Below are 57,671 nucleotides of genomic sequence, written 5' to 3'. Positions count from 1 at the left end.
TCTCACCTTTTTGTATTTCATCTATAATTTTACTTGAATTAATAGTTAAAATATCAAGTTTTACATCTTTATATTTTGATAGAAAATCATAATAAATATTTGGCATTATGTAGTTTGAAATAGTTTTACTAGCTGCTATTTTTATATTTCCAGCTAATTTATTCTTCTTAAAAATTGTTGTTGCATCTATAAGAGATAAATAATAAGGAAGAGTTTTTTCTTTAAAATATTTTCCTCTTTCATTTAATATGAGTTTTTTCCCAATTCTATCAAAAAGTTGTTCATCTAGGCTATTTTCAAGTGATTTAATAGCAAGTGATATGGCTGATTGACTTATATTTAATTCATTTGCAATTTGTGTAACTTGTGGATTTTCGCTTAATTTATAAAAAAATTGTAGTTCTTTTAGAGTCATACTTTTCCTTATTAAAAATATTTATTATTATATTTAAAATAATATATTTTACAAATTAATAAATTAGAGTTATACTTGAGAAATAAAAGGAGTTATATTATGAAAATTAATAATAAAAAAATAATAAATACTTTTTATGGAGTAATATTCGTATCTTTTTTTGCATTGATTTCAACAATTTTATCAGAAGTTGAAATTTTCAAGAAATTGGGAATTAGTCCACTTATTATAGGAATAGTTTTAGGTGTTTTTTATGCAAATAGTTTGAAAAAAAGATTTTCTATTTTTCAAGATGGAATAGTTTTTTCTACAAAATATATTTTAAGATTAGGAATAATTTTATATGGTTTTAGACTTACTTTCCAAAATCTCCAAGAAGTTGGATTAAATGGTATTTTAATAGCATTTTTTATAGTTTTTCTTACTTTTATTTTTGGCTATATTATTGGAACAAAAGTTTTAAAAATGGATAAAGAGTTAGCTATTTTATGTAGTGCTGGAAGTTCTATTTGTGGAGCTGCAGCTGTTATGGCAACAAGTGGTGTTCTTAAAAATGAGGCTTATAAAAGTGCAGTTGCTGTATCCTTTGTTGTTATTTTTGGAACAATTGGAATGTTTTTATACCCTTTTTTAGTTAAATTAGGATTACCTCCTTTTACAAATTCACAAATTGGTATTTATATAGGAGCAACACTTCATGAAGTAGCTCATGTTGTTGGGGCAAGTAATGCTTTGGGTGAAGTTGTATCAACAAATGCAATTATTGAAAAAATGATTAGAGTTATTTTTTTAGTTCCTTTTTTGATTTTATTATCATTTTTCTTGATTAAGGGAAACTCTAATATAAAAAAAGATAGAGGAAAAATAGTTATTCCTTGGTTTGCAATATTTTTTATAGTTGTAGTTGGATTTAACTCTTTTGGTTTCTTAGAAAAAAATATTGTAGAAAATATTAACTTTTTAGATACTTTTGCTCTTACTATGGCTATGAGTGCTTTGGGAATGGAAACTAGTATAGATAAATTTAAAAATAGTGGAATAAAACCATTTTATCTATCTTTTATTTTATTTATTTGGCTAATTATTTTTGGATATTTTTTGGTTTGGTTTTTTATGTAAAGTAGCTAAGATAAAGGTAAAATTTATTTTACCTTTATCTTATATTAAAATAGAAAACAGATATGTTGTTGCAAATGAGATTAAAATTCCATATCCAACTATTGCAGAACTTAGTCTTGGTGCAAGTCCTGCCATAGCAGCTATTGCACCAGCAGTAATCATAGGAGCCATTGCTGCTTCAAGAATTGATACTGTTGTTGCTAATCCTTCCCAATTAAATATTTTACAAACAATAATAGCAACAATAGGAGCAAAAATAAGTTTTACAAGTAGTCCAACTGTAAAAGGTTTTAGCTCTTCTCTTGGAAGTTTTAGCTGCAGTTGAAGTCCAGCAGCTACAAGTGCCACAGGAACTGTTGTAAGTGCAAAAGCTTCAAGGACTTTTGTAATTGTTGGATGAAACTCAACTCCTACAAAAAATAAAGCTATAACCAAACATAAAAAAGGAGGAAAAGTAAGTACTTTTATAGTTATAAGTTTAAATGTAACTTTTGTTTTACTTGTATAAATTGATACTATAAAAGTCCCATATATTGCAAAGGCTAAGAATGTTCCTAGTTGGTCATATACAAGTAAAAATGGCATAAAATCGTCATTTGGTAAATAAGTATCTAAAAGTGGAATTCCTAAGAATGAACTATTTGTCAAAATTGCAACAAGCATTAAAGCACCAGTTACTTCTTTGCTAAAATCAAAGATTTTTGATAAGAAAAGTATCAATAAGGCACTTAATGTCATAACAATCCAAGCTATAACAACTGGAATCATAAGCTCAAAAGAGAAGTTTATTTTTGGAGTTTGTAGTAAAACAATAGCAGGATATGATACATAAAGTACAAATTTATTTAATGCAACAGAGCCATCTCTTTGCATAATTCCCATACGATTTAGCATATATCCTAAAAAAAGTGCAAATAATATAAGTAGTATATTTTCCATTTTTTACTCGCAAATATTTGTTTCACAAGAGTTTGTATATGTTATCTCTCCAAAGTTCTTAACATAAGAGATACCCCATTTATGCATCTCTTGTAAAACAGGTTTTAACTCTTTTCCAATAGGAGTTAGACTATATTCTACCTTTGGTGGAATTTGTGCAAAACACTCCCTATGGATTATATTTTTTTCTTCAAGCTCTTTTAGTTTTATTGTTAGAGTTTTTTGAGTTATCTCATTTATTATCTCATTTAACTCTTTAAATCTTTTTTCTCCATCTAGTAAATGCCAAATAATAGCAAGTTTCCAACGGTCATTAAATATATCAAGTGTTACAGCAACACTACATTTATACTCTTTATCATTTATTAAATACATATTAATCCTTTAAACATAAGCAAAATTATATCAAAAAGTAGATTAATCTACTTTACTTACCTAAAGTAAAGTAAGAGAATATTAAGTCTAGTATAAATATAATTTTTAAATTTTTTAAATGGAGCAGAAGATGAAAAAAGTTTTGATTTTAAATGGACATCAATATTATGATGTAGTAGCTCGTGGTGAATTAACACAAAATATAATAGATAAAGCAACAGAGTTTTTTACAAAAAATGGTTTTGAAATAAAACATACAAATATTGAAAAAGGTTATAGTGTAGAAGAGGAGTGCGAAAAATTTGAGTGGGCAGATGCCATATTTTTTCAACATCCTGTTTATTGGATGGGTATGCCTTGGATTTCAAAAAAATATTTTGATGAAGTTTTAGTTCAAGGAAGACAATATGCAAGTGATGGAAGAAGTAGAAGTGACACTTCTAAAACATATGGAACAGGTGGACTTTTAAAAGGTAAAAAATATATGTTAAGTTTAACTTACAATTGCCCAAAGTCAGAGTTTAATAATATAAATGGATTTTTTGAAGGTCTATCTATAGATAAAGCAAATATTGCAACTCACAAAATTTTTCAGTTTTTAGGACTTGAAGCACTTAAAACTTACTCTATTCACGATATTTTTAAAGGTGATTTAGATTTAAACAAAGAGTTAGTAGAATTTGAAGAAGTTTTAAAAACTAATTTTTTAAAATAAAAAAAGGAGAAAATTATGGAAAAAACATTTAGTCAAGCTATGGATTTTAGACATGCTTGTAAGATATTTGATGAAACAAAGAAAATTAGCAATGAAGATATAAATTATATTTTAGAAGCTGGAAGAAAATCTCCTAGTTCATTTGGGCAAGAGCCTTGGAAGTTTTTAGTTATTACAAATGAGGAGTTAAAAGCAAGTTTGCGACCACTTTGCTGGGATCAAGTACAGATTACTTCTTGTTCTCATTTAGTTGTAATTTTGGCAAAAATTGAAGATGTTAAAGCAAATAGTAGTGAAGTTTTAAGAAAGTTTAATAGAAGAGGCTTACCACAAGATATGGTTGAAGCTTATATAAAAAAATATGCAAGCCATTTAAAAGATGATTTATCAAGTAATGAGAAAACTTTTTGCTGGAGTGCAAGACAAACTTATATTGCTTTAGGAAATATGATGACAGCTGCTGCAATAAAAGGAATTGATTCTTGTCCTGTTGAAGGTTTTGAAAAAGAAAATGTTGAAAAAGCTTTAAACCTTGATACAAATAAGCTTCAAGTTAGTGTTATATTGCCTTTGGGTTATAGAGTAAAAGAGCAGTCAAAACAGCTTAGAGAAAAACTTGAAGATATTGTAGAGTTTATAAACTAAGTTAAAAAATGATAAAATAATCAAATATACTCAAAAATAACAAAAGGCATTAGATGTTAAATGTTGGTGAAATCGAAAATTGGCTTAAAGAACATGGTATAAATAATTTCATAATCTCTGATGATTATCATGTTTCTGTACAAGGAAATGTTAATTTAAGTGATAAGTTAAATGGACAGAACTTACCTATAAAATTTGATAGAATTGAAGGATATTTCGATATTAGCAATAACAATATAACTTCGCTTGAAGGTTGCCCAAAGGTTGTTGTAAAAGATTTTAACTGTTCTAAAAATAAACTTATCTCACTTTTTGATTGTCCAATTGAGGTTGGAGAGTTTGATTGTTCTCATAATTTGTTGAAAAATCTATCTTATGGACCAAAAGAGGTAAAAGGAAATTATAACTGCTCTTTTAATGAATTAACTACAATAAAAGCAAGTCCAAGAACGGTAAAAGGTTTTTTTAAATGTAACGATAACAAACTTCCTTCTCTTGATGGAGGTCCAAAAAATATTGATACAGATTTTGACTGTTCTCACAATTTTATAGAAAGACTTCATGGTGGTCCAATAACTGTAAAAGGTAGTTATTTTTGTCATGGAAATAAATTAAGTGATTTAGAAGGAATTGCTGATGAAATTGGAGAAGATTTATCAACAGATATAAAGTTAAATAATCTTCCTTCAAAATTTAATGAAGAGGAGCAATTTTCAACTTATAATGGTAAGCAGGTAATTGCTCATCTATATAAACCAGTTGTATCTTTGGTAAGTAATGAAGATGTTATAGATTGGTTAAATAGATATGATATTAAAAATTATACAATACTAAATGATGGAAGTGTTGATGTTGCAGGTGATGTAAAACTTTCTGGAAGATTGCCAAACTTATATAAATTACCTTTAAAATTTAATATTATAGATGGGGATTTTGATATAAGCGAAAATGAGTTAGTCTCTCTTGAGGGAAGTCCTATTAAAGTAAATGGAAGTTTTCTTGCACATAAAAATGAGTTAAATTCACTTCGTGGAGGACCAAAAGAGGTAAAAGGAAGCTTTATTGTTTTGCACAATAATATAACTTCTCTTCAAAATTCACCAACAACAGTAAAAGGGGATTTTATCTGTTCACATAACCCTTTAAGAAGTTTAGAGGGTATTAATACAGTTTTTGGATATGTATTTACAGGTGTTTATATAGCAAGACTAAAATGTCAAAAATATAACTATAAAGGTGTTACAACTTATAAATATCCAGGTGATTCAGTAATGAAATATCTTGATGAAGAGTATATCTCTTTGACTGAAGAAGAGAAAGCTTTTGAGGCGACTAAGAAAAACTTAGAAAAAGTTATTAAAAAAATGTTAAATGCAAATACTTTAACAAAAGAGATGATAACAGACCAGCTTATAAAAAATCTTACAAAATATCAATTAGACCAATTAAAAATAAAGGTTCTATGGATTAAAAATCCACCAAATGAGGATAATAGTGAGGGTATTAGTGAAGATGAGATTATGAAATTAGCTTTTGAAAAAGAGCTATAATCATCTTCTTAAGATAGAAAAACTTTTTTTTGGATATAATCGCTAAAATTTAAAAAAATCAATCACAAAAAAACAATTAAAAAATGGAGTTATTATAAATGGTTCAAACAGTTAATTTGAAAAAAGCATTTGGTGCAAGAGTTTTATTTTCTGAGATAAACTTAAAACTTGACAGTGGAAAAAGATATGGACTAATTGGTGCAAATGGTGCAGGAAAAACAACTTTTTTGAAAATACTTTCAGGTCAAGAAGAGGCAACAGAAGGAGAAGTTCAAATCCAAAATGGTAAAAAAGTAGGGGTTTTATCGCAAAACCAATTTGCTTTTGAAAACTTTACTTTATTTGATACAGTTTTAATGGGAAATAAAAAGCTTTATGATGCTGTTAAAGAGAAAGAAGAGCTTTATTTGAGTCCTGAATTTACTGATGAGGTAAATAATCGTTTAGCAGAACTTGAGATTATTTGTTGTGAAGAAGACCCAACTTATGAGTATGATATAAAAGTTACAAAAATCTTAGAAGATTTAGGTTTTCCTTCATCAAAACATCAAGATTTAATGAGTAGTTTAACAGGTGGAGATAAAGTTAAAATTCTTTTAGCACAAGTGCTATTTCCAAGACCAGATATTTTGTTTTTAGATGAGCCTACAAATAACCTTGATATTGACACTATTGGTTGGCTTGAAAATCAACTTCAACACCACGATGGAACAATGGTTGTAATCTCTCACGATAGACACTTTTTAAATGCAGTTTGTACAAATATTTTGGATGTTGATTTCAAAAAAATAAGAGAGTTTTCTGGAACTTATGATGATTGGTATATAGCTTCAACACTTATAGCAAAACAACAACAAGCTGATGTAAATAAAAAACAAAAAGAGAAAGAAGAGTTAGAGAAATTTATTGCAAGATTTAGTGCAAATGCCTCAAAAGCAAAACAAGCAACTTCAAGACAAAAACAACTTGATAAACTAGATATTCAAGCAATTGAAGTTTCAAGCCGAAGAGATCCATCTATTATTTTTAGACAAAAAAGAGAAGTTGGAAAAGAGCTTTTAAGTGTTAAAAATATATCAAAATCTTATGGAGATAAAGTTGTATTAAACGATGTTTCATTTAGCCTTGAAAAAGGTGATAAAATCGCACTTATTGGACCAAATGGAGTTGGAAAAACAACTTTATGTGAAATTTTAATGGGTAATTTACAAGCAAATAGTGGAGAGGTTTTATGGGGAGCAACTATTCAAAACTCATATTTCCCACAAAATACAACTGATATTATAAATGGTGATTTTACTTTATATGATTGGTTAAGAGGTTTTGATAGAGAAGCTGATATTGGTGAGATTAGAAACTGTTTAGGAAGAATGCTATTCAACGGACAAGAGCAAGAGAAAAAAGTTGATTCTTGCTCTGGAGGTGAAAAACATAGAATGATGCTTTCAAAAATTATGCTAGAGCAGGGAAATTTCCTTGTACTTGATGAGCCCACAAACCACTTAGACTTAGAAGCAATTATTGCTTTAGGTGAAGGATTACATCAATATGCAGGTTCTGTTATTTGTGTATCTCACGATAGAGAGTTACTTGATGCTTATGCAAATAGAATAATTGAGATTCAAGCAGATGGAACAATCATAGATTTCAAAGGAAGCTATGAAGAGTTTATGGAGTCGAAAGCTTCTTAAAAATAAGGATTTAAAAATCCTTATTTTAGTTGTTTGCTATTTGCAAACCTTTTCTCTCTTCAAGTCCAAGCATAATATTCATACACTGAATAGCTGCACCACTTGCACCTTTTCCTAAATTATCAAGTCTTGAAATAACTACTAAATCAGTTTTATTTTCATAAATAGATATTTCTAGTGAGTTTGTATTATTACATTTCATTGGATTTAAAAAACCACTATCTAAATATTCATCATTATTTTCTATAATTTTTATAAATAATTCATCTTTATAATAGTTTTTATATACTTTTAAAAGCTCATCACGATTTAATCTTTTTTTCATTTTTTCTTTTTCAATATATGAAATTACAAGCATACCTTGTTTGAAATTTCCAACACTAGGTGTAAAAATAGGGGCTTTATTCGTTTTTAAAACATATTTCATCTCTGGTAAATGTTTATGATTTAATCCTAAAGCATAAGGTCTTTGACCTCCTAAAATTTCGAAGCTTCCATTTTCATAATCACTTATCATAGAGCTTCCACCACCGCTATAACCTGTAATTGAATGGCAAATAAGTTTAAAATTTTTTCCTAAAATTTTATTTCTAAAAAGTGGTTTCATAGCTACAATTAATCCACTAGCATGGCATCCTGGAACACAAACTCTTTTTGAATTTTTTATTTTATCTCTTTGTCTACTTGTAAGTTCAGGCACACCATAAACCCAAGAAGGGTTAGTTCTATGAGCTGTACTTGCATCAATTACTTTTACATTTTCATTATTTATTAAAGAAACTGACTCTTTTGAAGCCTCATCAGGAAGGCATAAAAATACTAAATCAGCACTATTTAATAACTCTTTTCTTTTTTCTATATCTTTTTTATCTTTTTCACTTATAGTTAAAAGTTCTATTTCATCTCTATTTTCTAACATTTCATGGATTTTTAATCCTGTTGTTCCATGTTGTCCATCTACAAATACTTTAAATTTCATTACAGCCCCTTTTTCCCTAAATAAATATTATTTTTTATAGTTTATCTAAAACTATCTTGTTTTGAACTTTTTATTTACTCCACCAAGCCCTAAAATATAGCCCAAAAAGAGAAGTGTATCCAACTTCACTAAACTTTAAATTCTGATTTTTATCATAAATAAGTGTTGTTGGAAAAGCTTTTATATTAAATTTTTTGCTTAATTCTCCATCCTCATCATTTACAACTCTAAAAGAGAGATTGTTTTTCTTCAAATATTGCTTTATTTCTATATTATTTCCTGATTGTGTTGATATTGTAATTACTTCATAATCTTTAGAAATTTTATCAATACTTTGCTCTTCAATAGCACATATAGGACACCAAGAAGCCCAAAAATGAACTATAAGAGGTTTATCATCTTTTACTTCATAAGTTGAGCCATCTAAAAGAGTAAAAGTTTTAATATCTAGCTTTTCTTTGTTTAAATCAAGAGCTTTAAAGTAACTTACAATATTTAAAACTATTATAAAAAGAATTGTGTATTTTATTAGGTTTTTTAAAAACTTTTTTATCTTTTCACTCATTTTGTAATCTTTTCTAAACTATTTCTAATAACAACTGGTACAAAAAACATAGAAACTATATAAGATATTAAAGTTCCACCAATAAGTGCAACTCCAAGCCCACCAAATACAGCATCATTTGCTATTAAAGAACTAGCAAAAACTAGAACTAAAACTGTTAAAATAATTGGTTTTGACCTTGTTGCAGTTGCTTTTGCGATTGCCTCTTTTATTTCCATATTATTTTCTTCAACCAACTGTTTTGAAAAATCAATAATAAGTGTTGAGTTTCTTGAGTTTATTCCAATAAGTGCAATAAATCCAATAAGGCTAGTTGCTGTTAAATAAAATATATCTTTTGTGAAAATATCCATAATAATATGGGCAAATATAACTCCAATAATAGAGATAAAACTACTTAAAACAATAGCACCACTAAGTGCAAAGTTTTTATAATAAACCACCATTAAAAGGAAGATTAAAACTAATGCAATAATAAATGCTAATCCTAAATCAATAAAAGTATCAATAGTAACTTGTAGCTCTCCATCAAAAATCAGCTCAAATTTTTCACCACTTTTTTTATCTTTAAACTCTAAATTTAGCATAGAAGTTTTGCTTACTTCAAAATCTTGGCTTAGAGTATCTATCATCTCATTTCTTGAATCCAAAAGTGGGTAAATCTGGCTATCATTTGATGTTTCAGCGATTACATTTATAAGTGGTTTTAGATTTTTTGATGTAAGTTCTGCTTCTTTTATGCTAGGTTTTATGCTTACAAGTTCTGAGATAGTTATCATTTGTCCTTGGTTATTTATTATCTTTAGACTATTTAACTTGCTATTTAGTGCATCTTTTGATGAATTATCAAGAAGTTTAGAGTCATCAAGTCTTAAGAAAATTGGGATCTGTTTTTGTGCATTTTTATCATTTACTACACTTACTTCCATTCCTTCAAAAGCAAGATATAGTGTAGCTTTTAGGTGTTCTAAATCAACTCCACTTATTATTGCTTTATTGCTATTTATCTCCAAAGCAAAAGTTTCAAAATCATCACTTGCAAGAATATCAATATCTACTAAAGTGTTTTGATTTTTAAATATATTTGCAACTTTTATAGCAAAATCTCTTCTGCTTTCAAAACTATCTCCACCATAAATTTCAGCAACAAGTGAAGCTAAAACAGGAGGACCAGCTGGAAGTTGAATAAATTTTATAACTGTTTCATATTTTTGGCATTTTTCTTGAACTACTGTTCTTAAAGAGTTTACAAGATTGTAACTTGTAATTTCTCTATCTTTAAATCTTTTGATATTTACCATAAGTTCAGCTTGATTTTCTTTACTCTTTAGCGAACTTTGTTTTACAAGACCTGCAAAATCTATGGGTTGTCCTTGAGAGATAAATGCTGAAATATTTGTGATATTTTCGTTTTCTTGCAAGTTTTGAACTACACAATTAACTACTTCTTTTGTCTCTTTTTTACTTGAACCATCTTTTAAATCTATATAAATAGAAAAAGTATCAGAGTCTTTATCTGGAAGCATTTTTGCTTTTAAAATCTCGCTTGGAAGTGTTAAAATACTCAAAACAAATAGGACTAAAGTTATAAAATATACTAAAAATATTTTTGCTTTGCTATTTAAAATATTTAAAATAAGTTTTTCTAATTTCATTTTTTACCTCCTAAAAACTTCTTAACTAAATATGGAGTAAATGCATAAGCAATAAATAGTGAAACAGCCAAAGATATAGGTACAAAAACAGGAAGTGGATGCATAAATTGACCCATCATACCGCCTACGAAAAACATAGGAATAAATACCATAATAATAGCAATTGTTGCTATATTTGTAGGGTTTCCTATCTCGTTTGTTGCATTTATACTAAGAGTTTCTAAATCCAAATCTGGATGTTCTTTTTTATGTCTATGAATATTTTCAATTACAATAATTGCTGCATCAACAAGCATTCCAAGAGATACAATTAGTGCAAAAAGAGTAATCCTATTTACAGTTTCACCCATTAAAAATCCAATAAATAGCGTCAAAGATAAAATCATAGGCACAGTTAAAGTTGCAATCATTGCCTCTTTAAATCCAAGAGTAAAAATTAGTAAGATGCAGATGATTACAATGGAAGTAAGCAAATCTTTTACAAGTGCATTAACTGCATTGTTTGCTGTGTATCCATCATCTCTTGTGATTGTAAATCTTACATTTTTTGCTAATAAATCATCTTTTATAGTTTCAATATAGGCAAATATATCTTCATTTATTGTTACACTATTTGCACCTTTTAGTTTTGAAGCACTAAGAGTTATTTGGCTACTCTCTTCAAAAACTCCATCTTTGTTTTTTAAATATATAAAAGCATCTTTTTTGTTTTGAATATCGTAAGATTTTGTAATATTTGCAATATCTTTTAAATATATTGGAGTTCCAAAATTGTAAGAGATTATTAAATTTTCTAAATCTTTAATATTTTCAATCCCTTTTTCTATAGAAAAAAGAGTATATTTTCCATCTTTTGTGTAGTTGCTTATATTTGGAGTGTTAAAGTTTAGTGCTTCAATTTGCTTAGAAACAAAAGCTAGTGATAGATTATATGCACTTAAACGATTTATATCTACAAGTACATTAAACTGCTCTTTTTTATCACCTTTTAGCTCAACTGAAGCTACATTTTTAATCTGATTTATCTTTTGAGTTAGAGGATTTACAATACTAAAAAGCTCACTTTGGCTTAAAATATCAACACCATTTTCTTTTGCACTATAAAAAGCAATTGTTGCTATTGGAATTGCTGTGTCTATATCCATAGTTTTTATTATTGGTTGCATCGCATTTTTTGGCATTAAATCCATATTTCTCATAACTTGGTCATATAGTTTTAGATTTGAATGCTCTTTATCTTCTCCAATATAAAATTGAACTTGTACAATTCCTACACTATCTTGTGCAAAAGAGTAGATATGTTCAACACCTTTTATCTCTCTTATTTTTCTTTCAAGTGGCTCTATAATAACTTTTTGTACTTCACTAGCTTTTGCATCAGGAAGTGCAACAATTACAACTCCACCACTTACTTTTATTTGTGGATTTTCCTCTTTAGGCATTATTAAAAGTGAAAAATAACCCAAAATTAAAATTGAAATTCCCAAAATAAAAGTCAAAGGGTGATTTATAAAAGCTTTTGCAATTTTACCTGCAATATTTAACTCTTTATTCATCTTTTTTGTCCATATTTATATAAACTTTTGCATACATATTTGGATAAATTGTAAAATCTTTTTTATCAAAAGAGATTTTTACAAAAAATGAGTGTGCATTTGATACCATATTTGGATAAATTGCTATGATTTTCCCAAGACTTTCAAATTCTTGAGATGGAATTTGCACTTTTACTTCTTGATTTAGTTTTACATTTTTTAGATTTGATTCAGCAATATTTGCTTTTATAATAAGCTCATTTAAATCAGTTAAAATAAGATGTGGCATCGCCATTGTTGCCATTTCACCCTCTTTGATTGACTTTTTTATTACAAGTGCATCGTTTGGTGCTTTTACTTTTAAGTAATCATATTGGGCTTTTAGTTCGCCTTGTTTTGCTTTTGCTGTATTTAAATTTAGTTCAAGTTGTTCATACTCATATTTTGAGATTAGATCTTGATCTAAAAGATTTTTATATCTTTTAAGATTTGTTTGCAGATTTTTTACTTGATTGTTTACAATCTCACTATTGTATGAAATATCAGAAGGGTCAATTTCATATAAAATTTGTCCTTTTTTTACTATATCACCTTCATTTACATACACTTTTTTTATATATCCCATCATTTTACTTGAGATTACTTTTTCATTTTGTGACTCAACAATTGCATCTAATTCCAAATAGTTTGCAAAAGCCGATGATATAAATAGTGTTAAAAATATTAATTTGTTTCTCATTAATTATCCTTGTTGTTTATATTTTCTTCTAAACTTTGCCCTAAAACTAGATTTAGTTTTGCTAAAGCTAGGCTATTTTCATATTTTGCATTTAAAAGCAAAGTTTGTGATTGTCTGTAATTTGTCTCTTGATTTAAAAGTGTTGTCATAGAAATCAGTCTATTTTTGTATTGAAGTTTTGCCTGTTCTAGTACCTCAAAAGCTAGTTCTTTGGCTTCAAGTTTCTCTTTTAAAAGGGCTTGTTTTGATTTGTAAGTTAAAAGTGCTTTTTCAAGCTCTAGTTTTATTCCATCTTTTAGTTTTTCTAAATCAAGTTTTGATTTTAGCTCTTCAAGTCTTGCCTTTTCTACTTTTGTACTTCTTGTTCCATCAAAAATGGCTATTGAAAGGCCTAAAACTGCTGTATAATAATCCTTATCAGAATTTAGAGTAAAACTATTATCATTTACTCCATACTCTAAATGTGCAAAAGCTTGTGGATAATATGCAGCTTTTTCTACATCAATATTTTTTTGATTTGCCTTTATAGCTATATTTTGAAGAGTCATTTCATCTCTTTTATTTAAAGCTTGATTATATAAAAGAGAGTTTTCACTGTTTTTGAGTGAGTTTAAATCAAAATAGATATTATAAAACTCTTCTACATCGCTAATATTTTCATCTCCTGAAAGATATTTTAAATATGCAAGTGCCAAATCAAAGTTATTTTGGGCTTCAATGAGTTTTGAATTTATATTTAACATATAAACTTTTGCTTCATTTACATCAATTTTTGTTACAAGTCCATTTTTATGAAACTCTATTGCACCTTTTTCTATAAAACTCATCTGTTCTTGTGCTTTTTTCATAGTTTGCACAAAATCTTTTGCTAAAACTGCACCATTATAAGCTTGAAGAACTTCAAACTCAAGATTTTTTTTGTCAAGTGTGTATAGAGTTTTGTTTGCTTTTTCAAGAAGATTTAAAATATCTGCTTGATTTTGCATAGAAAAACCCATAAAAAGTGGAATATCATAAGCTAATTTTGTATTTATATTTGTTCTTGCGTTTGGGTAGTTTAGATTTTTTGGCTCAATATTTAGTGAATTTGGATATTGATTTTCCATAAAATCACCAGCTCCAAAATCATCAAAAGTGGCTTCCCTGCTTGATAATTTTCCCATAAAAACATATCCAGCATGATTTGTTCTACTTATTTCACTATTTAGAGATAATTTTCCAAAATTTGCATAGTTTAACTCTTTACTATTTTCTTGTGATATTTGAATATTTATTTCTTGTTTTTGTAAATCTTTGCTATTTTGAAGAGATTTTTCTAAAATCTCTTCAAAACCAAGAGTTTGTGCAAAACATAAATTTGAAATTAATAAACTAAGATAAATTTTTTTCATAATTTATTCCTAAAATTTTTGAAAATTATAGCCTAAATAACAATATTTTATCTTAAGAATTATAAACAAAAATTATAATTATAAAATTTTATTTTTAATATTATAAGAGTTTTTTATCATCTGTTCTTTGTAATATAAATAAAAGTAGATAAAGATAATATTATTACTCCTACTCCAATTATTAAATATAGAGCATTTATCATTTGGCTATAGTCATTTATCGCAATTTTAAATACTACCAAAAGAGCTTCTATTAATAGTGCTATTATGATTGTTATCATAAATTTTGTTAAAACTTTATATTCTGATTTCTCATTTTTATCATAACTTTTAAATAAAACCTCTTGTTCTAAAACTGTTTTTGCCAAATCAAATATAGCTAAACCCAAAGTTAAAGCAATGATTGGTTTAAAAATATACTCAATAGAGATAGTATGGTTTAAAATAGAGTCTATAAAATCGTATAAAGAGTAAAATATTGTAAAAAGTGCCAAAGCAATCATTAAAATACAAACAACAACATAAAATGTTTTATTTAATATATTGAAATTTTTGTTTATCTCTAAAAAGCCTAATTTTTTTAAAATTGTTTGTAAATTGAAATCCAAAAATATTATGCAATCATCTACTTTTATGATAGTTGTGATACAAGTTTGTGCTGTTGCACTACTAACATAAGGTTTTGTAATAGCTATTTTTTCATCTTTAAAATTGATATTATCTAATAAATATTGTCTATTTCTTCCTATTGGTTTTTCTACTATTTTATCTTTAAAAATATTTGGTGAAGTTTGATTTAAACTATTTATATCTGAAATATATATAAGTTCTAATGAAGGAAATATTTTGAAAAGTTCTTGATAATTATTTGAAGATTTTGATTTTATATCACCAATATTATAAATGCTCTCTTTTATAAAAATCTCTATATTTTTTTGATTTTTATTGTATATTTCTATAAATTCTTGCATAAAAAATCCTTTACTTACTTAATTTTACTTTTTTTACTACTTTTGAAAATATTGGTACTATTAAAACTACAATGTATCCAATAATTGCTCCCAATAGTATCTCACTAAAAAATCCACCAAGAGGAACAGCTTTTAAAGTTTCATCAAACGAGTTTAATATATGAGTTTCATGAGATATTATTCCACCACCAACAGCAAGCATTGCAATAGTTCCTAAAAAACCAATAGTTTTTATAATATATGGCATAGATTTTACAAAACTATCACCAATTTTTTGTAAAGCTAAATTTTTCTTTTCTTGTAGATAAAAACCTATATCATCAAGTTTTATAATAAGTGCAACTATTCCATATACAAAAATAGTTGTCAAAATACCAACGCTAATTAAAACAAAAAGTTTAGTTAAAAAATCGTTATTATTAAGTAAACTTAAACTAATAACTATAATTTCAAAAGATAAAATAAAATCTGTTTTAACAGCACTTTTTACTTTTTCATCTTCAAAGTTTTCATTTGAAAGCTCTTTTTTAACATTATCTTCGTTTTGTTCTTTGTGGTGAAAAAACTTATCTAAGATACTTTCAACCCCTTCATAAGCTAGATATGCTCCTCCAATTATTAAAATAGGAGCTATAGCCCAAGGTGCTAAATAACTCAAAAGTAAAACAATAGGAATAATGATAAATTTATTTATAAAACTTCCTTTTGCAATTTTATAAACTATAGGAAGCTCTCTTTGTGCTGCCTTTCTTTTTGCTTCAAGCATTGCTATATTTCTTATATGTTCTAATTCAGCGATTATTTCTTGTTTAGAATTCTCATCAAGTTTTTTTATATTTTCTTGTAAATCATCAAGAGACTTTGCTTTTTCTAACTCTTTTTTTAAAATTTCAGAAGTTGTTTCATTTGTAAAATTTGCAATGGCTGCTAAATCATCAACCAAAAGACCACTTGATTTTACAGTTGCAAGTTTTGTGTAGGTCGCAATATCATCAAAAAGTAGCCCAATATCATCAAGTGAAGTTGCTAAACTTTTAGCAGTTGTTGCCATAGTTTTTCCAGCAAGTGAGCCAATATCATCTGCTAAAATAGATAAATAACCTAATATTCCAGTCATTAAAGTCCTTTTTGTATGAAATAATTATTTAAAGGATTGGGCTAGATTTCCAATTATTAGTTGCCAACCATCAATAGTAATAAAGAAAATAATCTTTATAGGCAATGAAATCATAACAGGAGGAAGCATCATCATCCCAAGACTCATTAGAATGGATGCAACAATAATATCAATAACCAAAAATGGTAAAAAGATTAGAAATCCAATCTCAAAAGCAGTCCTAAGTTCCGAAACAATAAATGCAGGCATTAAAATTGTAATAGAAACATCATCTATATTTTTTGGATTTTCCTCTTTTTTAATTCTATAAAATAGGGCTAAATCTGACTCTCTTGTATTTTTTAGCATAAACTCTTTAAAAGGTTTTATACCTCTTTCAATAGCTACATCATAGCCTATTTTTTCATCCATATAAGGAACAATTGCACTTTCCCAAGATTTTTTAGCATAAGGTTCCATAATAAAAATTGTCATAATAAGTGCTAAAGAGATTATTATTTGTGTTGGTGGAGATTGTTGAAGTCCTATAGCTTGTCTCAATAGTGCAAAAACAATGATAAATCTAGTAAAAGATGTAACCATTAAAAGTAAAGTAGGGGCTAATACTAAAAGTGCTAAGAATATTGCAATATTTATAGTTTTTACAAATTGTGCTGGTTCTTCAAGTGCAGCAACAGATAAGTTTATCATAGGAGCAGTTTCTGAAAATGCAATGTTAAAAAAAATAAATAAAAGAAAAAATATTCTCAAAAAAAATCCTAAAATAAAAAGTCTTCGATTTTATCTAAAATCGAATTAATTATCCAAAGTTATATAACCTAAATCTAAAAGTTTATTATAAATTTTACTCAAAACTTCACCAGTAGCACTTCCACCCCCACCACCGTGTTCTTGTAAAACTGTAACTGCATATTTTGGGTTTTTATATGGTCCATAGCTAGTTATCCAAGCATGAGATCTTTGGTAATACTCCATTTCACTCTCTTTCATTCTTACTTTTTCACTTTGAGGAATTGTTACAACTTGTGCTGTTCCTGTTTTTGTAGCTATTGGAACTCTTGAACTTAAGTATTTTCGTGCAGTTCCTCTATCTCCGTAAGATACATCATACATACCTTTTCTAAGGACATCTAGGTATTTTACAGGAATGTCAAGCTCTTTTGGTTCTTCATAATGTGCTTTGTTGAAGTGTGGTTTTGGAAGTTTTCCAGTTGCTATATAACTTGCATACCTTGTGATTTGAAGAGGAGTTGTAAGCATATTTCCTTGACCAATAGAGGTAATTACAGTTTCTCCTACATACCAAGGTTGTTTTAATTTACTCTCTTTCCACTCTTTGTTTGGATTTATTCCTGCAAATTCATTATTTAAATCAACTCCAGTTACTTTTCCTATTCCTAATTTATCTAAAGTTTGAGAGATTTTATTTATTCCTAATTTTAAACTCCCTTTGTAATAAAAATCATCACAACTTTGTTCAAGTGAGCTTCTAAATCCAATATGTCCGTGTCCTGTTGTTTTCCAACATCTAAAATTTCTATTTCCAATAGGCAAAGAACCTGTACAATTTACAGAGAAGTTTTCACTAATTCCATGTTCTAAAAATGCCAAAGCAACTCCCATTTTTATAACAGATCCAGGAGGGTATAGACCATTTGTAATTTTATTTGTAAATGGATGATTAAAATCATTTCTCATTTTGTCCCAATCTTCTTGAGAAATTCCTCTTGCAAAAATATTGCTATCATATTCAGGAAAAGATGCAGCTGCTAAAATTTCACCATTATTTACATCCATAATTACAATAGAACCACTTTTTCCTACAAAAATCTCTTTTAAATATTCTTGAAGTTTTATATCTATTGATATTTTTATATTATTATTTGTTGAAGCTTCTTTTTCGTCTAAAACTTCAATTTCCTTGTTGTAGGCATTTACTTTTACATCTTTGTAGCCCAATTCACCTTGCAACTTATCATTGTAATATTTTTCAATTCCATTTTTTCCCACTATTCCAGTAAACCTTGCTATTTCATTGTTTAAAATATCATTTTTTGATGCTCTTCCTGTATAGCCAATTATATGTGAAGCTGCATCTTTAAAAGGGTAAAATCTTTTTGTTGAAGAGTCGATTTTTATATCTTCGTGAGAGGCTAAAATAGTATATTTTGAGAAGAATTCATCATAAGGAACATAATCAACAATCGTTATAAAATTGTGATTATAAGCTGAATCTTCTTTTAAATATGTTTTTATTAATTTATCTTTTTCTAGGTTTGGAAGTTGTTTTACTATCAAATCTACTATTTTTTCAAGTTCAGCTCTTTTTTTCTCCCTTCTTAAATGAGGCTTTATTGAAATAGAAAATCCCATCTCATTTATTGCTATTTTTTCTCCATTTCTATCTTCAATTATACCTCTAACAGGTGTTTTATAAATTTTATTTATATAGTTATTTTTTGATAACTCTTCATAATAAGTATTTGATTTAATAGATAGAAAATATACTCTTGAAAGTAGGGTAATTAAAATTGCTATTATTAAAATATAGATTAAATTTAGTCTTAAAATCAAAGAAAAACTCCAAAAAATATAAAATCAAGTATAAGATTTATAAGTAAAGCAAAAAATATTTTTTGACTCATTCCATAAAATATTGACCACATAATAAAAAGAGCAATATAGAAAAATAGCATATAAACATAGCTATTTGCTAAATCATAAGAGCTATTTTGATTTGCTTTAGGAATAATAAATATATATATAAATAAAGATAAAAGAGTCAATGAAAAAGGTTTTAATCCAGAATTTATCTCAACAAATAAAAATGCAATTATTATAAATGTTAAAGAGTATAAATACCTTTTTTTAAGGCAAATATAAAAGCCTGTAAATAAAACTCCAGCAAACATAACTAATAAAAAATTTATAGATGCAATAATATTTATAGAAACTATGATAATTAAAATAAAAAAAAGGATAATTGGATTTTCAAGTTTGTTTCTAATCATTTTTTCAAAATAGTCTTTATAAATTTAAGTCAAAGATTATATTATATAAACTCTTAAAACAATAAACTATCTTTTTTTTGAAAGGTCATAAATAAAAGAAAATATCTCTGCAACTGCTTTATACATTGAAGTTGGAATCTCTTTATCTACATCAATTTTTGATAAGAGTTCTACTAAATCTTCATCTTTTTGAATAGGAATATTATTATCTTTTGCTATTTTTATTATATTTGTTGCCGTTGCTCCTTGCCCTTTGGCTGTAATCATTGGAGCATTATCTTTTTCTATATCATATTGTAAGGCTACAGCTTTTTGTACAAAATTTTCATCTATTCTTTTATCCATCTTAAGCCTTTATATCAATTCCTGAAGTGATATTTTGATTGAAAATATTATTTATATAGTTACTTGTTGGAGTATCTTCACTATTTTCTTTCATATCCAGCAATTTTATATTCATAGGAATAATATCAACACTATTTAAAGCGATTTTTAACTCTTGAATATTTTCTCTAATTGCCACTTTGAAATGGTCTCTTTGAGCGTAAATTGTTAAATCCATCTTATTTTTATCATAAAGACCTAGCATTAAATCAACTTTCCCAAAATCTTTTAAAGTAAGATTGATTTGACAATAAAACTTATCTTCTTCTGCTTTTTTTATATTTATTGAGCCATCTTCAAGCATTTCCCACACAAAAGGTACATAAACAAAGTTTGAGTTTGAAACTAAAGAGTTTAGTTGATGAAAATCTATTTGTGTTAAAAGTTTATCAACTTGCTTTAAAATCTCTGTTGATTTTGCATCAGTTTTTGTAGTTAATTCCTCTTTTAATTGTAATAAAATAGTTTTAATATCATCTTTTGATGATGTTTTTGCATCTTTTTCTACTTCTAAATTTGAGATTATATGCTCAATTTTATTTACTGTTTTTTCTAAGTGATTTTGAATATTTAAGTTATTTGGATTTGAAAAACTATTTAAATTCTCTTTTAAACTACTTAAAAGAGGAGATAAATTTGAAGCAAAATTGTTTGAAAAAGTACTTAGGTTATTTTGAGATATATTTTGATTTATTTGTTTTAAATCTACCATATTTTGCAATGTTTCATTTTTTATAAAAAGGTTTTCCATTTTTAATAAATTGTCAATTATTGGTAAAATATTTCTACTATTTTGGTTTAAAATTGGATTATTTATAAGATCATTTTTTATTTGAACTATTAATTCTTTTGTATCATTTGTTATTTGTATTTTTTGAGCTAAATCTTGGGGAGCTTGGCTTTGTAAAATTTGAGCTTCATTTTTAGCTATTGTTTGATTTGAAATTTGTGTAGTTTGTGTTGTATTTTGTGCAATTGGCTCTTTTATTTGGTTTTGTATTTGATTTAAAAAAGCTTGAGTTGTTTGAATTTTACTTTGTGTATTTTGGTTTGAAACTTCTGTTTGTGGTGTTTGTATTTGATTTATTGGTGTTTGTTGTGCTTTTGCATTTAAAATATTTTGTTGTAGATTTTGAATTTGTGCCTCTTTTGGCTGAGTTTGAGTATTTTGATTTTGTGTTTGGCTTGATATTGGGTTTTGAATAGGAGTTTCTAGCTTTAGTTGTTTAGTTAAATTATTTTCAATTTTTGATTCTACTAAAGTTGCTTGATTTACTATATTTTTAAGCTCTTTTGTAAGTTTATTTATATTATCAAACTCTTTTGGGCTAAGACTTTCACTCAAAGTTTGAATATTTTGAGTTAGATTTTTTAGATTATTTATCAATGGATTATTTGAGATAGTTTCTGTATTTGCAGGGACTAAAGTCCCTGTTCCGATAGGGCTTTTGATTTCTCTATTTGTTGTTAGAGTTGTTGTTGGGTTTGGAATTGAGAAATTTTGAGTTGGTGTTTTTGTTTCTGTATTTGTAGGGACTGAAGTTGCTGTTCCGATTGGTGTTTTTGCTTCATTGATAGTTTGAGTTAAATTTCCAGTTTCAATTTTTGTTTGATTTTGTGGAGTTTGAGAAATATTTTGATTTTGTAGAACATTTTGTGTTGTTTTCGCTTCTCCATTGGCAGGGATTGTAATTCCTGTTCCGATTGGTGCTTTTGCTTCTTGACTTATTTTTGGATTAGAAATATCTTGTAAAACTTTTGTTATTTGTTCATTTAACTGTTTTGAAATAGGAGTTTCAATATTTTTTATCAAGCTTTGAATATCTTTTAAAATATTTTCTACTTTTGTTGTTTCACTATTTACTAGCTTATTTTCAAGAAAAATTCCAGAGTTTTTTATCTGCTCTTTTAGATTTGTAGAATCTAAATCTTTTATATTTTTTGTTAAATTTTCTATTAAAGGTTTAAATTTTGCCAAACTATCGCGACTTTCTACATCTTCTAAGAGATTTGATAGGTTTGCAAGATTTGTAGAAACATTTCCCAACTCTTTAAAAATAGTTGAATTTTTAAGAATATTTTCTATAGTTGTAGAAGATTTTGAGCCATCTTTTATATTTTCAAATAGCTCTTTTATAACTTTTGTAGCAGTAGTTTGGGCTTTTGGGTCATCTTTTACAAGAGTTTCCAAAGTTTTTATATCAGCTTCTTTTAGAACATCATTTAAAACTTTATTATTGTTTGCTAATAAAATATTTAGTGCAGATGTTCCAGAAACCAACATTTAAAACTCCTTTTATTGTAAAGCTACTTTTAAATTATCTTCAAAAACAATAACAAAAGATGCACCTTTATACTCTTTATTTTTAAAAGTAAAGCTTATATTACTAGCTTTTATTGTTGCATTGTGTCTTTGAGTTATAAATTTATGAGTCATAGCAAGTCCTATTCCTGTACCGAAATTTTGATGCTTAGTGGTAAAATATGGTTCAAAAATTCTATTTATAATATCTTCACTTATTCCTCCACCACTATCTTTTATCTCCAATCTTAAGCTAGTTCCCAATTTCTTTGTGCACATTAAAATTAGTCTATCTTTTGAATCTTCAACATTTTGTACTAAAGCATCTTTTGCATTATTTATAATGTTTATAAAAGATTGAATTAACTCATTTTGAAAACCAGATATTAGTAAATCATATTGAAAATCTGTAACAATTCTAATTTTATTCATTTTTATTGCAGAATCAAGTAAAGATAGTGATTTTTGTAGAGTTTTTAAAATACTAATATTTTCTAAATCACTAGTATTTACTATAAAATTTCTAAAATCATCAATAGTATCAGATAAATAGTTTGATTGATCAACAATCTTTTTCATATCACTATTTAATTCATCTTTATTTAGTTTGTTTAGATTATTTAATAAACTTGTAGAACTAGCAATTGATGTAATAATACTTAAAGGTTGTCTCCATTGGTGAGCTATATTTCCAACCATTTCGCCCATAGAAATAAGTCTTGATTGCTCTTCTATTAGTTTATTCCTTGAAATATCTTTCATATTTAGTAAAATATGCTTATCATCAATTCTATATGGAAAAAGTACAACATCAATTTTTTTATCTTTTATTATACAATATTTTTCAAATGGCTGGGGGATATTTGTCTTTAAAAACTCTTCAAGACTTCTTCTTGAATCTTCAAGAAACTCTTCTGAAGTTAGTTCTATGCAACTTGTATTTAAAAGTTCTTCTTCACTAAGACCTGTAATATCGCAATAAGTTTTATTTACTTTTATAAAATTTGTATCTAAATCAATTATTGCTAAACCGTCTATTGTATTATTAAATATTGCATCTAATTCATTTTTTTGAGCTTTTATCTTTTTTAAATCAAGCTCCAACTTTTGTTTATAAATCTCTTGTTCTGTTATATCTTGAGTTGTACCAAAAGAGGAAATTGCATTGTTATTTTCGTCAAACTTAGTTTCAAATCTTTGTTTTAGATATTTTAATCCACTTGATTTTGTAATAATCCTATGAACTAAAGTAATCTCCTTTTCAAGATTTTTTAAAGAGTTTAAATAAAAATTATTTACAGCTTCTTTATCTTCGGGATGAATTAAATCTAAAAAATTTTCATATTTATGTTCAAAACTATTTTTATCTATTTCTAATATATTATAAATCTCGCTAGAGTAGGTAATTTGATTAGTAATTAAGTTAAACTCCCAAAATCCAGTTTTTGATAGTTTCTGTAAATATTCTAACTTCTCTTTATAATATTCTTTATTCATAAATTTTCCCTAAAACAGTTATTTCTTGTTTTATTATAGCAAAATCTCTTTTTTTAAACCCTCTTTTAAGCTACAAGTTATCTCATAAGTGATTGTTTTATGTATTTTTGCTAAATTTGTAACATCATCAAATATACAAACTTCATTATCTTCACTATTTAAGGATAAATTATCCATAGAAACTCTTCCTAAAACTTCAAAACCTTTTGGAGTTTTGTAAGAGTCATCTTCATTTAATCTTAAAAATCCATCACCATATCCAATATCATAAGTTGAAACTACCATGTTTTCTTTAGCTTTAAATTTTCCACCATACCCAAGGCTTTGACCTTTTTTAAGCTCTCTTGTTGCCATTTTTGTTGCCCAAAGCGACATAACTGGTTTTAATTTAGGAAAATCAAATACTTCATCATTATCTAAATATCCATAAGTTGCAATTCCTACTCTTGCAAAATCTTCATCAAAAATTTGCTTTCTAAAAAGTCCTGCTGAATTGCAAGAGTGAAAACTAGGGACTTTGATTAAAAGTTTTTCACATAGTTCTTTTACCTTAGTTTTTGCTTTAGTAAAATTTTCATTTTGCCAAAAAAAATCAGTGCTTAAAGTATCTGCACCTCTATGGTGTGTAAAAACCCCAGTAATATTGGCTTTTCTCTCTAAAAGCCCTAAAATAGCCACTTCAATATCATCTATACTTATTCCATTTCTATGCATTCCACTATCAATTTTTAAGTGAATATTTGCATTTTGTGGTACTTTGTTTATATCATCAAGTGAATTAATTGCTATGTGAAAAGTATGTGAATAGTTGTGAAAAGAGTTATCTGCTAAAACCACAATATATGAAAAATAATCTCTTATTTTTTGTGCATCTTCTATTGTTCTTACTACTGCTTTTTGGATTCCAAACTCTTTGCATAAACTAGCAATTTCTATAAGCCCATGACCATAAGCATTATCTTTTAAAACAACAGCAACTTTTTCTTTACCTTTTGCTTTTTTTGAAATCTCTTCAAGATTATAAAAAAGATTTTTTTTACTTAATAATATTTTCGCCACTTCTATCCTTATTAAAATAATCTAAAATTGTATTTGCATCTTTTTCATTTAGAACTGTTTTTAGTTCTTCAAAAGGTGCATTTTTTATCTTCTCAAACTCTCCAAAATATAGAAGAAGTTTTTTGATTTTTGCTTCACCAATACCTTTTATTTGTAGAAGTGAAATCTCTTTGTCTTCTGCTCTTTTCTGTTTTTTATGGAAAGTTATTGCAAATCTATGAGCTTCGTCTCTCAATCTTTGTACGAATTGTAGTCTTTTATCACTTGTAAGCAAATTTAAGCTTTTTAGTTCATTATTTGAAGACCTATAATGCACTATATCTTTTGCACTTCCTTTTGCTCTATGTGATTTTGCATCTATTTTCTCTTTTGAAATAGCAATAATATCAAGATTTATTCCCACACTTTGAACAATATCAAATGCAAGTTTTAACAAAGTAGTTCCTCCATCAATAACCCATAAATCAGGAGCTGGGTTTTTGATAAAACTCTCAACTCTTCTACTTAACATCTCTTTCATTTGTGAGTATTCATCAAGACTTTCAAGATTGTAGTGCCTAAAAGATTTTCTATCAAAATTTTCAAGCTCTTTATTCCAAACTATCATAGCACCAACTGTTGCTTGTCCCATCATATGTGAATTATCAAAGGCTTCAATTATAAAAGGAAGAGTCTGAAGAGAGAATAGCTCTTTTATTTGACTATAAATCTCATTTTCATTTTTTAAGTTTTCTAACCTTAAAAGTTCATCGCAATTATTTAAAGCTATTTTTACCAAAGAGGCTTTTTTATCTATTTTTGGATTTACAATTTTTACTCTTTTTTTAAGTTTTTCTTGTAAAAACTCCTCTAAATTTTCAACATCTTCAAGCTCATCTGCTACAATTAGCTCTTTTGGAACTATTGGAAGAATACTTGAGTAGTAGTTTATTATCGCTCTTTTATAAGCTTCTTGTAAATCAAACTCTAACTCAGTGTTTATTTTTATGAAATCATAGTTTGAAGATGCAAGTTTTCCATCTCTTATAAACATTCGCACAAGAACTGCTTTTTTGCTACTTGATTTTATAGCAAAAATATCCAAATCTTCATTTGTAGCCAAATCTATACCACTTTTTATTTGTGATTTTTCAATAGTTTTTATTCTATCTCGTAAATTTAAAGCCTCTTCAAAACGAAAATTATCTGAATAAAAATTCATCTTCTCTTTTAATTTTGAGATAAGTTTTGATTTATTGTAAATAAAATTTAAGGCATCATCTAAAAGATTTTTATACTCATCTTTTGTAATTTTCTCTTCACAAGGAGCAAGACATTTTCCTATTTGATGAAAAAGACAAGCTTTTTTCCCTTTTATACAGGATTTTTTTTGCACAAGCGGAACTATCTCATAAATACTATCAAGCATATCTTTTGCACCACTTGAATATGGTCCAAAATATCTTATATTCTTTCCCTTTTCTATCTTTCTTGTAATCTCAAGTCTTGGAAAATCATCATTTAAATCTACAAAAATATAAGGATAGGTTTTATCATCTCTTAAAAGTACATTGTATTTTGGTTTTAGCTGTTTTATTAGAGAGTTTTCCAAAATCAAAGCTTCGTGTTCATTTGGAACAACAATCCACTCTAAAAATGTAGTCTCACTTATCATCTTAAAAATTCTTGGACTTAAATCATAAGCAGGTTCTAAAGTAGGGCTAAATTTAAAGTAGCTTCTTACTCTATTTTTTAAATTTTTTGCTTTTCCAATATAAAGAAGATGTCCTTGTTTGTCAAAATATTGATAAACTCCAGCACTAGAGGGAAGTTGTTTTAATTTCTCTTCTAAATTCATTTTAAATCTTTGTACTATTTTCTAAAGAGCTAAACCATAAAGCACAGATATTTTTATATATCTTTTTATACTCTTTTAGCTTTTTTATGTAGCTTTTTTTTATCTTTTTAAAATAGTTATTTAAAAATATTTTCTCTTCTCCTTTGGTAAATTTAAACTCAACACAAATAGTTGCTAAATCAAAAAATCTATCATTTGTTCCAGCATACTCCCAATCTATAATTGAAATTTTCTTATTTTCTGTAAAGATTATATTTTTTGGGTTTAAATCGTGATGAGTTAAAACCAAATCTTTTTTATATTTTTTAAGAGTTTTTAAAGCTTTTTGAGTCTTTTTTAGAAGTTTTGAACTCTTTTCATCTTTTAAAATAGATGAGTAATATTTTAAATCTTTAGCAAAATTGTAATTTTTTGATTTTAAATCAATTTTATGCATTTTTTTTACAATTTTACTTAAGTTTTTTATCTCTAAATTAGATAATTTATCTTTATGAACACCTTTTTCATAAAGATAAATCATAAAATCTTTATTAAGAAAAATAGGTTTTGTTGCAAAACCCTTTTCATAGGCTTTTTTTTGAGTCATAAATTCAAACTCTCTACTAATATTTACACTTTTTTTTGATTTAAAAACTCTTAAAACATACTCTTTATCTGTCGTTTTTAATAAATATGAGATATTATTTATCCCTTGAGTTTTAAGTAGTTCTATATTTAGTAATTCACTTTTAAAAATATTATATTTTTTTATCTCTTCAAGATTCACTTTTTAACTCTCTTTTCCATTCAAAATAAGCAATTGCTGCTAAAACAGTATAAATTACCATTAAAAGAGCAGTTACATAAAACTCCTGATTTATATATAAATAAACTGCACTTGTATCAATAACTATCCAATATAGCCAGTTTTCTAAAATTTTTCTTGTCATCATAAAAGTTGCAAATAGTGCAAAAACTGTGATTGTTGAATCTAAATAAGCATTTACAGCATCTGTGTAGTTTTGCATATAAAAACCAACAAAAAAAGATATTATTGCTAAAGAAGAAATTATTATTAAATTCTTTTTTAGACCATATGAGCTAATTTCTAACTCTTTGTTTTTTTTATTATTTGCAAATTTCCAAGAGTAAAAACCATAAATTGCCATTAATAAATAGTAGGCATTTAAAAAACTTGACATCAATAAACTAGCATCAAAAAATAAAATCGTATAAATCAAAGTACTAATAAATGCAGCTGCCCAACACCAAATATTTTGTTTAATCGCCATTAGTAGGTAGATTATAGACAAAGATGCAGCTAGAATTTCCCAATTTGACATAAGATTAAAAGCTTCATTTAAGCTTGAAAAAATATTATCCAAAAAATATCCTTGTTTAAAATAGGGTGGATTTTAGCGAAAAAGCTATAAAACTAGCTGTATATAAAATCTATTTCCTATTTTAAAGCCAAATTAATCTCATTTATTGATTTTAGTGCATCATCATACTCAAAATTATCAATTTGATTTTCAAGATTAGATATTAATTCACTATTTTCTAGATGATTTTTCAAAGAACTTATAAGAAGGTTTTTCTTGTCATCTTCTATGAATTCACTTAAATTTATCTTTTCTTCAATATTTTTTAATAAGATTAATAACTGCTCTTGATTTATTGTTTCATCAAAGTTTGTGAAGTTTAGATTTATTTTCTCATCAATATTTTTTATTAAACTATTTACAACTATTAGAAGTTCATTTTTTAGTTTTTGTAAATACTCTAAATTTTCACTTTGTTCGATTTTTAAACAAAGTTCATATATCTCAAAAGCCCCAATATTTGCACTTGTTCCTTTTAGAAGATGGATTGTAGATTTAAACTCTTTATCAAGTATTTCAAGATTTTGAAGTTTTTCAATAATAGGTTTTGTACTATTCGAATAGATTTTTAGTATATTTAAAACTCTATCTTGGCTTGAGTATATATCTTGAAGTCTTTTAAAGTTTATTCCTTTTATATCAAATATAAAACTAATATCATCTATTCCTTTTTTCTCTTCATAGCTAGTAATACTTTCTAAATATTTTTTCAAAGTTGCTTCAAGCTCTTTTATATTTATTGGCTTTGCAAGATGTTCATTCATTTTTGCTTCTAGGCATTGTTCTTTATCTTTTTTCATAACAGCAGCACTTAGAGCGATAATTGGAATATCTTTGTCTTTTTCTCTTATTTTTCTACTAGCTTCAAAACCATCCATTAAAGGCATTTGTAAATCCATTAGGATTAAATCATAAGAGTTTAAACTATGGAGTTCAACAGCTTCAAGACCGTTTGAGGCAATATCTACTTCTAAAGAGTAAGATTTTAAAATATCACTAGCAACAAGTTGATTTGTCTCATTATCTTCAACAAGTAAAATTTTACCTTTGAAATATGTTTTTTTAAGCTCTTTTGATTTTAAATTTATATTCTCATCTTCTAAAATAGCATTTAAAAGTGCTGATTGAGTAATAGGCTTATTTAAAATAATATCAGGTTTTATATCTCTTTTTAAGGCAACTTTTTCTAAGTCATTTTTTAATAAAGCACTAATCATAATCATTTTTGGGAAAGTTTTATTTTGCATTTTAGATATGCTTTCTATTACATCAAGCCCGTCAATTTCAGGCATTTTCCAATCTACAATTAAATAATCTATATCAACTTTTGATGCTATTTTTATAGCTTCTCTTCCACTACTGCAAACAATTGGTGTTATATTCCAAGATTTTAGAAGTGATGAGATAATCTCTCTTTCTATTTCATTATCATCAACTACTAAAAATGTACAATTTTCCAGGAAGTTTGGTACTTCAATATTATGTCTTTTGTTGTGAGATACTTTTAGTTTAATATTAAAATAGAACTCACTTCCAAAGCCTTTATTACTTTTAACATCAATATCTCCATCCATTAAAGATATTAACTCTTTTGTAATAGATAATCCAAGTCCAGTTCCTGCAAACTTTCTAGTGTTTGAGTTATCTACTTGTGAAAATGCTTGAAAAAGTTTTGATAAATCTTCACTATTTATTCCAATTCCAGTATCTTTTATTTTGAAGTTTAGGTATATATCATCTTCTACAATCTTATCTAAATTAACACAGATTGTAATATCTCCAAACTCTGTAAATTTTATAGCATTTCCTACAAGATTATTTAAAATTTGAATAATTCTTAAAGAATCACCTATTAAATATTTTGGAATATTTACATCATAATCAATATGAATTTCAAGTTTTTTCTTGTGAATACTGTTTTCAAACATATCAGTTGTAGTTTTTAAAATATTTTCTAAAGAGAACTCTTCATTATTTAAAACAAGTTTTCTTGCTTCTATTTTTGAGTAGTCTAAAATATCATTTATTACTCCCAAAAGTGCAACAGAAGAGTTTATTGATTTTTGCACATAATCTTTTTGAATAGGGGATAAATCTGTATCAAGAAGTAGGGAGTTAAGACCTATTATTCCATTTAGTGGAGTTCTTATCTCGTGGCTCATATTTGCTAAGAATTGGCTTTTTATCTCATTTATCTCTATTGCTTTTCTTTTTGCTTCATTAATCTGTGTAACATCAATAAAAGTTCCAATTAATCCAGCTGGTTTTCCATTTGCTTTTTTAAATCCTGAAACATAGTAAATAGTATCGTGAAGTTTCCCATCGCAATATGGCATAAGTTGTTCTCTTTTTACAACAGTTGATGTTTTTATAACCATCTCATCTTCTTCTTGATAGATTTTTCTATCTTCCATTGATAAATAATCCAAATCAAGAACTCTTTTTCCAATTAAATCATCTGCATTTGTAGAAAAAACTCTCTCATATTCACTATTAAATCCTAAAAATCTACTATTTTCATCTTTATAAAAAATAGGTACAGGAATATTATCTATTAAGCTTTGCATAAAATGTATCTGTTCGTGAAGCTCTTTTTCAATATTCTTTAAACGATTATTTTCTTCTAAAACTCTTTTATACTCTTCAAGTTCTTCATCACTCAAATAGTTATTATTCATATCTTCCCTTACAATAAATCTTATATATTATAGTATAGTTATACTTATTGGAAAATTATTATTTATAAAATCACTACTTTGTTTCTTCCTGTTTGCTTTGCTTTATAAACAGCATCATCAGCTCTTTTAATTGTCTTCATAATATTTTCATTTTCATAATATATTGCCCCACCAAAAGATGAGGTTCTATGTCCTACTTTTGTAAATTCAAAATCTTCTACAGCTTTTCTTAATTTCTCTAAAATCGTTTTAAGGTCATCTTGATTTTTTATTTTTAAAGTTAAAATAAACTCTTCTCCACCCCATCTAATTAAATAATCATCATGTCTTAAATTATTATTTACTACTTCTACAAACTCTTGCAAAACAATATCTCCAATATCATGACCAAAAGTATCATTTACATATTTAAAGTGGTCAATATCAAGCATTGCTATTGCTAGATTTGAGTTTAAAGTATGATAATTTTTTATAAATTCTTTATAATTTCTATCAAAAAACTCTCTATTATAGGCATTTGTTAATTTATCGTGTAGTAGTTTTTCTTCAAGTGCAAAGTTTTTTGAAGCAGTTTTTGTAATATCCGTAAAAGAGATGATTTTTACATTTGTATCAAGTGAACTTATATTTATTGTAAAAATATGCTCATTTTTATTTACATCATCCATTTTTACAAGTCTATCTAAGTCATCTTTCTCTTCTAACTCTTCAATCCAATAATCTCTATTTTTTATTTTACTTAAACAAAAGAAATCTTTATCTTCTTTAAAGAAATCACAAATACAACTATGTTTTTCTTTAAAATCTTCCAAGTTTTCATATCCAAAAAATGATAGAAACTTATCATTTGCAAACTCTATTTGTTTACCATTTGTTAAAATAATAATATTTTCTTGTAAATTTATAAGATTTTTTTGCATTTCATAAGATTTTTGAAGCTTCTCTTCTATAATTTTCTCTTTTGTAATATCTTTAATAATAGAAAATAAAACAGTACTATCTTTCGTTTTTATAGGTGAAGAGTTTACTTCTACAATTTTAATTTCACCACTTTTTAATTTATGTTTGAAATGAAAAATATTTTTATTTAAAGTTTTTGCTTGATGTAATTCATCATTTAAACTTATATTTATTTGTGAAATATGTAAATTCTTAATCTCCTCTAAAGTGTAGCCATAAAACTCCAAAGCACTTCCATTTGCATCTAAAATATTTCCATTTTTTGGACTTACTAAAAGCATAATAGCTGAATGAATTCTAAACATATTCTCAAATCTAGCTTTTGACCTTTTTAACTCTTTTATTAAGAAAAGCTCTCTGGAGTGATATTTTTTAATATATATGAAAAAAAGATAAGATAGGATAAGAAAAAGTATAAAAAAGATACAAATAGTTTTTAAATATTTTTTAAAATTTAATAGATATTTATCTTCAGCTAGAGTTGATAAGATTATAAAAGGCAAATCCCATTTTAAAATCTCAAAACTTGCAATTATATTCTGATTTTTATCTTTATATTTTAAAATTTTATTTTTAGTATTCAATATATTGATTAAATCTTTTTCTATAAAAGTGTCATTTGTTGAAAGTTGTAAAGTATAATCACTTTTATTTAATAAAAATAGATTTGTATTACTTGCTTTATTTATAGTTTCTAAAGTATTTAAAATACTTTCTTGATTTATGGTTGCGATAATTACACCACTTAGCTCTTTATTTTCATCTCTAATAGCATTAAACTGAACAAAGGCTTTTTTATTTCTGCTTTTTGTTATTAATATTTTTGAAAAACCTTTGTCTAAAGAGTTGTTATTTTTTATCTCTTGAAAATAGTCTCTATCATTTACATCAATTTTTTCAATAAGATGCTTTGATGAAGCTTTTGCAAAGCCATCTTTATCAATAAAAATAATTTCATCTATCATAGGAAAATTATTTACAAATATATTTAGTTTATTTTCAATAATTATTTTTTTCTGAGCATTATTTGAATTTGTAAAAATGATATTTTCATTTGGAATATTTATTATCATATTTTTTGCTAGTTCTAGTAGATTATCTATTTGTGTAAAGTCGTTTTCTAGTTTTTCTGATACAAGAGATACAATATCATTAACTTTTGTTTTTGCATCATTTATAGATTTATTGTACTCCATAAATAGTTGTATAAAAAGTATAGAAAAAATTATAAGTGATGAAATAATAAGCCAAAATATGGTTACTTTTATAAATTTAAATCTATTTTTAAGATCCATCGAATATTCCCTATAAGCTAGTATATTAAAATATAAATAATTTTATATGTTTATCTATACAGATTATAGCAATATTAGATTATTTTATATTTAAATTTTACTAATTAAAAAATTATTTTTTCCAGAATTCTTAACTTTATATAGAGTTTCGTCCGCTTCCATAAGGATTTTTATTTTTGGAATTTCATTATTTGATAAATAATAAGCAATTCCCATAGATATTGTTAGTTGAGAACTAATTAATGAATATTCATGTTTTATCTTTAGTTCTTTTATGGATTCTAAAATATTATTAGAAATTTTTTCTAAGCCTTGTTCATCAATATCTTGTATTAAAACAACAAACTCTTCTCCACCATAACGAGCCACTAAATCGTTTGCTCGATTTAGAGTACTTTGTAAAGAGCTAGCAACTTTCTTTAAAGCTATATCACCTTGACCGTGACCATAATTATCATTGTAAGGTTTAAAATAATCTATATCAATCATAATTAGGGCAAAATTACTTTTATCTCTTTTTGCTTTGTTGTAAACTCTTTCAAAACTCTCATCAAAAAATCTTCTATTTTTTATATTTGTAAGCCCGTCATACATTGAAAGTTGCTCAAGAAGGTCAGTTTTTAGTTTTAGATTAATTTGATTTTTTATTCTTATTTTTACAATAGATTTAGAGTAGGGCTTTGTAATATAATCAATTGCACCAAGATTTAAACCATACTCTTCATCTTCTTCACTACTTTTTGCAGTTACAAAAATTATTGGAATATTTTTTGTTTTATCACTATTTTTTAATTTTCTCAAAACTTCATAACCATTAATATCGGGCATTTCAATATCTAGTAGTATTAAATCTATATTATCTTGAGAGTTTAAAATTTCTAAAGCTTTTAGTCCTGATTTTGCTATTTTTATGTTGTAATCATCTTTTAAAATATCAGATAATATTATTAAATTTGTAGTCATATCATCTACAATTAAAATAGTTGGTTTTAGATTTAAGTTTTGCAAAATTTTCCCTTTTTATTTTAGGGATAAATTTTATCGTTTAAATTATAAATAGTTGTTTAAAAATAATAATTAATTAGAAGAAAAAGTAGGGATTAACCTACTTTTTCTTCACTAATTTTAGTTTGAGTATCTTTTTCTCTACTTAATTTAGAGATAAGTATATAAAATAGCGGAATAAAAATAATTGCTATAAATGTAGCCGTAAGCATTCCTCCAACAACTCCTGTTCCAATAGAGTGTTTACTAGCAGCTCCAGCTCCACCACCAATAGCAAGTGGTAAAACTCCAACTGTAAATGCTAATGAAGTCATAATAATTGGTCTAAGTCTTACTTTTGCAGCTTCTAATGCTGCATCAACAAGATTATAACCTTCAGCTCTTTTTTGTAGAGCAAATTCTACAATCAAAATAGCATTTTTAGCTGCAAGTCCTGCAAGAACCAAAAGCCCAATTTGGAAATAGATATTATTGTCTAAGCTTCGTAAGTTTGTAGCTAATATCGCTCCAAAAATAGCAAATGGAACAGCTAAAACAACTGAAAGTGGAAGTAACCATCTCTCATATAAGGCACAAAGAATTAAGAATAAGAAAATAATTCCAAAAATAAATGCTTGTGCTGAACTTCCACCAACTTGTTTCTCTTGATATGCAGTTCCTGTCCAAGCAATTGTATAACCTTCAGGTAATACCTCATTTGCTACTTCTTCAATAGCTCTTAAAGAGTCTCCTGAACTATACCCTGGTGCTGGTTGTCCTGAAACTTTTGCAGATTGGAAAAGGTTGAATCTCTCAATAATATCTGCTCCAACAATTTTTTTATAATTTACAAAAGAGTTTATAGGTAAAAGTTCCCCACTACTTGATTTTACATAAACATTTTGTAAATCTTCTATGTTGTTTCTATACTCATCTGTTGCTTGAACATTTACTTTATATGTTCTTCCTTGAAGTGAGAAATCATTTACATATAAGCTTCCAAAAGTAGCATTTATAGTGCTATAAATATCACTTAAGTTTACACCTTTTGCTTTTGCTTTTTCTATATCAATATCTATTTTAAATTGAGGAATATTAGCAGTAAGTGCTGTTCTAACTCCCATAAGTTCAGGTCTTTGGGCAGCTTTTGCTATAATTTCATTTACTACATTTCCTAAATCTTCTATAGTTCCACCTGTTCTATCTTGAACATACATATCAAATCCACCAGTAACACTCATCCCCATAATTGGAGGTGGTACAACAGCAATAGAGAAACCTTCACTAGTTCCCATAAGTTGATTAGTGAATTTTCCTAAAAGTGCTTGAGCCTCTTGATCAGAATTTGGTCTTAAACTCCAATCTTTAAGTTTTATAATAGTTGCAACTGTATGGCTTCTTTGTGCTGAAGTTGTAAAGTCATAACCAGCAAGTGTGATAACATCTTGTACATTATCATCAGCCAATATTATTTTATTTATCTCCTCACTAAGCTCTAGTGATCTTGAAAGTGAAGAACCTGAAGGGTTAAATCCAAATACGAAAATTGTTCCTTGATCTTCATCTGGAACAAGCCCTGTTTTCATTCCTTTAAACATATCCCAAGATACAAATAGTAATCCAGCATATAAAATTATAGATATAAAGGCAAATCTAATACTTTTTTTAACTATAAATGAGTAGCCATCTGTAAATTTGTTAAACATAGTATTAAACCATTTTGCGGGACCTTTTGGTTCATGTTTTTTATTTTTTAATATTTTTACACATAAAGATGGTGTTAAAGTTAAAGCAACAAAACCAGAGATAATAACGGAAATAACAATAGTTATGGCAAATTGTCTATACATCTCTCCACTTAAACCACCCATAAATGCAACAGGAACAAACACAGCAGCTAAAACTAATATAATAGCAATTAAAGCTCCTGTTACCTCTTTCATTGCAATATATGCAGCTTCAAGTGGAGTTTTGCCTTCTTCCATATGTCTTTCAATATTTTCAATAACGATAATAGCATCATCAACAACAATTCCAATAGCAAGAACAAGCCCAAAAAGTGTTAGAAGATTGATACTAAATCCTAAAACATACATTCCAGCAAATGCTCCAACAATCGAAATAGGAACGGCAATTAAAGGAATAATTGTAGCTCTCCAGCTTTGTAGGAATATAAAAATAATTAAAATAACAAGTACAAGTGCTTCAACAAATGTTTTTACAACCTCTTCAATAGATGCTTCGATAAAACCTGTACTATCATAAGGGATAGAATAAGTCATATCTTCAGGAAAAAGTTTACTTGCATCTTCTAAAGCTTTTTCTATAGCTTGAGCAGTTTCAAGTGAGTTTGCACCACTTTGTAAAAATATTCCAATAGGTGTAGATGGAGCATTATTTAATCTTGTTACAACACTATAATCAGCAGCTCCAAGTTCAACAGTAGCAACATCTTTTAGTTTTAAAGAGCTTCCATCTTCATTTGCTCTAATAATAATATTTCCAAATTGTGTTGGATTTTCATATCTACTTGGAGTTTGAATTGTATATGTATACATCTGCTTTTCAGCTATTGGTTCAGCTGCAACTTTACCAGCAGCGTATTGATTATTTTGTTCTTTAATAGCTGAAATTACTTCTGTTGTTGCAAGTTTATACTCAGATAATTTTAAAGGATCAATCCAAACTCTAATAGAGTAATCTTTCCCTCCAAAAATCATAGCATCACCAACACCTTTAACCCTTTTTAGAGTCTCAACTAAGTTCAGTAAAGCATAGTTTGATAAATAAATAGAGTCATAAGTTTTATTTGGAGATTGAAGCATAATAAATTGTAAGATAGATGGACTTCTCTCACCTACAACAACACCTTGTCTTTGTACTTGTTCAGGCATTTTTGCTAAGGCTGCTTGAACTCTATTATTTACATCGATTTTTGCATCATCAGGATCTGTTCCAACTTCAAAAAATACATTTATACTAAGTCTTCCACTATCTTCTGCTAAAGAGTTCATATAAAGCATATCTTTTGCACCATTTATCTGCTCTTCAAGTGGAGCAGCAACAGTTTTAGCAATAGTATCAGCACTAGCACCTGGGTAAGAAGTACTTACAATAATTTGTGGAGGTAAAACTCTAGGATACTGTTCAATCGGAAGATTGACCATAGAGATTAACCCAACAAGAAAAATAATAATAGATAAAACACCAGCAAAAACGGGGTTTTTAATAAAAAATGCTGAAATCATAACTATTTCTCTTTATTTACTATTTGGACTTTTGTATCAGGTCTTAATTTTGCAAGGTTGCTAACTGCAATTTGCTCATCTGCTTTTAAACCACCTTTAATCACAATACCATTTTCAACTAAATCTCCAGCAAGAACTGGTCTTGGTTTTGCTTTATTATTCTCATCAATTACCATTACAATACTAGCTTGTGCAGTTTTTAATACAGCATTTTCAGGAACAACAAAAACATCTCCTAAAGATAAATTTGCTAACTCTATTTTTGTAAAGTTTCCAGCTATTAAATCTGAATTTGAGTTGTCAAATTTTGCTCTTACTAAAAGAGTATCAGTTTTTGAGTCAATTATAGGAGAGATAAAATCTATTACTCCATTTTCATATTTTTTATTATTTGCTAAAAGTGTTACTTTTGCTGTTTTATCTTTTATTTGTGAAAGATATTTGTTCATATCATCTTTTGGAATAGAGAACTCTGCATGAATTGGGTTTGTGTTTGTAATTGTAACAAGTAAAGAGTTAGTAGTACTACTTCCAACTAAATCACCAACATCATGTTGTTTTATCCCAATAATTCCATCAATTGGAGCAGTTACTTTTGTATAGTTTAGATTTATTTGAGCTTCATCTAAAGCAGCTTTTGCACTATCGTATTGGAAAGTGTAATCATCAAATTGTTGTGGACTTATTGATTTTGAAGCTATAAGAGTTTTTGCTCTTTCAAAATCTTTTTTTGCTTTTACAAAATTTGCTTTTTTTACATTTAAATTTGCTTGATAAGTATCTGGTTCAATGCTATATAAAAGTGTTCCTTTTTTTACAAAATCTCCCTCTTTAAAGTGTTTTTTTGTTAAAGTTCCAGAAACTCTAGCCATTACATCTACTTGCTCATAAGCTTTTAAAATAGTTGGATATGTTTTATTTGTAGTACTAGATTCTTGTGTAACTTTAAATATTTGCACTGGAAGTGCAGGTGTCTCATTTGCTAATAGATTATTTAATCCAAATAACAAAGACATTGTTACTATTGATTTTTTTATCATTTTATATACTCCTGTAATTTCTCACCACTATGGTAAATTATATTTGCTTTTTTTATCTCTAAATCATTTAAAGCAGTTTTATGTTTACTTATTGCATCGTATTTTTCTGTTAAACTTTGTAAAAATGCAACATTATCAATAAGACCATTTTCAAATTTAGATTTTATAATATCATAAGCACTTTGTGCTGCATTTATATTTGCTTGCGTTGATTTGATTTTTGCTTTTGCTATTTCATAAGATTTTATAGCTAACTGTAAATCTACATCAGCTCTATTTTTCTCATACTCATATTTTGATTTACTAGCTAAATACTCTTTTTGTTTTGATTCAACTTTATGTTTTGTCTCTCCAAAAGAGAATAAATTCCACTTCATATTAGCACTTGCTACATTTTGGTGATCTACACTATTTTGAAAACTTTTATTTTTATATTCATTATCATAGTATGTAAAAGTATTATCTAAAGTAACAGTTGGTAAATATCCACTTTTTTCAGCATTTGCATTGCTTTGTTTAGTTTTTATATCATACTCTAAAGCTTGAATATCAAATCTTAAATTTTTATCTTTGTTACTATTTGAAAGCTCGATTACTGAACCTTCAGTTATTGATACTCTACTTCCTGTTATATATTCAAGATTATGTAATATTGTAATAATTTCAAGTTCTGTTTCTTGTAAAGTTACATTTGCATTTTCTAAATTAGAAATAATTTTTTGAAGCTCATCTTCTGTTGTAGTTCCTGCATCAAAAAATCTTGAAATTCTATCTTTTTGTGCATTTAATTCTGTGATTTCTTGAATCTTTGTCTCTTTTTTTGATAGTAGAGATAAGTAGTTAAAATAGTAGTTTATTACATTTAAAGATATATCATTTTTAAGTGCTTCTATACTTTTTTCACTGCTTTTTATACTATTTTCATATGTATTATAAATATCAGATTTTTTTCCACCATCATAAAGTAAATAGTTTAAGCTTCCATAAGCATTTACTCTTTGTTGAGCTGCACTTGCTGTCTCTTTTTCTGTATAAAAATAACCAGCACCAACATCTAGTTTTGGTAAATATCCACTTTGTACACTTTTATAATCTTCTTTTACTGCTTCCATATTTTGAACTGAAGCATTAACTAGCTTATTTTCAATTGATAAGTTTACTAACTCGTCTAAATTTTGGCTATATAAAAAAAGAGGTACAAAGAAAGAAAAATATATTTTTTTCACATTTACTCCCTTTAAAATTAAATTGAAAGTTGATTTTAACGAAAATAATCTTAATTTTATCTTGCTAGAAAGATAATTTAAAGATATTTATGATAGTATTCTCATATGAATAAACAACATTTAGATCAATTTTATAGTAGAGTTACACAAGATAATAATCTTGAAATATTTACATTATCACTTCCAATGTTACTAATTACAAAAAATTTTCATAATAATTCTGAAAATTTTTATAAAAGTAATTATGATTTACTTCATTCAGATATTGATGTTTTAGCAGCTTTGTATTTTACAAATGATAAACACTCTTTGACTCCAACAGAACTTTATGATGCTACAGTATTTTCAAGTGGTGGAATGACAAAGGTTTTAAAAAAGTTAGAAGATAGAGAGTTGATAAAAAGAGAAGTTTCAACAGAAGATAAAAGAAAAACTTATGTTACTTTAACAAAAGAGGGTGTTAATTTACTTCAAGATTGTATAGAAAAGACTTCATTAAGATTAAATGATTCTTTTAAGGTATTAAATAAAAATGAGCAGAAAGATTTAAAAAGAATTTTAGAAAAACTACTTTATTCACTTATATAAAGTAGTTTTATTTTTTAATTAATTATGATAAAAGTCTTACACTCTGGTCTTGAATAATATTTGCTTGAGATGCTATTAAACTTCCTGCATTTATACTGATATTAGCTTTTGTAAAATCTGTAGTCTCTTTACCAAAATCTATGCTATTTTTATATAAATTATTATTTTGTTCTTTTATAGAGTCATTTACTTTTGCTTCCAACTCTTTACTAAAATTATTAAAATTATTTGAGATATTGTTTAACTCTTCAGATATTCCTGTAATTAACTGTTTAGAATTTATCACATTTGTAGGATTATTTAAATCAGAGTTATTTACACTTTCAAATATTTGATTTGCAAAATTTGAAACATTTGGCTTAGGAATAGAAAAGTTTTGACCACTTGTATTGATTTGTATATCTTGACTTTCATCATAGTAATTTTGAACTAATAAAGACTCTTTTTTATAATTAGTTTCATAAGAGATTTTATTAAAAGCTCTTAAATCCTCATTGATATTTTGTTTAATATCATTTTTATTATCCAAAATATCTATATTTTCTAATTTTGTTTGAATATTATTTAAATAGTCTTGTTGTTTTTCTATAGCATTTGTCGCTATTTTTGATATTGCTATTCCATCATTTAAAGATTGAATATTTGATGAAAATTCACTTCTTTGCTTTGTTATATTACTTATATTTAGGCTTAACTCATCACTTACAAGATTTTCAACTTTTTGACTAATGTTTGATCTATTTAATTGTAGCTGGGAATTATTATTTAAGCCCGTTAAGGAGTTATTATTTATTTGGTTTATATCCATATTTAATCCTATATAAATATTATTTTATAAATTATATCCAAAAAAAACTATTTTAATACAAAGAAAAATTAGAAAAAAGAGAAAAGAGAGATAAATTTTGAAGATTTTATAAAAAAGCCAAACTCTAAAAAGGTTTAGCCTTTTTAGAATTATTTAGCAACAGCGTCTTTTAAAGCTTTTCCAACTTTAAATTTAGCAACAGTTGTAGCTGGTACTTCAACAGTTTTTGTTGTTCCTGGAACTTTTGCAGTTCTAGCTGCTCTATCTGCAGTTGAGAATGTACCAAAACCGATAAAACTTACAGAATCTTTTTTAACTAAAGCCTCAGTAATAGTATCTAATACTGCATCAACTGCACCTTTTGCATCTTTTTTAGATAATCCAGCTTTTGCAGCTACTGCATCAATAAATTCAGCCTTGTTCATGTAAAACTCCTTTTTAAAAATAAATTGAGAAAACTTTATAGTAAAAAAACTTTAATAAAGCTGAAATTTAGGGGCTTACAGAAGAAAAATTATTAAAAAGTTATTAATTTTTTAGAATATTTAGATTTTTTGACTAAAAAATAAGAAAAATCTTATATTTTAGTTTTTAAATAATGTTGAACCAACTCTAATTAAGTTTGAACCACAAGCAATTGCTAGTTCAAAATCACCGCTCATTCCCATAGAACAGTACATAGGATTAAACTCTTTTAAATCATCAAATATCTTTTTTGTAATTATAAATGACTCTTTGATTTTTGCTTCATCTTCACTATTTGCTCCAATCGTCATAACACCTTTTAGAGTTATATTTGGGCAAGTTTCTAAAATTTGTTTATAAATATTAATAGCATCTTTTGGATCAACACCGCTTTTAGTATCTTCATAGCTTGAGTTTATTTGAAGAAGACATGACATTTTTTTATTTTTAATTTCTAGCTTTTTGTTTAGTTCATTTGCCAATTCTAAAGAGTCTAAAGAGTGAACTAAAACAGGATTTAAATCAATTAGATTATTAATCTTATTTTTTTGTAGTGTTCCAACAAAATGCCACTCTATTGGAAATTCATCTAAAACTTCACTTTTATCTTTTAAATCTTGAACTTTGTTTTCTCCAAAAGCTCTTTGACCTACACTATAAAGCATTTTTATATCACCACTTGTTGAATATTTTGATATACCAACAATTTTTACAATATGGTGTTCACTTACTCTTAATCTTGCTGCTTCAACTTTTGTTATTAAATCATTTAAATTTCTTGTTGCAATATCTTTTGTCATAAAAACCCTTAATTATTTAAAAAAATTCTATTTATATCGTTATAAATTCCAAGAAGCATAAGACTTCCTAAAATTATCCAACCTAATATTGTTAAAAACATAAAAACCTGCTCACTTGGTTTTCTTCTTGCTATCATCTCATATAGATTAAACATAATATGCCCACCATCAAGTGCAGGAATTGGAAGAAGATTTAAAACTCCTAAGTTTACAGAGATTAAAGCTGTTATTGTTAAAAGTGCAATAAGTGAGCTTTCACTAGCATCTGATATAACTTTTCCAATAGTAATAACTCCACCAATTTCGCTAGATGGAATAATTCCAGAGATTAGTTTTTGAACTCCTTGAAAAATCATAGTTGAAGCAAAAATAGTCTTCTCATAAGCAAAGCTAAGAGACTCTGTAAAGCTTAATTCTAAAGTTGTAACTTCTCCAACAGGAGAGATTCCTATCATTCTTTTTTTGATATTTTCTCTAAACATATTTTGGCTATCACTAATATGAGGTGCTATTACTTTAGTTAAAATTTGATTATCTCTTTTTACAAAAAATTGTAAAGCACCCTCAGTTGTAGTGATAATCTTTCCTATATCATCCCAAGATTTTATATCTTGTTCATTTATTCTAATAATCTCATCATTTGCTTGAAGTCCAGCTATAAAAGCAGGGGAATTTTCTTGAATATTTCCAATTTTTGCACTTAAAACATTTGCTCCAAGATTTGCAATTGCAAAATATAAAATAAAGGCAAGTAGAAAGTTTGCAAAAGGACCAGCAAATAAAATAATAATTCTTTGCCAAGGTTTTTTTGTATTATAAGAGTCATTTCCACTCTCTACTAAAGTAGGTTTTGAATCATCTTGTCCTTTCATTTGTACATATCCACCAAGTGGAATCATCGCAAATTGCCAAGTTGTCCCAGCCCAATATTTGCTATAAATTGCTTTTCCAAAACCTATTGAAAATTTTTCAACTTTTACACCAAAAAATCTAGCAGCTAAAAAGTGTCCTAATTCATGAAAAAATACTAAAAATGATAAAACTAGTAAGAAAGTAATGGTACCCAAAAAAAGCCTTTAAATTTTGAAATAATCTCTTGTATATTCATATCCAGAATATAGAGTTAAAGCAACTGCAAACCATAAAAGTGCTGTTGCATAAGGCCAGTTCATAATCAAAAATCCAATAGCAAACATTTGTGCTACAGTTTTTACTTTTCCAGCCATTGTAGATGCTACATTTTTTCCTTCACTAACAGCAACAACTCTAAGTCCTGTTATAAAAAACTCTCTTGAAAGTATTAAAAAAACAGCCCAAACACTAGCTCTATCTATTGCCATAAGACCTAAAAATCCAGCAAGAACTAGCATTTTATCTGCAAGTGGGTCTAATATTCCACCTAGTTTTGTCATTTGATCCCAAGCTCTAGCTATAAAGCCATCAAAAAAATCAGTAACCGAAGCGATTACAAAAATAAGTCCAGCAAAATAGTCAAACCAAGATGGATGCCAAGAAGAGAAAAGTGTATTATCTCTATCTATGAAGAACCATAGCATCAAAGGTGCTAGGGCTATTCTAAATAGAGCCAAGATATTTGGTAGGTTTAAAGCCTTTTTCATTATCTAAAAGTTGTCCCACCATCAACTATTAATGTATGACCTGTAATCCAAGAAGCATCATTTGTACATAGGAAATAACATGATTGTGCTAAATCTTCAGGTTGTCCTATCCTACTTAATGGAGAGTATTCAGCAGTTGCAGCTTTTACCTCTTCATAGTTTGTAAATGCTTTTAGTGCATCTGTATCAATAGGACCACCAGAAACTGCATTTACTCTAATTCCAAACTCTCCTAACTCATTTGCAGCATATCTTACCATTGCTTCAACAGCTGCTTTATTTGTACCATGACCTGCATAGTTTTCAATATATACTAAATTTCCAGTTGATGAAAGTGAAACAATAGCCCCACCACCAATTTTTTGCATTCTTTTTGCTGCTTGTTGAGCTCCACAAACAAAAGCATTAACTGTTGCTGTATAAATATTGTTTAAACCTCTTGGTTTTAATTTCATAAATTTACCATATCCACCAACAACAGCACGACCATAAATCATTGCATTTGAGATAAAGAAATCAACTCTATCAAAATCTTTATCAATTTCATCAAAAAGCTCTTTATAAAGTTCAGGCTCTAAGATATTAAATGGATATGCACGACATTTTACACCAAATTTTGCTTCAACATCTTTGCAGATTTCTTCTGCTATTTCTCCATTTGAATTGTAAGTAAATGCTACATTTACACCATTACTTGCAAATTTGTAAACACACTCTTTACCAATACCCTTTGTACCACCAGAAATTACTAAAGTTTTACCCTTCATAAAGCTATTCATTATTTAACTACCTCGTATTTTTTTAATATTTTTTCTAATTTTTCTAAAGTCTCTTTGCTTGGGCTTGTTAGTGGAAGTCTAAATTCTAAACTATCCAATAGCCCACTTAAATACATAGCTGCTTTTATTGGGATTGGATTACTTTCACAAAATAGAACTTTATTTAATTCAAACAGATCATTATGAATTTTTAAAGCTGTTGCAAAATCTCCACTCATAGCATATTTTACAAGTTTTGATTTTAAATCTGGAACTAAATTTGCTGTAACTGAAATTATACCTTTTGCTCCACTTGCAAGCATTGGAAAATCAACACTATCATCTCCTGAAAATACCATAAAATCTTCTCTTTGAGATATTATAGAAGTCGCTCTTTCTAAGCTTCCAGTTGCTTCTTTTATTCCATAGATATTTTTTACATCGTCAAAAAGTTTTATTGCCGTTTCTGGTAATAAATCAACTCCAGTTCTTCCTGGAACATTATAAAGCATAAAAGGAATCTCAACACTTTGTGCTATTGTTTTATAGTGTTGATAAAGTCCCTCTTGAGTTGGTTTATTGTAATAAGGTGCAATAGATAAAATTCCATCTGCACCCACTTCTTGTGCAAATTTTGCAATATCACAGGCTTCATGTGTTGCGTTTGACCCAGCACCTGCAAGAACTTTTACTTTTGTATTTTTACAAGTAGCAACAGCAACTTCTATACACTCTTTGTGTTCTTGATGAGAAAGTGTAGCACTTTCACCTGTTGTTCCAACAGGTGAAACAGCATCAACACCATTTGCAATTTGTCTTTTTATTAAAGATTCATATTTTTCTAAATCAACTTTTCCATTTTTAAATGGGGTAATTAGAGCAGTCATAGAGCCAATAATGGTATCCATATTTTTCCTTTTTTTAATTTTTATCTTTTAAAATAAGAGTTGTTGAGTTCTCTTTTATTAAATATTTTTTTGCAACTTCAACAATATCTTCAACTTTTAGCTTCTCTAAATTTTCTTCATACTCTAAAAGAGGTTTGATATTGTCTCGTACAAGATAAGTTCCAAAAAGTGAAGCTACATCACTTGAGCTTTCCAAAGAGTAGATAAAATCAGCTTTTGTATTTATTTTAAGCTTTTCTAAATCTTTCTCTTTTATTTCACCTTTTTGAATTTTTGATATTATATCTAAAATCTCTTTTTCTATTTTTAAAGCATCAATATTTTCATTTGCAACAGCCATAAACATAAATATACCAGGGTCTTTTAGCTCCATATTATAAGCATATACAGAGTTTGCTAATCTTTTTTCATCTACTAAAACTTTTTGTAAGATTGAAGATTTTCCGCTACTTAGAAGCTGAGATAAAGCACTTAAAGCTACTTGGTCTTCGTGTTCAAAATTTGGAATATGATAAGTCATACTTAGCATTTGTACATTTGACTCTTTATTTATAATACCTCTTTTTTCTCCGTCTTGTTTTGGCTCAAGCATATGAATAGAGTTTGGTATCTCTTTTGTATTTTTTATATCTTTAAAATGTTTTTCAACCATTGAAAAAACATCATCTTTTTTTATATCTCCAGCAACTAAAACTATTGCATTTTTTGGTTGATAATATGTAGAGTGGAAATCTTTTATATCTTCAATACTCCAGTTTTTTATATCATCCATAAAACCAATTGGTGTCCAGTGATAAGGATGATATGTAAAAGTATTGTTAAAAACTCTAAACTGTAAATATCCCATAGGATTGTTGTCTGTTCTCCAACGTCTTTCTTCTGCTACAACATCTCGTTCAGGTTGAAACTCTTCATCTTTTAGAGTTAAATTTTGCATAAGTTCTGCAAAAAGTTCTAAAGATTTATCTGTATTTTTTGAAGCAGTTTTTATAAAATAGTGTGTGTAATCAAAGCTAGTTCCTGCATTGTTTACTCCACCAAAACCTTTTACTACTTCATCAAACTCTCCAGCTTTTAGATTTTTTGTAGATTTGAAATTTAAGTGTTCAAGCATATGAGCTATTCCACTTTTTCCCATAACTTCATTTCTACTTCCAACTTTGTAAAAAACATCAACAGATACTACATTTGTATTGTTATCCATAGGAATAGCAACAATTTGCAATCCATTTTCTAAATTTTTTGTATAATAATTTGGCAAACTATTTGCACTCATAAACTCTCCAATAAAAATAATAGATATAAAAATTTTTAAAAAACTTTTCATTATCTTAAATTTGCTCCAATTGCTTCATAAATATTATCAAAACCATCTGCTTTTAATAGCTCTAATAACTCTTGGTTTATTTTTCTTACCATTGAAGGGCCTTCAAAAACTAAACTAGAATATACTTGAACTAAAGAAGCTCCATTTTTTATTCTCTCATAAGCTTGTTTTCCTGTAAAAATACCACCAACACTTATTAAAATAGCTTTTCCAAATAACTCTTTTGCTATTTCTTTAAATAAAAGTGCCGATTTTTCACTTAGACAAGCCCCACTTAATCCACCAAAATCTTTGCAATTTGCTACTAGACTATAATCAATAGTTGTGTTTGTTGCAATAATTCCAGCAGCTCCACTATTTACAGCAGTTTTACATAGCTCAATAGCAGTTTGCACTTCCATATCAGGAGCAATTTTTAGTAAAATTGGTTTACTTGTAAGAGTTTTTGCCATAGAAAAAAGCTCAGATATAAACTTCTCATTTTGTAAATCTCTTAAATTTGGAGTATTTGGACTTGAGATATTTATTACTAAATAATCAGCTAAACTTTCAAATTTTTTAATTAAAGTTTTGTAATCACTTAGTGCATACTCTTCTGGAGTATTTTTGTTTTTTCCAACATTAATTCCTAAAGGAAGTGGAAAATTACCAATTTTTTTAAGATTTTTTAAAACTGTATGAGCTCCAAGATTATTAAATCCCATAGCATTTTGTACAGATTTTGCTTCTGGGTATCTAAACATTCTTGGTTTTGGGTTTCCATCTTGAGGCATTGGAGTCATAGTTCCTATTTCTGTAAAACCAAATCCCATACTTTTCATAGCTTTTACCATAGTTGCATTTTTATCAAATCCAGCAGCAAGACCTACAGGATTTTCAAACTTCACACCAAAAAGTTCTTGATTTAGTTTAGAATCGCAAATATAGTTTTTCTTCTCATAATAATTTCTTAAAATCTTACATTTTCCAACAACTTTTAAACCACATTCAGCCAAATGGTGGGCTTTTTCTGGCTCTAGTAAAAAGAGTATTTTTTTTAGATTTTCATAGCTAAACAAAGGTGTTCCTTTTTATAAAATTAATATATATTATCAAAGATTTGCTGAATTGTATAATCTTTGATATTCTAAACTTGAATTTAAAAGCTCTTCTTGAGTTCCAATATCCACTATTTCACCGCTTTTAAATACAGCAATTTTTGAAGCATTTTTTATTGTGCTTAATCTGTGAGCTATTATAAAAGTTATTCTATCACGACTAACTTCTTCAATTACTTCACTAATAATTCCTTCGCTTTTATTATCTAAAGCTGAAGTTGCTTCATCTAGTATTAGAATTTTTGGGTTCTTGTACAAAGCTCTTGCAATTGCAATTCTTTGTCTTTGCCCTCCACTTAAGTTTGTTCCAAATTCATCTAAAACAGTATTAATTCCCTGTTTTGTTTTCATTACAAAATCATAAGCATGAGCTTGTTTTAGAGCTTCTATAACTTTTAATTCATCTAGTTCTTCACCATATGATACATTTGCAGCTATTGAGTCATTAAAAATATAAACTCTTTGAGTTACTATTGATATTTGTTTTCTAAGTTCTTGTAGAGAAATGTCTTTTATATTAATATTATCAAATAAAATCTCTCCACTATTTACATCATAAAACCTAACAAGTAGGTTTATTAAAGATGATTTTCCACCACCACTATCTCCAACAAGTGCAAAAATTTCACCTTTATTTACTTCAAGATTTATATTTTTTAAAGCCTCAAAATCATCATATTTTAAAGTGATATTTTTAAAATTTATTTTGTTTATCTCTTCTAGCTTTTCAATATTTCCTGATAATATTTTTGCTTGTTTTGAAAAAATATTATTAATTCTTTCATTTGCTGCTATTGCATCTTGCATTTTATTATATAGACCAGAAATTCTTTTTATTGGAGTATAAAGCATAAATAGTGCGGCTATAAATGAGCTAAATTCTCCAGTTGTAAGTTCACCATTTACAACATGGCTTCCACCAACTAAAATAACAGCACCAAAAGCAACTGCTCCTAAAGTCTCCATAATAGGTGATGTAAGCTCATTTGTTTTAACTGCTTTCATATTGTATTTAAAGAAAATCATATTTAAAATGCTAAATTTTTTTGCCTCAAGATTTTCTGTTCCATTTGCTTTTATTATTTCAATATTATTAAAAGATTCAGTTAAACTTGAAGTTATATCAGAGTTGCTCTCTTGAGATTTAAAAGATAGTTTCTTCATTCTTTTTGCCAGTAGAGTTAAAGGGTAAACAGCTAAAGGAAGTACAACAAGTCCGTAAAAAGCCAGCTCTGGAGATCTATAAATTACTAAAGATATTAAAGCTACTATTGTTAAACTTTCTCTAAGCATTTCAGCTAAATAATTAGAAACAGCACTTTGAATTCTATTTATATCATTTATTATTCGGCTAACTAGCTCTCCACCGTGAGTTTTTTGAAAAAATTCTAGGTCTAGTTTTAAAACATGAGAAAATAGTCTATCTCTTACTTGTCTTGTAATATCTTGACCAATAAATGAGATAAAATAAGCTTGAATATATCCACCAAAACCTTTTGCAGCATATAAAATAACTACAATAATTGGCATAAGATATAGCATTTCTATATCTTTATTTATAAAAATATCATCAAGCAAAGGTTGAATTGCATAAGCTGTTCCAGCAGTTGCTAGAGCTACAAGTAATATTCCTATTAAAGCATAAAAAATCTCTAGTTTGTAGTTTTTATAGTATGATTTATATTGACCAAAAAATTTTCTCATATCTTTCCTAAAATTAAAAAAAGTCTTATATTTTAGCTAAATTTTGCTAAAACTAAGAGTTTTTAAACATTTGGACAAATTTTCTAAAACCAAAAGCTTTTATTGTTAGAAAAAACAGTACAAAACCACTAAGAGTACTAGCAAAGGCAAGACCCGCTGCTTCATATGGATAGATTAAAATTAATGAGAAAATAATATTTGCTACTAAACTTTGAGCCGATATTTTAGCACTTAAGAGTTGTTGCTCTTTTGCATATAACCAAAGAGAGAATATTTTTGCTAATCCAAAAGGTAAAAGCCCAATTAAATACATAGTTAAAATAAGTGCAGTGTTTCTTGTATCTTCGCTTGTAAAAGCACCTCTTTCAAATAGAAGTTTTATTATAAAATTATCAAAAATAATACCTACAATCATAGATATAGTTAAAACTCCAAATAAAATAAGAGCTGATTTTTTCATAAGTTTAAGAGCTAATTCTTCATTTTGATTTTTTATAGCCTTTGCAACCATTGGAAATAGGGCAATTGAAGTTGCTATTGCAAAAATTGCAAGTGGAAGTTGAAAAACTCTATTTGCATAATATAGATATGAAATTGAACCACTTATTAAAAAAGATGCCAACCAAGTATCAATAAATGCTGAAATATGCATTGTTGAAGAGCCTAAAGTAGCAGCAAAAAAGTTTTTATAAAACTTTGTTTTCTCCTTTTGCTTATGTCTTCTAAATGTAAAAATCTTTCCTAAATTTGCTTTTCTAATAGCTAGAATATGCACTAAAACTTGCAGTATCCCACCAAAAATAACTCCAAAAGAGAGATAAAAAGTTATTGTATAGTTCTCTAGCCCCCTTGCAATTATTAAAGAGCCAATCATTGATAAGTTTAATAGAGCAGTTGAGTAGGCTGTTGTTGTAAAATGGTGTTTATATTGAAGCAAAGCCCCCATAAAAGTAACTATAAATATAAGTGGCAAATAGTAGAAATTAATTGCAAAAAGTGGAGCTGCTAAATCTACAGTTTCAGCACTAAATCCTATTGCAAAGGCTTTTGCAAAAAGATGCGAAAATAGGGTAACTATCAAAGAAAACAGTAGTAAAAATGCCAAAATCTGCAAAAAAATTATAGATGAAAATCGTATTTTATATTTTGATTTTGCATAAGAAGGAATAAAAGCTTGTGTAAAAGCCCCGTCTGCAAAGATACTTCTAAAAAGATTTGGAAACTTAAATGCTATAAAAAATATATCAGAATAGATATTTGCTCCCAAAATTGAAGCTGTCATTAAGTCTCTTATAAAACCAGTTATTCTTGAAACTAAAATTCCGCTACTATTTGTAAAAATTGATTTTAAAAGTCTGTTTTTTTGCATTATTTTAACTCTTTATAATCATCTTTAGAGTGGAAAAATATCTGCATATTTCCTTTGTATGAGCCTAGTTGGGCATTTAAAATCTCTATTGTATTTCCATCTTTTGGTAAAATATTTTTATCTTTTGCAAAAAGTTTTATAGTTTTTCCACCATTTAGTTGTAAATTTCCTTTTGAGATAAAGCCTTTTAGATTTGTGATAACTTCATTTTCATAAGAAAAATCAAAAATATCTATTTTTGAAGCATCTATAAATTGCTCTTTATAGTTTTTTTCTTGAAAGTTCTCTTTTAAAATATTAAACTCATTTATCTCTTTTAAACCATAAAAATTTACTATCTCTTTTATATTTAAATCATAAGAGAAGCCTAATTTTAAATCTTTTGCACCCTTAAAAATATAAATTGCTCTATCATTTTTTTGTTTTATTATTGCCTTGTCATCACTTTTGTATAAAACAATAACATCTTTTAAAATTTCATCTTTTAAAAGTTTCTCTTTTTTATATAAAGATGAGATTAAATTAAATTTTTGTTCATCTTTTTCTATCTTTTTAAGAGGATTTGAACCCTCTTTTTTTATTGAAAATAGTGCAAAAATAGGAAGATGATCTGAAAAACCTTCACCTTTATGAATTTTATCTCCAGAATTATTAGACATTTGCCATCTAAGTATATTTTTCCCATCAAATAGATAGTTTGGTTTAAAAACCTCAAAAGAGTTTAAAATATATGATAGTTTTTTTCCATCAAATAAAGCAGGATTTAAAATCATATTATCAGGAGTGTTATTTTGATTTTTATATTTTGTAGAAAATCTTTCATTTGGTGAAAGTTCTAGCCAAAGATTATAGTGAACTTTTTTATTTTGCTTTAAAATATCATCTTTTGTGATAAACTTTTCATTTACTGATGTGTTTAATATATTATTAATTCCTGTTATTCCATTTGTAAGGTTTAATTTTGGATTATTTTTAAATGTTTCAAACTCATTATAATCTGAATTAAAATCTCCAACTAAAATGTAATCATAATCATTTTCTATCTCTTTTAATCTATTGTTCAAAGTTTGTGCATATTTTACTCTGATAACTTCGCTAGATTTTTTAGATGGCCAGTGATTATTAAATATTTTAAACTCTATATTTTCAAAATTAAAAGTTGCTTCTAAAATTGGTCTATATTTACTTTTCTCGAGGGAAATATCAACTATTTTGCTATTTTTTATAGGAATTTTAGATAAAAATCCAAGTCCAACTGCACTTGATTTATATTTTTCAAAAGCATAATATTGGTACTTTGGTAGTTTTTGTTTTAAAAGTTTTATTAAATTCTCATTTTCTATCTCTTGCAAAGCTATAATATCAGCATCTAAATCATCTATTACTTTTGCAATATTTTTTAATTTTATATCAAAATTTCTTTGATTCCAGAGAGCTTTTGTATTTGGAATAAACTCTTCATATTCTGTTTTATTATTTTCCAAATCAAAAAAATTTTCAACATTGTAAGTTGCAATTTTAAGATTTTGTGCAAAAAGATTTAAGCTAAGAATTATTAATAAGAGAAGTTTTGACATAGATTTTTCCAAAATATTTTTTGAAATAGTATCAAATTAATAATTAAATCAAAAAAATGGAAAAATATTATCTTTTAGAAATATTTATGATATAATAATAAAAAAATTAGTTTATGCAAATATTAAAATAAAAATTAGTAATATTACGATTTTAAAAGGAAAAATTTATGACAAACTATGCAAATTTATTAAAAGAGTACGATTTAAAAGTTACTCCACAAAGAGTTGCAATTGTTGATGAACTTTATACAAATGGACATATGAATATTGATGAGTTATATAAAAAACTTTTAGATAGATTTCCATCTGTATCTTTGGCAACAATTTATAAAAATGTAAACTCTATGCTTGAGAAGACTTTTTTAAGTGAAGTTAAAATACCAAATGCAAAATCTGTTTATGAGTTAGTAAAAACTGAACATGCACATTTGGTTTGTAAAGATTGTGGTTTTATAGAAGATATTATTCTTGAAACAAGCGATTTGGTTGAACAAGTTTCAAAAATTAGCAAATTCCAAATAGACAGTACAGATGTTGTTTTAAGTGGAATTTGCCAAAAATGTGCTAAATAGTTGATAAAATCAACTATTTAGATAAATATTAAGAGTTTCTTACTATTAGACTATTTGGAAGATTGAACTTTTTTATAAGTTCTTCTTCCTTTTGCCTATGTTCCCCATTATCTACTTCATGATCATATCCTAAAAGATGCAAAAGTCCGTGAATGAATAAAAGTTTAAATTCATCTTCAATGCTATGCTTGTACTCTTTTGCTTTTTCACTTACAAAATCTTCTGAAATTATTATAGTTCCTAGAGGTAAATGTGCAAAATCGCCATCAAAAGGGAAACTTAAAACATCTGTTGCTTCATTTTTTTCTCTATACTCAAAATTTATCTCTTTTATTGTTTCATTATTTACTACAATTAACTCAAAATCTCTAGGAGTTAAACTTTGTGCAATAGTTTCAAGTGCTTCTAAATCTACATTTAAATCTGTTTGATTATCAAAATCTATCATTTTTTTAGCCTATATTAATATTTTTTCTATAGTATATTATCTTTATTTTAAAATTTACAAGCTAAGAGGAGAGATTATGGCTTTACAATTAGGAAAACAAGCAAGTATTGATTATAAAGTGGAGAAAAAAGATTTAGCATCAAATTTAAATATTTCAGTTGATGATAACTTCCCAGAAGTTTTTGCAACGGCTAGAATGATAGCTTTAATGGAGTGTAGTGCTGCAAAACTTATGATGCCTTTATTAAAAGATGATGAACAAAGTGTTGGTGTAAATGTAAATATCACTCATATGGCAGCAACACTAGAAAATGATGTGGTAATCTCTACTGCAACTTTTGTAGGAATGGAAGGAAAACTTTATAAATTTGAATTAGAAGTTGTTGATAGTGGTGGAGTTTGTGGAAGAGGAACTCATACAAGAGCTATTATTTCAACAGCTAGATTAGTTGAAGGTGCTAAAAGAAGAGCTGAAAAAAGTTCAAGATAAATAAAAAGTAATAGAAGCTAAAAAAGCTCTATTACTTTTGATACTTCATCTACTGCAAATGTTTTAATATCCAGTTTTAGATTTGTTTTTTGAGCAATAATTGCTTTTTTTATCCCTTGTGCTTGAGCTTCTTTTAATCTTAAATCAATACTATAAACATCTTTTATTTCACCTGTTAGTGATACTTCACCTATAAATACACTCTCTTTTGATATTGGTCTATCTCTAAAAGAGCTAATAATTGCAGCAATTACAGCTAAATCAGCAGAACTCTCTTTGATTTTTATTCCACCACTAATATTTATAAAAACATCATAGTGATTAAAAGGTAAATCTAGCTTTTTTTCAAGAAGAGCCAAAAGCATGGTTAAACGATTTGAGTCAAAGCCTGTAGCACTTCTTTTTGGATTTGGAAATGTTGTTTCACTAACCAAGGCTTGAACTTCCAAAATTATCGCACGACTTCCTTCCATAGATACAGTCAAGCTTGAACCACTTTGAGCTTTTGTTTTATCAAAAAATTTTGAAGCTATATCTTTTGCACTAATTAATCCCTCTTGTGTCATCTCAAAAATACCTATTTCACTAGTACTTCCAAAACGGTTTTTAAACCCACGAAGCATTCGTAATTCTCTACTAGCTTCCCCTTCAAAGTATAAAACAGTATCAACCATATGTTCCAAAACTCTTGGACCTGCTATACTTCCATCTTTTGTGATATGTCCTATTATAAACATAGCTATATTTGACTCTTTTGCCTTTCTCATAAGCTCAAATGTAATCTCTCGCACTTGGCTTACACTTCCAGGAGCAGAGTTTAAATGGCTTGAATATATGGTTTGAATAGAGTCAATAACACAAACTTCATAATCAATTCTAAGAAGCTCATCTAAAATCTCTTCTAGTTTTATTTCACTAAGTAAAAAAAGTTCATTATGATTTGCATCAAGACGGTTTGCTCTTAATTTTATTTGACCAGCACTCTCTTCTCCTGATACATATAAAACTTTTTTCCCACTCTTTGCAATACTTCCAGCAACTTTTAATAAAAGTGTAGATTTTCCAACACCTGGGCTTCCACCAATAAGTGTAAGGCTTCCAGGAACAACTCCCCCACCTAAAACCAAATCAAATTCGTCGTTGAAAGATGAAAATCTTACAACATCATCTTGCAAAATTTCAGTTATGGGTTTTGCTTTTGAGCTTGAACTACTTGCAACAATTGTCTGTTTTAAAACCTCTTGTTGCTCAAGGCTTAGTTCTAAAAAACTATCCCAAGAGTCACAATTTGGACATTTTCCTAGCCATTTGCTTGATTGTTCACCACAATGTTGGCACTCAAAAAGAGTATTTTTTTTCTTTGCCATTTTTTGCCTTTTTGAAATTATGATAAGATTTTAGCAAAATAAAATTTATATATTAAAAAATATTGCAATTTGCAATAAAAAAAGGTTTTAAAAGATGATTATATATATTCATGGTTTTGCTAGTTCTGGTTTTGGACAAAAAGCTCAAGAGTTTAAAAAATATTTTAAAGATGAAATAATAACAATAAGCCTTTCAAATATCCCAATTTTGGCTATTCATACACTAGAAGAACTTATAACTTATGCTCTTAAAAAAGAAGAAAAAGTGTTTTTAATAGGCTCATCTTTGGGTGGATTTTACTCTTTGTATTTAGCAAATAAGTATAATTTAAAGGCAGTTTTAATAAATCCAGCACTAAATCCAAGAATAACTTTAAATAAATTTTATAGTTTTGGTTTAGTAAAAAACTATTTTGATGGTTCAAAATTTGAGATTACAGAAGAACAATTGGACTCTTTGCAAAAATATGAAGTATCACTTATACAAAATCCTAAAGATATTTTATGTTTTATGCAAAAAGGTGATGAGATAATTGACTATAAAGAGGTTGAACTAAGGCTAAAAAATTGTGAACTTATGCTAGAAGATGGTGGAAATCATACCTTTATTAATATAGATAGACATTTCTTAAAGATAGATGATTTTTTTTCAAATAAATAGCTTTATTTATATAACATTTTGTTTAATTATGGTAAAATATATACAATTTTAAGCTTGTTTTTATAATTGGAGAAAATATTATGAGTAGATTTAGAGTAGAAAATGCCAGATTTAGGATTTTAAAAGGTGGTAAAATAGGACTTAGTTTAAGTATAGCACTGTTTGGAACTGTTGTTTTTTCTCCTATAAATTTATATTCTGCTGATTATTTCACAAGTGTACAAGCTAACCAATCAACTACTCAAGGAACGGGAAGTGGCTCTGGAAATAGTTACACTATTGATGTACAACAAGCTACAAATAGTGGTTCAATAAATGATAATGTATTAAATTCTTCTACAACAAGCGATGATATAGTATTTAAACCTACATCTTTTGCTACTAGTTCATATACAAACCCAATTTTTGCTACTTTAGAAGCTAGTCCATTCAGACCTGATAGATTTTTAGTTAATAAAACTTCTGATGAGTCTTTAACTCTTACTTTGACTTTTGATGATGGTGCAAGTGCAAATAATATTTCAAAAGATACAACAAGCACTATCTTTTATTCTGCAAATCCAGTTGCAAATGGATATGTGGGAGTTAGTTCTTCAAATTTAAATCCAACTTTAAATTTAACTCCTACAACAGGTGTAAACTACACAGCAAATATTATTATGAGTGGAAATAATACTGTTGCTGGAACTACTAATCTTGGAAGTGATGGAAATATAAATATTCAAGGAAAAGTAGAGTTTAAAAATAGTGTAACGGCTGGAAGTATTGATATGAATACTACACAAACTGCTACTTTTAAAAAAGATGTTAATTTAAGTGATAAATTAACTTTTAAACAAGATGGAACAGTGAATTTAGAAGATAAATTTATAGGAAATATTACAGCTGATAGTGGGAATAAAGGTACAATAAATATAAATGGTTCTCAAAACCAAACAGTAACTGGAGATATTTCAAATTTAAAAGATTTAAATATTACAAATGCAAATAATACAATAGTAAGTGGAAATATAAGTGCAACAAATACAGATATAACAAATAGTTCAACACTAAATATTTCAGATGGAAAAACAATAAGTTCGACAATAACAAGTAGTGATAAAACAGGGAATTTAACACTTTTGGGAAGTGGAACAGTAAAAGGAACAGTTGGAAATATTACAAATAGTTTAAATAGTGTAAATGCAGGAGCAAATGGTTCAAATTCAACTTTTAAAGATGATGTTTTTGCAACAAATACAAATGTAACAGGAACTGGAATAGTAAATTTAGATGGAAATTTAACTGGAACAAGCCTTAATTTTCAAGCAGATGGAATTGTAACTTCACAAGGAGATATAACAGCTAATGTTACTGGGAATACAGGAACATTAACTATGAATGGAGCAACTCAAACAGTTACTGGAAATATTGGTAATATTACAAACTTGAATATATCTAATGGAAGTAATACAACAATAAATGGAAATATAAATTCAACAAATACAGCAATTTCAAGTGGAGCTACTTTAAATTCAAAAGGAAATATAAGTGGAAATGTTAATGGAGCAACAGCAAATAGTGGAATATTAACAACGAGTGGAACAAATCAAACAATCACAGGGAATGTAGGAAATACAAACTCTTTAAATAGCTTTAATGTAACTAGCGGAACAACAACAGTAAGTGGGAATATATCTGCAACAAATACAGCAATTTCAAATGGAGCTACTTTAAATTCAAAAGGTAATATAACAGGAAATGTAAATGGAACAGCTTCAAATACAGGAACATTAACTACAAGTGGAGCAAATCAAACAATAACAGGAAATGTTGGAACTATAGAGAATT

The 57,671-nt window shown here is 27.2% G+C and carries 51 protein-coding genes (1 of these 51 running past the window's edge); 10 read left to right on the top strand and 41 right to left on the bottom strand.

Annotated features, from left to right (window positions below):
• A protein-coding gene (locus IQC44_RS05165; RefSeq protein ID WP_198305283.1) for a LysR family transcriptional regulator crosses the window boundary here: on the bottom strand, positions 1–415 show its 5' portion. It extends 458 nt beyond the left edge of the window; only the first 415 of its 873 coding nucleotides appear in the window; its start codon is at positions 413–415; its stop codon lies beyond the left edge, outside the window.
• A gap of 99 nt (positions 416–514) precedes the next feature.
• On the opposite strand from IQC44_RS05165, the gene IQC44_RS05160 reads away from it, so the two are divergent.
• Positions 515–1,534 carry a YeiH family protein gene (locus tag IQC44_RS05160; protein ID WP_198305282.1) on the top strand — a complete coding sequence of 340 codons (1,020 nt, stop codon included), beginning with the start codon at positions 515–517 and terminating at the stop codon, positions 1,532–1,534.
• Between the two features lie 39 nt (positions 1,535–1,573).
• On the opposite strand, the gene IQC44_RS05155 is transcribed toward IQC44_RS05160, so the two are convergent.
• Together IQC44_RS05155 and IQC44_RS05150 are read right to left on the bottom strand one after the other, a co-directional pair.
• Complete coding sequence (locus IQC44_RS05155) at positions 1,574–2,473, bottom strand: AEC family transporter (RefSeq protein WP_198305281.1); 900 nt, start codon at positions 2,471–2,473, stop codon at positions 1,574–1,576.
• A gap of 3 nt (positions 2,474–2,476) precedes the next feature.
• Positions 2,477–2,848 carry a winged helix-turn-helix transcriptional regulator gene (locus IQC44_RS05150; protein WP_198305280.1) on the bottom strand — a complete coding sequence of 124 codons (372 nt, stop codon included), beginning with the start codon at positions 2,846–2,848 and terminating at the stop codon, positions 2,477–2,479.
• Between the two features lie 130 nt (positions 2,849–2,978).
• On the opposite strand from IQC44_RS05150, the gene IQC44_RS05145 reads away from it, so the two are divergent.
• The 4 genes from IQC44_RS05145 (at position 2,979) to IQC44_RS05130 (ending at position 7,449) form a co-directional block, all read left to right on the top strand.
• Positions 2,979–3,563, top strand: coding sequence for an NAD(P)H-dependent oxidoreductase (locus IQC44_RS05145; RefSeq protein ID WP_198305279.1), 585 nt, complete (start codon positions 2,979–2,981; stop codon positions 3,561–3,563).
• 15 nt (positions 3,564–3,578) lie between these two features.
• On the top strand, positions 3,579–4,208 hold the full coding sequence (locus tag IQC44_RS05140) for an NAD(P)H-dependent oxidoreductase (protein ID WP_198305278.1): 630 nt from the start codon (positions 3,579–3,581) through the stop codon (positions 4,206–4,208).
• Between the two features lie 53 nt (positions 4,209–4,261).
• Positions 4,262–5,758, top strand: a complete 1,497-nt coding sequence (locus IQC44_RS05135) for a hypothetical protein (RefSeq protein ID WP_198305277.1) — start codon at positions 4,262–4,264, stop codon at positions 5,756–5,758.
• Positions 5,759–5,856: 98 nt separating this feature from the next.
• Positions 5,857–7,449: an ABC-F family ATP-binding cassette domain-containing protein gene (locus IQC44_RS05130; protein WP_198305276.1), complete on the top strand. Its 1,593-nt coding sequence runs from the start codon at positions 5,857–5,859 to the stop codon at positions 7,447–7,449.
• A gap of 25 nt (positions 7,450–7,474) precedes the next feature.
• Here IQC44_RS05130 and argC read toward each other — a convergent pair whose 3' ends face one another.
• The 24 genes from argC to IQC44_RS05010 all read right to left on the bottom strand — a co-directional run bounded on the left by argC (position 7,475) and on the right by IQC44_RS05010 (position 39,283).
• Positions 7,475–8,428 carry an N-acetyl-gamma-glutamyl-phosphate reductase gene (argC, locus tag IQC44_RS05125; protein ID WP_198305275.1) on the bottom strand — a complete coding sequence of 318 codons (954 nt, stop codon included), beginning with the start codon at positions 8,426–8,428 and terminating at the stop codon, positions 7,475–7,477.
• 70 nt (positions 8,429–8,498) lie between these two features.
• Positions 8,499–8,993, bottom strand: coding sequence for a redoxin domain-containing protein (locus IQC44_RS05120; protein ID WP_198305274.1), 495 nt, complete (start codon positions 8,991–8,993; stop codon positions 8,499–8,501).
• Complete coding sequence (locus tag IQC44_RS11665) at positions 8,990–10,648, bottom strand: efflux RND transporter permease subunit (RefSeq protein ID WP_198305273.1); 1,659 nt, start codon at positions 10,646–10,648, stop codon at positions 8,990–8,992. The genes IQC44_RS05120 and IQC44_RS11665 overlap by 4 nt, the downstream gene beginning before the upstream one ends.
• Positions 10,645–12,204: an efflux RND transporter permease subunit gene (locus IQC44_RS11660; protein WP_198305272.1), complete on the bottom strand. Its 1,560-nt coding sequence runs from the start codon at positions 12,202–12,204 to the stop codon at positions 10,645–10,647. The genes IQC44_RS11665 and IQC44_RS11660 overlap by 4 nt, the downstream gene beginning before the upstream one ends.
• A complete protein-coding gene (locus IQC44_RS05105) occupies positions 12,197–12,922 on the bottom strand; it encodes an efflux RND transporter periplasmic adaptor subunit (RefSeq protein ID WP_198305271.1) in 726 nt (241 codons plus the stop codon). Before IQC44_RS05105 ends, IQC44_RS11660 begins: the two co-directional genes overlap by 8 nt.
• Positions 12,922–14,313 carry a TolC family protein gene (locus tag IQC44_RS05100; protein ID WP_198305270.1) on the bottom strand — a complete coding sequence of 464 codons (1,392 nt, stop codon included), beginning with the start codon at positions 14,311–14,313 and terminating at the stop codon, positions 12,922–12,924. The genes IQC44_RS05105 and IQC44_RS05100 overlap by 1 nt, the downstream gene beginning before the upstream one ends.
• Positions 14,314–14,429: 116 nt before the next feature.
• A complete protein-coding gene (locus IQC44_RS05095; protein WP_198305269.1) occupies positions 14,430–15,284 on the bottom strand; it encodes a hypothetical protein in 855 nt (284 codons plus the stop codon).
• A 10-nt stretch (positions 15,285–15,294) separates the two neighbouring features.
• Positions 15,295–16,401: a DUF808 family protein gene (locus IQC44_RS05090; RefSeq protein ID WP_198305268.1), complete on the bottom strand. Its 1,107-nt coding sequence runs from the start codon at positions 16,399–16,401 to the stop codon at positions 15,295–15,297.
• Between the two features lie 24 nt (positions 16,402–16,425).
• Entirely contained in the window at positions 16,426–17,091 is a 666-nt protein-coding gene (fliP, locus tag IQC44_RS05085; protein ID WP_198305341.1) for a flagellar type III secretion system pore protein FliP, read from the bottom strand.
• A 105-nt stretch (positions 17,092–17,196) separates the two neighbouring features.
• Positions 17,197–18,975: a penicillin-binding protein 2 gene (gene mrdA, locus IQC44_RS05080; protein ID WP_198305267.1), complete on the bottom strand. Its 1,779-nt coding sequence runs from the start codon at positions 18,973–18,975 to the stop codon at positions 17,197–17,199.
• Positions 18,972–19,412: a hypothetical protein gene (locus IQC44_RS05075; RefSeq protein WP_198305266.1), complete on the bottom strand. Its 441-nt coding sequence runs from the start codon at positions 19,410–19,412 to the stop codon at positions 18,972–18,974. The genes mrdA and IQC44_RS05075 overlap by 4 nt, the downstream gene beginning before the upstream one ends.
• A gap of 66 nt (positions 19,413–19,478) precedes the next feature.
• Entirely contained in the window at positions 19,479–19,757 is a 279-nt protein-coding gene (locus tag IQC44_RS05070) for an EscU/YscU/HrcU family type III secretion system export apparatus switch protein (protein ID WP_198305265.1), read from the bottom strand.
• Between the two features lies 1 nt (position 19,758).
• The gene (locus IQC44_RS05065) at positions 19,759–22,080 is read right to left on the bottom strand and encodes a hypothetical protein (RefSeq protein WP_198305264.1); all 2,322 of its coding nucleotides are present in this window, start codon (positions 22,078–22,080) and stop codon (positions 19,759–19,761) included.
• A gap of 12 nt (positions 22,081–22,092) precedes the next feature.
• Positions 22,093–23,595: a PAS domain-containing sensor histidine kinase gene (locus IQC44_RS05060; protein WP_198305263.1), complete on the bottom strand. Its 1,503-nt coding sequence runs from the start codon at positions 23,593–23,595 to the stop codon at positions 22,093–22,095.
• A gap of 33 nt (positions 23,596–23,628) precedes the next feature.
• Complete coding sequence (locus IQC44_RS05055; protein ID WP_198305262.1) at positions 23,629–24,654, bottom strand: alanine racemase; 1,026 nt, start codon at positions 24,652–24,654, stop codon at positions 23,629–23,631.
• A complete protein-coding gene (uvrC, locus tag IQC44_RS05050; protein ID WP_198305261.1) occupies positions 24,632–26,491 on the bottom strand; it encodes an excinuclease ABC subunit UvrC in 1,860 nt (619 codons plus the stop codon). The genes IQC44_RS05055 and uvrC overlap by 23 nt, the downstream gene beginning before the upstream one ends.
• Before the next feature lies 1 nt (position 26,492).
• Positions 26,493–27,257: a phosphotransferase gene (locus IQC44_RS05045; RefSeq protein WP_198305260.1), complete on the bottom strand. Its 765-nt coding sequence runs from the start codon at positions 27,255–27,257 to the stop codon at positions 26,493–26,495.
• The gene (pnuC, locus tag IQC44_RS05040; protein ID WP_228286259.1) at positions 27,247–27,855 is read right to left on the bottom strand and encodes a nicotinamide riboside transporter PnuC; all 609 of its coding nucleotides are present in this window, start codon (positions 27,853–27,855) and stop codon (positions 27,247–27,249) included. The genes IQC44_RS05045 and pnuC overlap by 11 nt, the downstream gene beginning before the upstream one ends.
• Positions 27,856–27,929: 74 nt before the next feature.
• Positions 27,930–30,530: a response regulator gene (locus tag IQC44_RS05035; RefSeq protein ID WP_198305259.1), complete on the bottom strand. Its 2,601-nt coding sequence runs from the start codon at positions 30,528–30,530 to the stop codon at positions 27,930–27,932.
• Positions 30,531–30,592: 62 nt separating this feature from the next.
• On the bottom strand, positions 30,593–32,785 hold the full coding sequence (locus IQC44_RS05030) for a diguanylate cyclase (protein WP_198305258.1): 2,193 nt from the start codon (positions 32,783–32,785) through the stop codon (positions 30,593–30,595).
• A 90-nt stretch (positions 32,786–32,875) separates the two neighbouring features.
• Positions 32,876–33,793 carry a GGDEF domain-containing response regulator gene (locus tag IQC44_RS05025; RefSeq protein WP_228286258.1) on the bottom strand — a complete coding sequence of 306 codons (918 nt, stop codon included), beginning with the start codon at positions 33,791–33,793 and terminating at the stop codon, positions 32,876–32,878.
• 92 nt (positions 33,794–33,885) lie between these two features.
• A complete protein-coding gene (locus IQC44_RS05020; RefSeq protein ID WP_198305257.1) occupies positions 33,886–37,017 on the bottom strand; it encodes an efflux RND transporter permease subunit in 3,132 nt (1,043 codons plus the stop codon).
• A 2-nt stretch (positions 37,018–37,019) separates the two neighbouring features.
• Complete coding sequence (locus tag IQC44_RS05015; RefSeq protein WP_198305256.1) at positions 37,020–38,057, bottom strand: efflux RND transporter periplasmic adaptor subunit; 1,038 nt, start codon at positions 38,055–38,057, stop codon at positions 37,020–37,022.
• Complete coding sequence (locus IQC44_RS05010; protein WP_198305255.1) at positions 38,054–39,283, bottom strand: TolC family protein; 1,230 nt, start codon at positions 39,281–39,283, stop codon at positions 38,054–38,056. The genes IQC44_RS05015 and IQC44_RS05010 overlap by 4 nt, the downstream gene beginning before the upstream one ends.
• 105 nt (positions 39,284–39,388) lie before the next feature.
• Between IQC44_RS05010 and IQC44_RS05005 the strand changes: the two genes are divergently transcribed.
• Complete coding sequence (locus tag IQC44_RS05005) at positions 39,389–39,871, top strand: MarR family winged helix-turn-helix transcriptional regulator (RefSeq protein WP_198305254.1); 483 nt, start codon at positions 39,389–39,391, stop codon at positions 39,869–39,871.
• 22 nt (positions 39,872–39,893) lie between these two features.
• On the opposite strand, the gene IQC44_RS05000 is transcribed toward IQC44_RS05005, so the two are convergent.
• From IQC44_RS05000 to IQC44_RS04945, 12 genes are all read right to left on the bottom strand, one after another.
• A complete protein-coding gene (locus IQC44_RS05000; RefSeq protein ID WP_198305253.1) occupies positions 39,894–40,679 on the bottom strand; it encodes a hypothetical protein in 786 nt (261 codons plus the stop codon).
• Between the two features lie 149 nt (positions 40,680–40,828).
• Positions 40,829–41,104, bottom strand: coding sequence for an HU family DNA-binding protein (locus IQC44_RS04995; RefSeq protein WP_198305252.1), 276 nt, complete (start codon positions 41,102–41,104; stop codon positions 40,829–40,831).
• 159 nt (positions 41,105–41,263) lie between these two features.
• On the bottom strand, positions 41,264–41,944 hold the full coding sequence (locus IQC44_RS04990) for a YggS family pyridoxal phosphate-dependent enzyme (RefSeq protein WP_198305251.1): 681 nt from the start codon (positions 41,942–41,944) through the stop codon (positions 41,264–41,266).
• Between the two features lie 8 nt (positions 41,945–41,952).
• Positions 41,953–43,011 carry an RIP metalloprotease RseP gene (rseP, locus tag IQC44_RS04985; protein ID WP_198305250.1) on the bottom strand — a complete coding sequence of 353 codons (1,059 nt, stop codon included), beginning with the start codon at positions 43,009–43,011 and terminating at the stop codon, positions 41,953–41,955.
• Between the two features lie 9 nt (positions 43,012–43,020).
• A complete protein-coding gene (gene pgsA, locus IQC44_RS04980) occupies positions 43,021–43,563 on the bottom strand; it encodes a CDP-diacylglycerol--glycerol-3-phosphate 3-phosphatidyltransferase (RefSeq protein WP_198305249.1) in 543 nt (180 codons plus the stop codon).
• Complete coding sequence (locus IQC44_RS04975) at positions 43,563–44,342, bottom strand: enoyl-ACP reductase (protein ID WP_198305248.1); 780 nt, start codon at positions 44,340–44,342, stop codon at positions 43,563–43,565. The genes pgsA and IQC44_RS04975 overlap by 1 nt, the downstream gene beginning before the upstream one ends.
• Positions 44,342–45,229, bottom strand: a complete 888-nt coding sequence (gene dapA / locus IQC44_RS04970; RefSeq protein ID WP_198305247.1) for a 4-hydroxy-tetrahydrodipicolinate synthase — start codon at positions 45,227–45,229, stop codon at positions 44,342–44,344. Before dapA ends, IQC44_RS04975 begins: the two co-directional genes overlap by 1 nt.
• 13 nt (positions 45,230–45,242) lie before the next feature.
• The gene (locus tag IQC44_RS04965; RefSeq protein ID WP_198305246.1) at positions 45,243–46,556 is read right to left on the bottom strand and encodes a M16 family metallopeptidase; all 1,314 of its coding nucleotides are present in this window, start codon (positions 46,554–46,556) and stop codon (positions 45,243–45,245) included.
• Positions 46,556–47,614: a quinone-dependent dihydroorotate dehydrogenase gene (locus IQC44_RS04960; RefSeq protein ID WP_198305245.1), complete on the bottom strand. Its 1,059-nt coding sequence runs from the start codon at positions 47,612–47,614 to the stop codon at positions 46,556–46,558. Before IQC44_RS04960 ends, IQC44_RS04965 begins: the two co-directional genes overlap by 1 nt.
• A gap of 33 nt (positions 47,615–47,647) precedes the next feature.
• Positions 47,648–49,357, bottom strand: a complete 1,710-nt coding sequence (locus tag IQC44_RS04955; RefSeq protein WP_198305244.1) for an ABC transporter ATP-binding protein — start codon at positions 49,355–49,357, stop codon at positions 47,648–47,650.
• A gap of 52 nt (positions 49,358–49,409) precedes the next feature.
• Positions 49,410–50,726, bottom strand: coding sequence for a murein biosynthesis integral membrane protein MurJ (gene murJ, locus IQC44_RS04950; protein WP_198305243.1), 1,317 nt, complete (start codon positions 50,724–50,726; stop codon positions 49,410–49,412).
• Positions 50,726–52,303 (bottom strand): endonuclease/exonuclease/phosphatase family protein, encoded by a 1,578-nt coding sequence (locus IQC44_RS04945; RefSeq protein WP_228286257.1) that lies wholly within the window; start codon positions 52,301–52,303, stop codon positions 50,726–50,728. The genes murJ and IQC44_RS04945 overlap by 1 nt, the downstream gene beginning before the upstream one ends.
• A 167-nt stretch (positions 52,304–52,470) precedes the next feature.
• Here IQC44_RS04945 and IQC44_RS04940 point away from each other — a divergent pair, with 167 nt between their 5' ends.
• Positions 52,471–52,875 (top strand): Fur family transcriptional regulator, encoded by a 405-nt coding sequence (locus tag IQC44_RS04940; protein WP_198305241.1) that lies wholly within the window; start codon positions 52,471–52,473, stop codon positions 52,873–52,875.
• A 28-nt stretch (positions 52,876–52,903) separates the two neighbouring features.
• On the opposite strand, the gene ybeY is transcribed toward IQC44_RS04940, so the two are convergent.
• Positions 52,904–53,323 (bottom strand): rRNA maturation RNase YbeY, encoded by a 420-nt coding sequence (gene ybeY / locus IQC44_RS04935; protein ID WP_198305240.1) that lies wholly within the window; start codon positions 53,321–53,323, stop codon positions 52,904–52,906.
• 76 nt (positions 53,324–53,399) lie between these two features.
• Here ybeY and IQC44_RS04930 point away from each other — a divergent pair, with 76 nt between their 5' ends.
• Positions 53,400–53,813 (top strand): thioesterase family protein, encoded by a 414-nt coding sequence (locus IQC44_RS04930; protein ID WP_198305239.1) that lies wholly within the window; start codon positions 53,400–53,402, stop codon positions 53,811–53,813.
• 17 nt (positions 53,814–53,830) lie between these two features.
• Here IQC44_RS04930 and radA read toward each other — a convergent pair whose 3' ends face one another.
• Complete coding sequence (gene radA / locus IQC44_RS04925) at positions 53,831–55,180, bottom strand: DNA repair protein RadA (protein WP_198305238.1); 1,350 nt, start codon at positions 55,178–55,180, stop codon at positions 53,831–53,833.
• A 94-nt stretch (positions 55,181–55,274) separates the two neighbouring features.
• On the opposite strand from radA, the gene IQC44_RS04920 reads away from it, so the two are divergent.
• Both IQC44_RS04920 and IQC44_RS04915 read left to right on the top strand, forming a co-directional pair.
• The gene (locus IQC44_RS04920) at positions 55,275–55,841 is read left to right on the top strand and encodes a YqiA/YcfP family alpha/beta fold hydrolase (RefSeq protein WP_198305237.1); all 567 of its coding nucleotides are present in this window, start codon (positions 55,275–55,277) and stop codon (positions 55,839–55,841) included.
• Positions 55,842–55,921: 80 nt separating this feature from the next.
• Positions 55,922–57,671 (top strand): beta strand repeat-containing protein (locus IQC44_RS04915; protein WP_198305236.1); only part of this gene is annotated, 1,750 nt, incomplete at its 3' end.

The organism is Arcobacter vandammei, assembly GCF_016106035.1.
Taxonomy (GTDB): Bacteria; Campylobacterota; Campylobacteria; order Campylobacterales; family Arcobacteraceae; genus Aliarcobacter; species Aliarcobacter vandammei.
The sequence above is the reverse complement of the archived record's forward strand: the minus strand, read 5'-3'. Positions and strand labels throughout refer to the sequence as shown.

Bases quoted from the DNA above. Each gene is read 5' to 3' on its own strand.
- IQC44_RS05160 (WP_198305282.1), top strand. From the start codon at position 515: ATGAAAATTAATAATAAAAAAATAATAAATACTTTTTATGGAGTAATA.
- IQC44_RS05100 (WP_198305270.1), bottom strand. From the start codon at position 14,313: ATGAAAAAAATTTATCTTAGTTTATTAATTTCAAATTTATGTTTTGCA.
- IQC44_RS04965 (WP_198305246.1), bottom strand. From the start codon at position 46,556: ATGAAAAGTTTTTTAAAAATTTTTATATCTATTATTTTTATTGGAGAG.
- ybeY (WP_198305240.1), bottom strand. From the start codon at position 53,323: ATGATAGATTTTGATAATCAAACAGATTTAAATGTAGATTTAGAAGCA.
- IQC44_RS05150 (WP_198305280.1), bottom strand. From the start codon at position 2,848: ATGTATTTAATAAATGATAAAGAGTATAAATGTAGTGTTGCTGTAACA.
- IQC44_RS05105 (WP_198305271.1), bottom strand. From the start codon at position 12,922: ATGAGAAACAAATTAATATTTTTAACACTATTTATATCATCGGCTTTT.
- dapA (WP_198305247.1), bottom strand. From the start codon at position 45,229: ATGGATACCATTATTGGCTCTATGACTGCTCTAATTACCCCATTTAAA.
- IQC44_RS11665 (WP_198305273.1), bottom strand. From the start codon at position 10,648: ATGAAATTAGAAAAACTTATTTTAAATATTTTAAATAGCAAAGCAAAA.
- IQC44_RS04940 (WP_198305241.1), top strand. From the start codon at position 52,471: ATGACAAACTATGCAAATTTATTAAAAGAGTACGATTTAAAAGTTACT.
- IQC44_RS05020 (WP_198305257.1), bottom strand. From the start codon at position 37,017: ATGATTTCAGCATTTTTTATTAAAAACCCCGTTTTTGCTGGTGTTTTA.
- IQC44_RS04945 (WP_228286257.1), bottom strand. From the start codon at position 52,303: ATGTCAAAACTTCTCTTATTAATAATTCTTAGCTTAAATCTTTTTGCA.
- uvrC (WP_198305261.1), bottom strand. From the start codon at position 26,491: ATGAATTTAGAAGAGAAATTAAAACAACTTCCCTCTAGTGCTGGAGTT.
- IQC44_RS05070 (WP_198305265.1), bottom strand. From the start codon at position 19,757: ATGGATAAAAGAATAGATGAAAATTTTGTACAAAAAGCTGTAGCCTTA.
- IQC44_RS05065 (WP_198305264.1), bottom strand. From the start codon at position 22,080: ATGTTGGTTTCTGGAACATCTGCACTAAATATTTTATTAGCAAACAAT.
- IQC44_RS05000 (WP_198305253.1), bottom strand. From the start codon at position 40,679: ATGGATATAAACCAAATAAATAATAACTCCTTAACGGGCTTAAATAAT.
- IQC44_RS04995 (WP_198305252.1), bottom strand. From the start codon at position 41,104: ATGAACAAGGCTGAATTTATTGATGCAGTAGCTGCAAAAGCTGGATTA.
- murJ (WP_198305243.1), bottom strand. From the start codon at position 50,726: ATGCAAAAAAACAGACTTTTAAAATCAATTTTTACAAATAGTAGCGGA.
- IQC44_RS05035 (WP_198305259.1), bottom strand. From the start codon at position 30,530: ATGAATAATAACTATTTGAGTGATGAAGAACTTGAAGAGTATAAAAGA.
- radA (WP_198305238.1), bottom strand. From the start codon at position 55,180: ATGGCAAAGAAAAAAAATACTCTTTTTGAGTGCCAACATTGTGGTGAA.
- IQC44_RS05030 (WP_198305258.1), bottom strand. From the start codon at position 32,785: ATGGATCTTAAAAATAGATTTAAATTTATAAAAGTAACCATATTTTGG.
- argC (WP_198305275.1), bottom strand. From the start codon at position 8,428: ATGAAATTTAAAGTATTTGTAGATGGACAACATGGAACAACAGGATTA.
- IQC44_RS05130 (WP_198305276.1), top strand. From the start codon at position 5,857: ATGGTTCAAACAGTTAATTTGAAAAAAGCATTTGGTGCAAGAGTTTTA.
- IQC44_RS05090 (WP_198305268.1), bottom strand. From the start codon at position 16,401: ATGACTGGAATATTAGGTTATTTATCTATTTTAGCAGATGATATTGGC.
- IQC44_RS04990 (WP_198305251.1), bottom strand. From the start codon at position 41,944: ATGACAAAAGATATTGCAACAAGAAATTTAAATGATTTAATAACAAAA.
- IQC44_RS04975 (WP_198305248.1), bottom strand. From the start codon at position 44,342: ATGAATAGCTTTATGAAGGGTAAAACTTTAGTAATTTCTGGTGGTACA.
- IQC44_RS04920 (WP_198305237.1), top strand. From the start codon at position 55,275: ATGATTATATATATTCATGGTTTTGCTAGTTCTGGTTTTGGACAAAAA.
- fliP (WP_198305341.1), bottom strand. From the start codon at position 17,091: ATGATAAACTTATCTGTTGCTGCACTTGAAGAACCAGCACAATTTGTA.
- IQC44_RS05155 (WP_198305281.1), bottom strand. From the start codon at position 2,473: ATGGAAAATATACTACTTATATTATTTGCACTTTTTTTAGGATATATG.
- IQC44_RS05005 (WP_198305254.1), top strand. From the start codon at position 39,389: ATGAATAAACAACATTTAGATCAATTTTATAGTAGAGTTACACAAGAT.
- IQC44_RS05145 (WP_198305279.1), top strand. From the start codon at position 2,979: ATGAAAAAAGTTTTGATTTTAAATGGACATCAATATTATGATGTAGTA.
- IQC44_RS05120 (WP_198305274.1), bottom strand. From the start codon at position 8,993: ATGAGTGAAAAGATAAAAAAGTTTTTAAAAAACCTAATAAAATACACA.
- IQC44_RS05015 (WP_198305256.1), bottom strand. From the start codon at position 38,057: ATGATAAAAAAATCAATAGTAACAATGTCTTTGTTATTTGGATTAAAT.
- IQC44_RS05135 (WP_198305277.1), top strand. From the start codon at position 4,262: ATGTTAAATGTTGGTGAAATCGAAAATTGGCTTAAAGAACATGGTATA.
- IQC44_RS05075 (WP_198305266.1), bottom strand. From the start codon at position 19,412: ATGATTAGAAACAAACTTGAAAATCCAATTATCCTTTTTTTTATTTTA.
- IQC44_RS04930 (WP_198305239.1), top strand. From the start codon at position 53,400: ATGGCTTTACAATTAGGAAAACAAGCAAGTATTGATTATAAAGTGGAG.
- IQC44_RS05140 (WP_198305278.1), top strand. From the start codon at position 3,579: ATGGAAAAAACATTTAGTCAAGCTATGGATTTTAGACATGCTTGTAAG.
- IQC44_RS04955 (WP_198305244.1), bottom strand. From the start codon at position 49,357: ATGAGAAAATTTTTTGGTCAATATAAATCATACTATAAAAACTACAAA.
- pgsA (WP_198305249.1), bottom strand. From the start codon at position 43,563: ATGAAAAAGGCTTTAAACCTACCAAATATCTTGGCTCTATTTAGAATA.
- IQC44_RS05095 (WP_198305269.1), bottom strand. From the start codon at position 15,284: ATGCAAGAATTTATAGAAATATACAATAAAAATCAAAAAAATATAGAG.
- IQC44_RS11660 (WP_198305272.1), bottom strand. From the start codon at position 12,204: ATGAATAAAGAGTTAAATATTGCAGGTAAAATTGCAAAAGCTTTTATA.
- IQC44_RS05060 (WP_198305263.1), bottom strand. From the start codon at position 23,595: ATGAATAAAGAATATTATAAAGAGAAGTTAGAATATTTACAGAAACTA.